This is a genomic window from Enterobacter sp. Bisph1 (genome assembly GCF_000814905.1).
Taxonomy (GTDB): Bacteria; Pseudomonadota; Gammaproteobacteria; order Enterobacterales; family Enterobacteriaceae; genus Kosakonia.
Genome location: NZ_JXAG01000030.1, coordinates 1 through 57,406, shown reverse-complemented (window position 1 = coordinate 57,406; position 57,406 = coordinate 1). Strand labels below are relative to the sequence as shown.

The 57,406-nt window shown below is 53.2% G+C and carries 54 protein-coding genes, 1 tRNA gene and 2 pseudogenes; 23 read left to right on the top strand and 34 right to left on the bottom strand.

Annotated features, from left to right (window positions below):
* The first annotated feature begins 52 nt into the window (after positions 1–52).
* Both RW65_RS05590 and yjdP read left to right on the top strand, forming a co-directional pair.
* The gene (locus tag RW65_RS05590; protein WP_039055693.1) at positions 53–2,623 is read left to right on the top strand and encodes an ATP-binding protein; all 2,571 of its coding nucleotides are present in this window, start codon (positions 53–55) and stop codon (positions 2,621–2,623) included.
* 80 nt (positions 2,624–2,703) lie between these two features.
* Complete coding sequence (yjdP, locus tag RW65_RS05585; RefSeq protein ID WP_039055692.1) at positions 2,704–3,018, top strand: DDRRRQL repeat protein YjdP; 315 nt, start codon at positions 2,704–2,706, stop codon at positions 3,016–3,018.
* A 5-nt stretch (positions 3,019–3,023) separates the two neighbouring features.
* Here yjdP and RW65_RS05580 read toward each other — a convergent pair whose 3' ends face one another.
* The 13 genes from RW65_RS05580 to RW65_RS05520 all read right to left on the bottom strand — a co-directional run bounded on the left by RW65_RS05580 (position 3,024) and on the right by RW65_RS05520 (position 12,214).
* Positions 3,024–3,359, bottom strand: coding sequence for a low molecular weight protein tyrosine phosphatase family protein (locus tag RW65_RS05580; RefSeq protein WP_039055691.1), 336 nt, complete (start codon positions 3,357–3,359; stop codon positions 3,024–3,026).
* Between the two features lie 201 nt (positions 3,360–3,560).
* The gene (gene phnP, locus RW65_RS05575) at positions 3,561–4,319 is read right to left on the bottom strand and encodes a phosphonate metabolism protein PhnP (RefSeq protein WP_039055690.1); all 759 of its coding nucleotides are present in this window, start codon (positions 4,317–4,319) and stop codon (positions 3,561–3,563) included.
* Between the two features lie 60 nt (positions 4,320–4,379).
* On the bottom strand, positions 4,380–4,931 hold the full coding sequence (gene phnN, locus RW65_RS05570) for a ribose 1,5-bisphosphokinase (RefSeq protein ID WP_197058868.1): 552 nt from the start codon (positions 4,929–4,931) through the stop codon (positions 4,380–4,382).
* Positions 4,928–6,064: an alpha-D-ribose 1-methylphosphonate 5-triphosphate diphosphatase gene (gene phnM / locus RW65_RS05565; protein WP_039055688.1), complete on the bottom strand. Its 1,137-nt coding sequence runs from the start codon at positions 6,062–6,064 to the stop codon at positions 4,928–4,930. Before phnM ends, phnN begins: the two co-directional genes overlap by 4 nt.
* Entirely contained in the window at positions 6,061–6,747 is a 687-nt protein-coding gene (gene phnL, locus RW65_RS05560; protein WP_039055687.1) for a phosphonate C-P lyase system protein PhnL, read from the bottom strand. Before phnL ends, phnM begins: the two co-directional genes overlap by 4 nt.
* 10 nt (positions 6,748–6,757) lie before the next feature.
* Entirely contained in the window at positions 6,758–7,516 is a 759-nt protein-coding gene (phnK, locus tag RW65_RS05555; protein ID WP_039055686.1) for a phosphonate C-P lyase system protein PhnK, read from the bottom strand.
* Complete coding sequence (locus tag RW65_RS05550; protein WP_039055685.1) at positions 7,513–8,361, bottom strand: alpha-D-ribose 1-methylphosphonate 5-phosphate C-P-lyase PhnJ; 849 nt, start codon at positions 8,359–8,361, stop codon at positions 7,513–7,515. The genes phnK and RW65_RS05550 overlap by 4 nt, the downstream gene beginning before the upstream one ends.
* Positions 8,354–9,418, bottom strand: a complete 1,065-nt coding sequence (locus tag RW65_RS05545; protein ID WP_039055684.1) for a carbon-phosphorus lyase complex subunit — start codon at positions 9,416–9,418, stop codon at positions 8,354–8,356. Before RW65_RS05545 ends, RW65_RS05550 begins: the two co-directional genes overlap by 8 nt.
* Positions 9,418–10,002 (bottom strand): phosphonate C-P lyase system protein PhnH, encoded by a 585-nt coding sequence (gene phnH / locus RW65_RS05540; RefSeq protein ID WP_039055682.1) that lies wholly within the window; start codon positions 10,000–10,002, stop codon positions 9,418–9,420. The genes RW65_RS05545 and phnH overlap by 1 nt, the downstream gene beginning before the upstream one ends.
* Positions 9,999–10,451, bottom strand: coding sequence for a phosphonate C-P lyase system protein PhnG (gene phnG / locus RW65_RS05535; protein WP_039055681.1), 453 nt, complete (start codon positions 10,449–10,451; stop codon positions 9,999–10,001). The genes phnH and phnG overlap by 4 nt, the downstream gene beginning before the upstream one ends.
* A complete protein-coding gene (phnF, locus tag RW65_RS05530) occupies positions 10,452–11,177 on the bottom strand; it encodes a phosphonate metabolism transcriptional regulator PhnF (RefSeq protein ID WP_039055679.1) in 726 nt (241 codons plus the stop codon).
* Positions 11,178–11,338: 161 nt separating this feature from the next.
* Positions 11,339–11,785 (bottom strand): VOC family metalloprotein YjdN, encoded by a 447-nt coding sequence (gene yjdN / locus RW65_RS05525; protein ID WP_039055678.1) that lies wholly within the window; start codon positions 11,783–11,785, stop codon positions 11,339–11,341.
* A 93-nt stretch (positions 11,786–11,878) separates the two neighbouring features.
* On the bottom strand, positions 11,879–12,214 hold the full coding sequence (locus tag RW65_RS05520) for a zinc ribbon domain-containing protein YjdM (RefSeq protein WP_039055677.1): 336 nt from the start codon (positions 12,212–12,214) through the stop codon (positions 11,879–11,881).
* Positions 12,215–12,815: 601 nt separating this feature from the next.
* Here RW65_RS05520 and crfC point away from each other — a divergent pair.
* Both crfC and RW65_RS05510 read left to right on the top strand, forming a co-directional pair.
* Positions 12,816–15,170 (top strand): clamp-binding protein CrfC, encoded by a 2,355-nt coding sequence (crfC, locus tag RW65_RS05515; protein WP_039055676.1) that lies wholly within the window; start codon positions 12,816–12,818, stop codon positions 15,168–15,170.
* The gene (locus RW65_RS05510; protein WP_039055675.1) at positions 15,167–16,045 is read left to right on the top strand and encodes a diguanylate cyclase regulator RdcB family protein; all 879 of its coding nucleotides are present in this window, start codon (positions 15,167–15,169) and stop codon (positions 16,043–16,045) included. Before crfC ends, RW65_RS05510 begins: the two co-directional genes overlap by 4 nt.
* Positions 16,046–16,099: 54 nt before the next feature.
* On the opposite strand, the gene kdgT is transcribed toward RW65_RS05510, so the two are convergent.
* On the bottom strand, positions 16,100–17,098 hold the full coding sequence (gene kdgT, locus RW65_RS05505) for a 2-keto-3-deoxygluconate transporter (RefSeq protein WP_039055674.1): 999 nt from the start codon (positions 17,096–17,098) through the stop codon (positions 16,100–16,102).
* Between the two features lie 646 nt (positions 17,099–17,744).
* Here kdgT and proP point away from each other — a divergent pair.
* Entirely contained in the window at positions 17,745–19,247 is a 1,503-nt protein-coding gene (gene proP / locus RW65_RS05500; RefSeq protein WP_039055673.1) for a glycine betaine/L-proline transporter ProP, read from the top strand.
* Between the two features lie 37 nt (positions 19,248–19,284).
* Here proP and RW65_RS05495 read toward each other — a convergent pair whose 3' ends face one another.
* Positions 19,285–20,238 (bottom strand): nickel/cobalt transporter, encoded by a 954-nt coding sequence (locus RW65_RS05495; protein WP_039055672.1) that lies wholly within the window; start codon positions 20,236–20,238, stop codon positions 19,285–19,287.
* A 79-nt stretch (positions 20,239–20,317) separates the two neighbouring features.
* Complete coding sequence (locus RW65_RS05490) at positions 20,318–20,929, bottom strand: DUF2238 domain-containing protein (protein WP_039055671.1); 612 nt, start codon at positions 20,927–20,929, stop codon at positions 20,318–20,320.
* 763 nt (positions 20,930–21,692) lie between these two features.
* Between RW65_RS05490 and RW65_RS05485 the strand changes: the two genes are divergently transcribed.
* The 4 genes and pseudogenes from RW65_RS05485 to RW65_RS05470 all read left to right on the top strand — a co-directional run.
* Positions 21,693–22,814 carry a hypothetical protein gene (locus tag RW65_RS05485; RefSeq protein ID WP_156123973.1) on the top strand — a complete coding sequence of 374 codons (1,122 nt, stop codon included), beginning with the start codon at positions 21,693–21,695 and terminating at the stop codon, positions 22,812–22,814.
* Between the two features lie 931 nt (positions 22,815–23,745).
* Positions 23,746–24,906, top strand: a complete 1,161-nt coding sequence (locus tag RW65_RS05480) for a hypothetical protein (RefSeq protein WP_039055669.1) — start codon at positions 23,746–23,748, stop codon at positions 24,904–24,906.
* Positions 24,907–25,097: 191 nt separating this feature from the next.
* A pseudogene (locus RW65_RS05475) lies at positions 25,098–25,667 on the top strand (ParA family protein); the annotation flags it as partial.
* Positions 25,663–26,058: pseudogene (locus RW65_RS05470) on the top strand (DnaB-like helicase C-terminal domain-containing protein); the annotation flags it as partial. The pseudogenes RW65_RS05475 and RW65_RS05470, both read left to right, overlap by 5 nt.
* Before the next feature lie 140 nt (positions 26,059–26,198).
* Here RW65_RS05470 and RW65_RS05465 read toward each other — a convergent pair.
* Positions 26,199–27,275 carry an acyltransferase family protein gene (locus RW65_RS05465; protein ID WP_039055668.1) on the bottom strand — a complete coding sequence of 359 codons (1,077 nt, stop codon included), beginning with the start codon at positions 27,273–27,275 and terminating at the stop codon, positions 26,199–26,201.
* A 438-nt stretch (positions 27,276–27,713) separates the two neighbouring features.
* Between RW65_RS05465 and RW65_RS05460 the strand changes: the two genes are divergently transcribed.
* The gene (locus tag RW65_RS05460) at positions 27,714–27,950 is read left to right on the top strand and encodes a site-specific integrase (RefSeq protein WP_502685544.1); all 237 of its coding nucleotides are present in this window, start codon (positions 27,714–27,716) and stop codon (positions 27,948–27,950) included.
* 283 nt (positions 27,951–28,233) lie between these two features.
* Here RW65_RS05460 and RW65_RS05455 read toward each other — a convergent pair.
* A tRNA-Phe gene (locus tag RW65_RS05455) sits at positions 28,234–28,309 on the bottom strand.
* Between the two features lie 183 nt (positions 28,310–28,492).
* Here RW65_RS05455 and RW65_RS05450 point away from each other — a divergent pair.
* Together RW65_RS05450 and RW65_RS05445 are read left to right on the top strand one after the other, a co-directional pair.
* Positions 28,493–29,338, top strand: coding sequence for an AraC family transcriptional regulator (locus tag RW65_RS05450; RefSeq protein WP_039055667.1), 846 nt, complete (start codon positions 28,493–28,495; stop codon positions 29,336–29,338).
* Between the two features lie 37 nt (positions 29,339–29,375).
* Positions 29,376–29,981, top strand: coding sequence for a LysE family translocator (locus tag RW65_RS05445; protein ID WP_039055666.1), 606 nt, complete (start codon positions 29,376–29,378; stop codon positions 29,979–29,981).
* Here RW65_RS05445 and RW65_RS05440 read toward each other — a convergent pair.
* The 5 genes from RW65_RS05440 to aspA form a co-directional block, all read right to left on the bottom strand.
* Positions 29,978–30,553: a transcriptional regulator gene (locus RW65_RS05440; protein WP_039055665.1), complete on the bottom strand. Its 576-nt coding sequence runs from the start codon at positions 30,551–30,553 to the stop codon at positions 29,978–29,980. The two genes, RW65_RS05445 and RW65_RS05440, sit on opposite strands and share 4 nt — an antisense overlap.
* Positions 30,554–30,600: 47 nt before the next feature.
* Positions 30,601–32,301, bottom strand: coding sequence for a protein-disulfide reductase DsbD (locus tag RW65_RS05435; protein WP_039055664.1), 1,701 nt, complete (start codon positions 32,299–32,301; stop codon positions 30,601–30,603).
* Complete coding sequence (gene cutA, locus RW65_RS05430; protein ID WP_039055663.1) at positions 32,277–32,600, bottom strand: divalent cation tolerance protein CutA; 324 nt, start codon at positions 32,598–32,600, stop codon at positions 32,277–32,279. The genes RW65_RS05435 and cutA overlap by 25 nt, the downstream gene beginning before the upstream one ends.
* Positions 32,601–32,684: 84 nt before the next feature.
* Complete coding sequence (locus RW65_RS05425) at positions 32,685–33,986, bottom strand: anaerobic C4-dicarboxylate transporter (protein WP_039055662.1); 1,302 nt, start codon at positions 33,984–33,986, stop codon at positions 32,685–32,687.
* A 112-nt stretch (positions 33,987–34,098) separates the two neighbouring features.
* The gene (aspA, locus tag RW65_RS05420; protein WP_039055661.1) at positions 34,099–35,535 is read right to left on the bottom strand and encodes an aspartate ammonia-lyase; all 1,437 of its coding nucleotides are present in this window, start codon (positions 35,533–35,535) and stop codon (positions 34,099–34,101) included.
* A 338-nt stretch (positions 35,536–35,873) separates the two neighbouring features.
* Between aspA and RW65_RS05415 the strand changes: the two genes are divergently transcribed.
* Positions 35,874–36,344 carry an FxsA family protein gene (locus RW65_RS05415; RefSeq protein ID WP_039055660.1) on the top strand — a complete coding sequence of 157 codons (471 nt, stop codon included), beginning with the start codon at positions 35,874–35,876 and terminating at the stop codon, positions 36,342–36,344.
* Positions 36,345–36,372: 28 nt separating this feature from the next.
* Here the strand turns inward: RW65_RS05415 and yjeH are convergent, their stop codons facing one another.
* Positions 36,373–37,629 carry an L-methionine/branched-chain amino acid transporter gene (gene yjeH / locus RW65_RS05410; RefSeq protein WP_039055659.1) on the bottom strand — a complete coding sequence of 419 codons (1,257 nt, stop codon included), beginning with the start codon at positions 37,627–37,629 and terminating at the stop codon, positions 36,373–36,375.
* A 240-nt stretch (positions 37,630–37,869) separates the two neighbouring features.
* Between yjeH and RW65_RS05405 the strand changes: the two genes are divergently transcribed.
* The 4 genes from RW65_RS05405 to RW65_RS05390 all read left to right on the top strand — a co-directional run bounded on the left by RW65_RS05405 (position 37,870) and on the right by RW65_RS05390 (position 42,380).
* Positions 37,870–38,163 (top strand): co-chaperone GroES, encoded by a 294-nt coding sequence (locus RW65_RS05405; RefSeq protein WP_007372708.1) that lies wholly within the window; start codon positions 37,870–37,872, stop codon positions 38,161–38,163.
* Positions 38,164–38,203: 40 nt separating this feature from the next.
* Complete coding sequence (gene groL / locus RW65_RS05400; RefSeq protein WP_039055658.1) at positions 38,204–39,850, top strand: chaperonin GroEL; 1,647 nt, start codon at positions 38,204–38,206, stop codon at positions 39,848–39,850.
* A 203-nt stretch (positions 39,851–40,053) separates the two neighbouring features.
* Positions 40,054–40,407 carry a DUF4156 domain-containing protein gene (locus RW65_RS05395; protein ID WP_039055657.1) on the top strand — a complete coding sequence of 118 codons (354 nt, stop codon included), beginning with the start codon at positions 40,054–40,056 and terminating at the stop codon, positions 40,405–40,407.
* 335 nt (positions 40,408–40,742) lie between these two features.
* Positions 40,743–42,380, top strand: a complete 1,638-nt coding sequence (locus RW65_RS05390) for a methyl-accepting chemotaxis protein (protein ID WP_039055656.1) — start codon at positions 40,743–40,745, stop codon at positions 42,378–42,380.
* Positions 42,381–42,450: 70 nt separating this feature from the next.
* Here the strand turns inward: RW65_RS05390 and epmB are convergent, their stop codons facing one another.
* Positions 42,451–43,479 (bottom strand): EF-P beta-lysylation protein EpmB, encoded by a 1,029-nt coding sequence (gene epmB, locus RW65_RS05385; protein WP_039055655.1) that lies wholly within the window; start codon positions 43,477–43,479, stop codon positions 42,451–42,453.
* Positions 43,480–43,519: 40 nt separating this feature from the next.
* On the opposite strand from epmB, the gene efp reads away from it, so the two are divergent.
* The 3 genes from efp (at position 43,520) to ecnB (ending at position 44,516) form a co-directional block, all read left to right on the top strand.
* Positions 43,520–44,086 (top strand): elongation factor P, encoded by a 567-nt coding sequence (gene efp, locus RW65_RS05380; RefSeq protein ID WP_039055780.1) that lies wholly within the window; start codon positions 43,520–43,522, stop codon positions 44,084–44,086.
* Positions 44,087–44,140: 54 nt separating this feature from the next.
* Positions 44,141–44,263: an entericidin A/B family lipoprotein gene (locus RW65_RS21640; protein WP_072037704.1), complete on the top strand. Its 123-nt coding sequence runs from the start codon at positions 44,141–44,143 to the stop codon at positions 44,261–44,263.
* Between the two features lie 106 nt (positions 44,264–44,369).
* Entirely contained in the window at positions 44,370–44,516 is a 147-nt protein-coding gene (ecnB, locus tag RW65_RS05375; RefSeq protein ID WP_039055654.1) for a lipoprotein toxin entericidin B, read from the top strand.
* Between the two features lie 29 nt (positions 44,517–44,545).
* Here the strand turns inward: ecnB and RW65_RS05370 are convergent, their stop codons facing one another.
* Positions 44,546–45,148, bottom strand: a complete 603-nt coding sequence (locus RW65_RS05370) for a LuxR C-terminal-related transcriptional regulator (RefSeq protein WP_039055653.1) — start codon at positions 45,146–45,148, stop codon at positions 44,546–44,548.
* A gap of 264 nt (positions 45,149–45,412) precedes the next feature.
* Here RW65_RS05370 and sugE point away from each other — a divergent pair, with 264 nt between their 5' ends.
* Complete coding sequence (gene sugE / locus RW65_RS05365) at positions 45,413–45,730, top strand: quaternary ammonium compound efflux SMR transporter SugE (RefSeq protein ID WP_039055779.1); 318 nt, start codon at positions 45,413–45,415, stop codon at positions 45,728–45,730.
* On the opposite strand, the gene blc is transcribed toward sugE, so the two are convergent.
* The 5 genes from blc to frdA all read right to left on the bottom strand — a co-directional run bounded on the left by blc (position 45,727) and on the right by frdA (position 49,636).
* Positions 45,727–46,257 (bottom strand): outer membrane lipoprotein Blc, encoded by a 531-nt coding sequence (blc, locus tag RW65_RS05360; RefSeq protein WP_039055652.1) that lies wholly within the window; start codon positions 46,255–46,257, stop codon positions 45,727–45,729. The genes sugE and blc overlap by 4 nt on opposite strands.
* A gap of 85 nt (positions 46,258–46,342) precedes the next feature.
* Positions 46,343–46,702 (bottom strand): fumarate reductase subunit FrdD, encoded by a 360-nt coding sequence (gene frdD / locus RW65_RS05355; RefSeq protein ID WP_039055651.1) that lies wholly within the window; start codon positions 46,700–46,702, stop codon positions 46,343–46,345.
* Between the two features lie 10 nt (positions 46,703–46,712).
* The gene (gene frdC / locus RW65_RS05350; RefSeq protein ID WP_039055650.1) at positions 46,713–47,108 is read right to left on the bottom strand and encodes a fumarate reductase subunit FrdC; all 396 of its coding nucleotides are present in this window, start codon (positions 47,106–47,108) and stop codon (positions 46,713–46,715) included.
* 10 nt (positions 47,109–47,118) lie between these two features.
* Positions 47,119–47,853, bottom strand: a complete 735-nt coding sequence (locus tag RW65_RS05345) for a succinate dehydrogenase/fumarate reductase iron-sulfur subunit (RefSeq protein WP_039055649.1) — start codon at positions 47,851–47,853, stop codon at positions 47,119–47,121.
* Complete coding sequence (gene frdA, locus RW65_RS05340; protein ID WP_039055648.1) at positions 47,846–49,636, bottom strand: fumarate reductase (quinol) flavoprotein subunit; 1,791 nt, start codon at positions 49,634–49,636, stop codon at positions 47,846–47,848. Before frdA ends, RW65_RS05345 begins: the two co-directional genes overlap by 8 nt.
* Positions 49,637–49,944: 308 nt before the next feature.
* Between frdA and epmA the strand changes: the two genes are divergently transcribed.
* Positions 49,945–50,922: an elongation factor P--(R)-beta-lysine ligase gene (gene epmA / locus RW65_RS05330; protein ID WP_039055644.1), complete on the top strand. Its 978-nt coding sequence runs from the start codon at positions 49,945–49,947 to the stop codon at positions 50,920–50,922.
* Positions 50,923–50,974: 52 nt separating this feature from the next.
* Here the strand turns inward: epmA and mscM are convergent, their stop codons facing one another.
* The 3 genes from mscM to rsgA all read right to left on the bottom strand — a co-directional run bounded on the left by mscM (position 50,975) and on the right by rsgA (position 56,452).
* Positions 50,975–54,307 (bottom strand): miniconductance mechanosensitive channel MscM, encoded by a 3,333-nt coding sequence (mscM, locus tag RW65_RS05325; RefSeq protein WP_039055643.1) that lies wholly within the window; start codon positions 54,305–54,307, stop codon positions 50,975–50,977.
* Between the two features lie 24 nt (positions 54,308–54,331).
* Entirely contained in the window at positions 54,332–55,297 is a 966-nt protein-coding gene (asd, locus tag RW65_RS05320; protein WP_039055641.1) for an archaetidylserine decarboxylase, read from the bottom strand.
* 99 nt (positions 55,298–55,396) lie between these two features.
* A complete protein-coding gene (rsgA, locus tag RW65_RS05315; RefSeq protein WP_039055640.1) occupies positions 55,397–56,452 on the bottom strand; it encodes a small ribosomal subunit biogenesis GTPase RsgA in 1,056 nt (351 codons plus the stop codon).
* 94 nt (positions 56,453–56,546) lie between these two features.
* Here rsgA and orn point away from each other — a divergent pair, with 94 nt between their 5' ends.
* Positions 56,547–57,092, top strand: a complete 546-nt coding sequence (orn, locus tag RW65_RS05310) for an oligoribonuclease (protein WP_039055639.1) — start codon at positions 56,547–56,549, stop codon at positions 57,090–57,092.
* Positions 57,093–57,406: the final 314 nt, after the last annotated feature.

Genomic DNA, 57,406 nt, shown 5'->3' with positions numbered 1-57,406 from the left:
TATTTGTCATAGTGATGTATTGCGACCGCGTTGAGTCCGTTGTGGAGCCACTATGCCGTATCGCGCAAACCCGTTTTTTTCCAGCGCCCGTGGGCGCCTGCTGTTTTTTAATGTGCTGGTGGTGGCCGTGACCTTGATGGTTTGCGGCATGGCGGTGTTTGGCTTTCGCCATGCCAGCCAGATTCAGGAACAGGTGCAGCAGCAAACCCTCGACGACATGACCAGTAGCATGAACCTGGCGCGCGATACCGCAAGCGTTGCCACGGCGGCGGTGCGATTAACGCAGGTGGTGGGCGCGCTGGAGTACAAAGGGGAAGCGGAGCGGCTAAAAGCAATGCAAAACGCCCTGCAATACTCCCTGAGCCAACTGGCAAACGCGCCGCTGGCGCAGCAGGAGCCACAGCTGGTGGCGCAGATCATTCGCCGCAGCCATGAGCTGCAGCAAAGCGTCACCGAGATGCTGCAGCGCGGTCAGCATCGCCATCTCGAACGCAATGCGCTTCTCAGCTCCCTCTATCAAAGCCAGAGCTACCTGCGCCATTTGCAGGACGTTAACGCCCGCGACGACCATAATCTTCCCGATGTTCGCCTGCTGGCCGAGATGGACCGGCTGCTCAACGCCGCCATCCAAACGCCTTCCCCGCGAGCCACCATTAAGCAGCTCACGGAGGTGATGGCCCAATTGCCAGAGCAAAGCACCCAGCCGCTGGTGGCGTGGATCCTGCCGGATTTCAGCGCCGAGTTGCGCAAGCTTGCGCCGCTGTCGCAGCAGCTGGAAGAGAGCGATTTAGCGATTAGCTGGTCGATGTTTCATATCAAAGCGCTGGTGGCGCTGCTTAATAGCGATATCAATCAGTATGTTGCTGCGGTGGCAAAAGCCTCCGATTTGCGCACCGCCCAGAGCCATCAAGAGATGCGTTCGATCATTCTCTTTATCAGTCTTTTCGCCCTGCTGGCGCTGGTGATCACCGCATTTGCCGGTTGGTATATCTATCGCAACCTCGGCTCGCGGCTGACGGCGATATCCCGCGCGATGACCCGGCTGGCACGCGGCGAGCAGGACGTCTCCGTTCCCGGCCTGCAGCGGCGTGACGAACTGGGTGAGCTGGCGCGGGCGTTTAACGTCTTTGCCCGCAATACCGCGTCGCTGCAGCACACCTCGAAACTGCTGAAAGAGAAAAGTACCCAACTGGAAACCACCTTTCACGCCATGCGCGACGGTTTTGCCCTGTTTGATAATCAGGGCTGCCTGGTGGTGTGGAACCCGCAATATCCGCTGCTGCTGGGGCTCACCGCCGACACGCTGCAGCGCGGGCACCATTATCAAACCCTGCTGCGCCAGGTGAGCGATTTACCGGCACATATACAGGAAAACCTTGCTCGTCCGCTGCCGGAACCGCAGGAGCTGCGGCTGGCGGATAATCGCACCATTGAGCTGCGTTTTAGCCCGGTGCCGGGTCGCGGACTGGTGAATGTGGTGCTGGATCGTACCGAGCGTAAAGCGCTGGAAGCGGCGCTGCTGCACAGCCAGAAGATGAAAGCCGTGGGGCAGCTTACCGGCGGGCTGGCCCATGATTTTAACAATTTGCTGGCGGTCATCATCGGCAGCCTCGAACTGGTATCGCCGGATTCACCGGATGCGCCGCGCATCTCGCGGGCGTTAAAGGCTGCCGAACGCGGTGCGCTGCTCACCCAGCGGCTGCTGGCGTTTTCCCGTAAACAGTCGTTGCACCCGCACGCGGTTGAAATGCAGCCGCTGCTGGAAAACTTAAGCGAACTGCTGCACCACTCGCTCCCGGCGACCCTGACGCTGGAAATAGAGGCGCAGCATCCAGCGTGGCCAGCGTGGATCGACGTCGGTCAACTGGAAAACGCCATTATCAATCTGGTGATGAACGCCCGCGACGCGATGGAAGGGCAGAGTGGGGTGATTAAAGTGCGCACCTGGAACCAGCGCGTCACCCGCAGCGACGGACGTAAGCAGGATATGGTGGCGCTGGAAGTGGTCGATCACGGCTGCGGGATGTCACAAGAGGTTAAAGTGCGGGTCTTTGAGCCCTTTTTTACCACTAAACAGACCGGCAGCGGCAGCGGGCTTGGCTTGTCGATGGTGTACGGTTTTATCCGTCAGTCCGGCGGGCGCGTAGAAATTGAAAGCGCGCCGGGGCAGGGCACGGTTGTGCGTTTGCAGCTCCCGCGCGCAACGGTGCAGGCGCAGGCGCAGGCGCAACGCGAGCCGGATGTTGCACAAACCTACGATACCCGCGACCGGCTGATTCTGGTACTGGAAGATGAGGCGGATGTTCGCCAGACCCTTTGTGAGCAGCTTCATGAACTGGGCTATTTAACCCTCGAGGCGGAAACGGGCGAGCAGGCGTTACAGCTGTTGAGTGCCTCGACGGAGATTGGCGCGCTGATAAGCGATCTGATGTTGCCCGGTGCGTTAAGCGGCGCAGAGGTGATTAACCAGGCCCGGCTGCACCACCCACAATTGCCGCTGTTGCTGATAAGCGGCCAGGATCTGCGCCCGACGGATAACCCGGCGTTGCCGGACGTTGAGCTGTTGCGCAAACCGTTTACCCGCATCCAGCTTGCCCAGGCGCTGCGGCGGATTGCGGCGTAATGGATTTGAGAATCCTCCGCTACACACCGTAACAGCAGCTGGATTAACGTAGGCCTCGTCCTTACTTGAGGCTGACCATTATGAAACGTTATGCGAACGCGCTACTGTTCGGCGCACTGTTACTCAGCGGTCAGGTTGCCCACGCGGATGTGGTTGATGATGCCATCGGCAACATTCAGCGGGCTATTGGCGACGCGTATAACCAGGACAGTCGTGACCATCGGCGCGAGGATGACTATCAGCGCAGCGAGGAACGCAGGCAGGATGACGACCGTTATCGGCAGCTTGAAGACCGCCGTCGCCAGCTTGATGACCGCCAGCGCCAGCTCGATCGGGAGCGGCGCCAGCTTGAAGATGAACAGCGCAGGCTGGAAGAGCGGGATGATTACCGTTAATGCGGCTACGCAGAGATGCGTAAACCCAGACGCGCGGGAACGACATCTTCCAGTAGCGCGACCAGCTGTGGGTCCATAAAGGGATAGTGATCCGGAATATCCAGCACATAAACCGGTTTATGCTGCACCAGACGGCTAAAGTCCGCCAGCAGCCGGCTTTTGTGATGCTCTTCCATCACGCAGATAACATCTGCCCAGGAGAGAATGGCGGGAGAGACGGTTTTTCGCGCCTGGCGTTGCGTACCGGCGGAGCGGGCATTCAGCCCCGGGTAGCGACGAAATACCTGTTCAGCCGTAGGGCTGCGCCACTGGTTCCGACTACAAATAAAAAGCACATTCATGGCAAGCTCAATACTCTTCAAAGCCGCGATATGCTTATTACTGCCAGGCCATACGCGGGTAAGTAAGACTCTGTTGCGTTACGCGCAACTACTTGTTTGCGAGTCTGTACGCTTAATCCCTCAAACGACCTCTTCACAGGCTGCGTGCGCTTGTTTCGCTTCCAGCGGAAAAGCGCGAAGAATATATCCATATTGTGCGGTCTAATCCAGCACAATTCGCATCTCATCATAACCTGCTTCAAACCCCGTCGGCAGCGGGTTTTTCATCATCCATTGATCAAAGACATGACTGATATGCGTTAGGATCACTCGTGGGCAGCCAATTATCTCATTTAGAGCAATAACCGTACTTAAATCACAGTGATTTTTTGGCGTTTGCGCACGCGGTTCATATGAACAATCTATCACCACCACCTGCGGACGGTTATTAAGCAGAAACTTCAGCGTCTTGTCCGGCAGGCCCGCCGTATCACAAAGCCAGGCTACCCGGCTGTGGGCCGATTCGAGAAAATAGCCGAAGGTTAGCTTTGAGTGATTCAGCGGCAGCGGCGTAACCTGCAATCCTTGCAGTTCGAACACGACGAAAGGGGCGACAGTATGGCTGAAATCGAGCAGTCCGGGATGTTTAAACAGATCGTCACAGCCCTGTTCATCCGGCGGGCCATAAACCGGGATTTTATCGCCCACTCCCCAACGCAGGGGAAACAGCCCCTGGACATGATCCATATGATAGTGGGTGAGTAAAAACTGTTGAACATCGCCGGGGGAGAACTTATCCATCAAAGTGGGGATACCGGCGTCGAGCAGGGTGACTGCATCGTTAAACTTCACCACCGCGCTACAGGGTTGGCGACGGTAAGTGTGGTTCTGGCGGGCGCGGTGACAGGCCGCGCAGCTGCAGCCAAAAACCGGTACCAGCTGCGCGCCGCCGGTGCCGGTGAGAGTGATTGTCAGGCTCATAGCACCTCGCTTTAACGGTGGAAACAGCGTTATCGGTGCGGACATGTCGCACCGATATCACTACGCGCTTTTCCCTTGTTGCGCACGAATCAGCCTCACCAGTCCTTCAACTGTCTGAAGCAAACTGCCATCATTGTTCAGGGTCAGGCACTGGCCGGGTTGATAACGCGCCGCTCTTTGCAGACGCGCGTTGATTTCGACGGCGTTCTCGCGACCGCGTTGTTCCAGACGCTGGCGCAGGATCGCCGGTGAAACCTGCACATACACCGGCATCAGCATCTCGCCATACTGCGCTTGCGCCTGGGGTAAATGCCCGCGCGAGCCGTTAACCACCACGTCGAATCCCGCCTGTAGCCAGAGATCGATCTCCGCGCCGATAGCGTAGTAAAACTCGTTGGCATGCCAGCTCAGGCTGAAAAGATGCTGCTCCTCGCGGGTAAAAAACTCGTTAACGCTCAGGGCGATATGGTTCTCGCTGCCAGCGCTGGCCGGGCGGGTGATGTAGCGATGGGCGACCAGTAACTGCGGGTGTTCTCGCTGGCGAAGCGCCGCCAGCAGGCTATCTTTACCCGCGCCGGACGGCCCCATTAACCAGATCAGTCGTGCCATCAGAAAACCCTTTTCCCCGCGCGCCAGACGTGATCAATATGCACATGGTCACCTTTATGGTGGGCCAGCACCAAATCCGCCCGCTTGCCTTCGCCAATCACGCCGCGATCTTGCAGATTCAGCGCCTGCGCCGGGTTTTTCGTCACCAGGCGAATCGCTTTCGCCAGGGTAAAATCATTCTCCTCATCGGCGGCGACGCGAAACGCTGCATCCAGCAGGCTGGCGGGATAGTAATCGGAAGACAAAATATCCAGCATGCCGAGCTGCGCCAGTTTATGCGCCGCGACGTTTCCCGAATGGGAGCCACCACGCACGATATTCGGCGCGCCCATCAGCACGCTCAAACCATGCTTGCGCGAGGCTTCCGCTGCGGCGAAGGTGGTGGGAAATTCGGCGATCACGCTGCCTAACTGATGGGATTCCACCACATGTTCGTGGGTGGCGTCATCGTGGCTGGCAAGGGGCAACTCGCGCGACTTGCAGATCGCGGCAATGGCTAAGCGGTTTGGCTGCGACCACTGCGCCGCCAGCGCCAGTTGCTCCTGCTCAAATCTGTCCATCTGTGCATCATTAAGATGATATTTACCCTGATAATACTCGCGATACTTCTCGTGGCTGGCGTACTGGCGCTGTCCCGGCGAGTGATCCATCAGCGACACCAGCGCCACCGGTTCGCGGCCAACAAGTTTTTCAAACAGCGGCAGCGTGGTGTGGTGCGGCAGTTCGCAGCGTAGATGCAGGCGGTGCTCGGCGCGGTTCAACCCGCGCTTTTGTGAATCTTCGACGGCATTGATCATCTTTTGCAGATTATCCAGCCGATCGCCGCCGTCGCGGACATCGCCAATCGCCACCGCGTCGAGCACGGTAGTGATGCCGCTGGCGACCATCAGCGCATCGTGGCTGCTCATCGCCGAATGGGCGGGCCAGTCCACTTTCGGGCGCGGCGTGAAAAACTTATCCAGATTATCGGTATGCAGTTCGATAAGCCCCGGCATCAGCCAGCCGCCATCGCCATCGTGCGCGCCCGGCTGGCGGCTTTGGGTTTCGGCAAAGGCGCGAATGATTCCGTCCTGCACCTCCAGCGAGCCGCTGACCACTTCCTCTTCGAGAACTAGTTTGACGTTATTGATGATCATGCCGCTTCTCCCATCGGATAGAGCCGGTCGGCAACATGCTCGCGGACTGCGCTGTCATGAAAAATACCGACAATCGCCGCGCCGCGTGCTTTCGCCTGGGCGATCAGCGCCACCACGGCGGCGCTGTTTTTCTCATCCAGCGACGCGGTGGGTTCGTCGAGGAGCAAAATGGGGTAATCGACAATAAAGCCACGGGCAATATTGACGCGCTGCTGCTCGCCGCCGGAAAAGGTGGCGGGGGCCAGGTGCCACAGCCGTTCCGGTACGTTGAGGCGGGTAAGCAGTTCACCTGCCTGTTGCGCACAGCGTTCGCGGTCAACGCCCTGTTCCAGCAGCGGTTGCATCACCACATCCAGCGCGCTAACCCGCGGTATGACGCGTAAAAACTGGCTTACCCAGCCAATGGTATGGCGGCGAACTTCCAGCACTTTACGCGCGGGCGCATGCACCAAATCGACCCATTCATTGCCATGTTTGACATGGATATGCCCGGCGTCGGGCAGGTAATTGGCGTACAGCGAGCGCAGCAGGGTAGATTTGCCGCTGCCGGAATGGCCGTGCAGCACCACGCATTCACCGGCCTCGACGCTTAACGATGTCTCACGCAGCACCGGCAGGTGTACGCCGTTTTGATGATGCAGGACAAAGGTCTTGCTGACATTTTCCACACGCAAAACAGTCATCGGACACTCCTTAATTTTGCAATACCGAGGAGACCAGCAGTTGGGTGTAGGGATGATGCGGATCGTCGAGAACGCGATCCGTTAACCCACTTTCCACCACCTGACCCTGTTTCATCACCAGCAGACGGTTCGCCAGCAGCCGTGCGACGCCTAAATCATGGGTCACCATTACCACCGCGAGGTTCATCTCCACCACCAGGCCGCGCAGCAGGTCAAGCAGGCGCGCCTGCACCGATACATCCAGCCCGCCGGTGGGTTCATCCATAAACACCAGCTTCGGGCGAGTCACCAGGTTGCGGGCAATTTGCAGCCGCTGCTGCATGCCGCCGGAAAAGGTGGTCGGTAAGTCATCAATGCGCGACGGCGGGATCTCAACGTCTTCAAGCCACTGCGCTGCGCTGGCGCGAATCGCGCCATAATGTCTGGATCCCGTTGCCATCAGGCGCTCGCCGATATTGCCCCCGGCGGAAACCTGGCGGCGCAGACCGTCAAGCGGGTGCTGATGCACCACGCCCCATTCGGTGCGCAACAAGCGCCGACGCCCGGCTTCGCTCATGGCGTAGAGATCGCGCTGTTGATAAGTAATGGTGCCGTGCTGTGGCGCAAGGCGCGCCGAAATGGCGTTTAACAAGGTGGTTTTGCCGGAGCCGGATTCGCCGACAATCCCCAGCACTTCACCTGGCCATAAATCGAAAGAAACATTCTCAAAACCTTTGCCGGGTGCATACAGATGGCAGAGGTTTTTCACCGAAAGCAGCGGTTGGGTCATTTGCGTAAGGCCTCGCTCTGTTGGCGGCAGTAATCGGTGTCGGAGCAGACAAACATGCGCGCGCCGCTATCATCCAGTACCACTTCATCAAGGTAGCTATGGGTGGAGCCGCAAATGGCGCACGGGCGATCCCACTTCTGCGGCGCAAAGGGGTAATCCTCAAAATCGAGGCTGACCACGCGCGTCCACGGTGGCACCGCATAAATGCGCTTTTCTCGTCCGGCACCAAACAGTTGCAGAGCCGGCATCATGTTCATTTTCGGGTTATCAAAGGCCGGAATCGGCGAGGGATCCATCACATAGCGTTCATTGACTTTTACCGGCCACGCATAGCGGGTGGTGAAGTTGCCAAAGCGGGCAATATCTTCATACAGCTTTACCTGCATCACGCCGTACTCTTCCAGCGCGTGCATGGTGCGCGTTTCGGTTTCGCGCGGTTCGATAAAGCGCAGCGGTTCCGGGATCGGCACCTGGTAAATGAGGATCTGATCTTCTGTGAGCGGCGTTTCGGGAATACGGTGGCGGGTCTGAATCAGCGTCGCGTCAGCGGTGCGTTCGGTGGTTTTCACGCCGGTAACGCGGGTAAAAAACTGACGGATCGAAACGGCATTGGTGGTGTCATCGGCCCCCTGATCGATCACTTTCAGCACGTCATCTTCACCGATCACGCTGGCGGTGAGCTGAATTCCGCCGGTGCCCCAGCCGTAGGGCATTGGCATTTCGCGCCCGCCAAACGGCACCTGATAACCGGGGATAGCCACCGCTTTCAGCAGCGCCCGGCGGATCATGCGTTTGGTCTGTTCATCAAGGAAGGCAAAGTTATAACCGCTCAGAGAGTTAGTCACGGGTGTGCTCCTGTTGCAACTGTCGCAGCAGATCCAGTTCGGCCTGGAAATCAACGTAGTGCGGGAGTTTCAGGTGTGAGACAAAACCCGCCGCTTCAACGTTATCCGCGTGCGCCAGCACAAACTCTTCATCCTGCGCCGGGCTTTTAATCGCTTCACCGTAATCTGCGGCCTGCAAAGCTCTGTCCATCAGCGCCATCGCCATGGCTTTGCGTTCGCCCATACCGAACACCAGCCCATAGCCGCGGGTAAAATGCGGCATTTCGTTGGTGGGTGCGACGAAACCATTCACCATTTCGCATTCGGTCATCAACAATTCGCCGATGTTCACCGCAAAACCCAGCTCTTCCGGCACAATTTCTACGTCGATATAACCGCTGCGGATCTCCCCAGCGAAGGGGTGATTGCGACCATAACCGCGCTGCGTCGAGTAGGCCAGCGCCAGTAGATAACCTTCATCACCGCGCGCCAGCTGTTGCAGGCGTGAAGCACGTGAGCAGGGATAGACCGGCGGCTGACGGGTAATATCATCGGGGGTCGCGCCGCTATCCTGTTCCGCTTTTGCCAGCCCTTCGTTAACCAGCAGGCTAAAGACATGGGGTGCGGCGTCCTGCTGTCCATCGCGGGTCGTTAGCGCGGGCGTTTCGCCTTCTGCCAGCAGGGCAAAGTCCAGCAGACGGTGGGTGTAATCGTATGTCGGGCCAAGCAGCTGGCCGCCGGGAATATCTTTGTACACCGCGGAGATGCGGCGTTCTAAACGCATTTTTGCGCTGTCGATGGGTTCACTCACCGCCAGACGCGGTAACGTCGTGCGGTAAGCGCGCAGCAGAAAGATGGCTTCGACGTTATCGCCGCTCGCCTGTTTTAACGCCAGCGCCGCCAGTTCACGGTCGGCAATGCCGCCTTCGGTCATTACCCGATCGACGGCCAGATTCAGCTGGTTGGCAACCTGCGCCACGCTCAGCTCCGCCAGCGTCTGGTCGCCGCGACGTTTATGTTCCTGCAGCGCATGGGCAGCGGTAATCGCCTTTTCACCCCCCTTGACAGCAACGTACATCAGTACACCTCCACCAGCGTGGTTCTGGGTATCGCCAGCGCCCGTTCGCCGCAGGTCAGGATCACGTCGATACCTGTCGGGAACGAATGCGGACGGTCGGTAAACTCATCGGTAATACATTCCGGCAGCTGCGGGGCGATCATCCGTTCTTCCTGAATACCCGGTCCCGTCAGGCGCAGCATGCGCCCGCCGCTCAGGGCCGGGAGCTGTAAAATCAGCGTGGCGCTGCTTTCCGGGCTGATATCGCTGCCGTTCGGCAACACCTTCAGCTGCTCGGCGCTGAGGGTGTGATCGGCGACGGCGAACAGCGACTGCTGCGGCATCTCCACCAGCGGCGCGCCGGTGTGAAAGCGCAGGTTTTGACGCACCATATCGTTATCGACGGCGTTGGAGAGCCAAATTGGTGTGTCGTTATCCACCAGCGTCAGCAAAATAGCGGTGGTGGCCGGATTGAGCGGCGGCCAGCCATGTTTTAATTGCGGCAGCGAGACAATCACCCCGGGCTCGCTCATGGCTTTTAACAGACGGCGAAAACAGTGTTGAGCATCGTGAACCGCCGAAGCGAAAGCGGGTTGTAAAGTCATGCGTTATCTCCGCGTACCAGAGTAAAAAAGTCGACCCGGCTGGCGTTGACTTCGGCCTGACGCGCGTTATTTCGCGCGGCGCGGTCCGCTTCCAGCGGGGTTATAAGCGTTTCCATTAACGTGCGAAAACAGGCGGGATCCTGCAAAAGGGCGTCACACACGGCGCAGCGCTCGGCATGGCCTTTATCACGCCCGAGTACCCAACTGAAACCGAGGGTGCCGCAGGGCAGACGAACTGCCGCCCGCGTTACGGTGGCGTCGCCGGGAAAGAAGCGATCGCCCGTTGCGCCCATGCGCGCCTGGATCTGCACCAGGCCCGTTTGCGTGGCGCGTACCTGTTCATATTCCGGCGTCAGTCCGAGGGTACGCATGCGTCCACGCAGCATCTCCGGCGTGGCATGGGCAAGGACGGCCATCCAGCGCTGTCGGGTTGGCGTATCAAAATGCATTCAGTGCTCCATGGTGAATTCAATCATGTCGGCGCGGGTCAGGCTGACGGAGTATTCCGTTGCGTTAACCTCGCCGTCACGGTGGTTGAGGGTACGAACACAGAGCAGCGGTGCCATGTTGGGGATCTCCAGCCAGCGGCTCTCTTTCGCCTGCGCGCGGCGGGCGCTGATGCGCGTTTGGGTTCGTTTCAGGCTGATAGCGGCCCGGTCACGTAAAAAGTCATGCAGCGAACCGCTATTAAACTCTTGCAGCAGCGGCCATAAATGCAGGTCGGCAAAGTAGTGATCGATAACGCACAGCGCCACGCCATTGACGCGGCGGCGCGTGCGCAGGTGGATAACGTTATCGCCTTCCTGAATGCCTAACGCATCGGCGACCTGGCCGGATGCAGGACGCAGTACCGCCAGCAATCGTTCGCTAGTGGGATGGCTGCCCTGATCGAGCAGGTTCTGGCTAAAGCGCGCCTGGGCGTTAAGGGGGTAATCAAAGGGGCGCGTTAGCACCATGACGCCAACGCCCTGACGACGTTGTACCCAACCTTTTTCCACCAGTTGGTCGATAGCGCGGCGCAGAGTGTGACGGTTAACCTCAAAGCGCGCGGCCAGTTGCTGTTCAGCGGGCAGCCAGTCGCCGCAGCGGTAGTTGTTGCGCAACTCCTGCTCCAGCCGGGCGGCGATTTCCTGATAGCGGGTGGGATAACTGGTCGGATGTCTGGACAAGTGCATGGTTTCGAAGCTCCGCGAGCCAGATGAAAAGTGCCCCTATCGTGAAGCGCGAATGTTGCATTTCGGTTATGGGATGATTGCGCGCGGATGAATCTTCGCCCTCAGGCAGGGCGGTAAAAAAACAAAGGAGCCAAAGGCTCCTTACAGAGAGAGGAAGGGAATTATGCAGCCGGGGAGGCTTTAACGACGTTGACCATCCAGGGAATGCCGAATTTATCCGTCACCATACCAAAGCCATGCGCCCAGAAGGTTTCCTGCCATGCCATCGTTACGCGTCCCTCAGCGGCCAGGGCGTCGAACCAGATTTTACCTTGCGCCACATCCTCGGTGGTGAGGCTTAAGGTAAAGCCGCTATAGTCCGCCTGGTTTTGCCGGCCATCGCTCATCATGATTTCACTGCCAGCGATGCGTAAAGCAGCATGGGCGATATCGTTATCGGCAAAAGCCTGACCGGCGGCGCAGCCTTCATCGGCACTGCTTTCTTGCTCAGACTTCGGCATTTCGCCAAAGGTGATTTTGTAGGTGAGTTCCGCCTTCAGCGCCTGCTGATAAAAGGCGATGGCCTGTTCACACTGGCCGGAAAAGGAGATGTAGGGAGTGAGTGGCATAATCATTACCTCGGGTAACGAAATCTGCCAGTGAGTATAGTTGCAGCGGATAAAAATTAACCAGGCGGGAAGCCAGCGCTTCCCGCCTAAGCATTAGTTCTTTTTAACAAATTCGGATTTAAGTTTCATAGGTCCGAAACCGTCGATTTTACAATCAATATTATGATCGCCTTCTACCAGACGAATATTTTTAACTTTGGTGCCGATCTTCAGCATTGAAGAACTGCCTTTTACTTTCAAGTCTTTAATTACGGTGACGCTGTCGCCGTCGGCTAAAAGATTGCCGTTGGCATCTTTAACAATTAATTCATCTGCGTCCAGGGCAGGCTGTGCATCGTTCCACTCGTGTGCGCATTCCGGGCAAATGAACATGCCATTATCTTCATAAGTGTATTCGGAATGACATTGTGGGCAGTGGGGGAGTTGCATAGGGCGTTCCTCAAAAGTACATACAGAGCGGGGTAAGCCGCATAACAGGCTTAGCGCCAGAAAGGGCGGGATTATACAGCAAAACCGTACAATTGCCGTTGTTATTACTTTTTTCACAAAAACCATAAAAATCTGATTACAGTGACATAACCTGTCATTGGCTTAAGCGATGCTTATCTCAGAAACAGGTGATGAAAATGTTTAGCCCGGATATATAGATTATTTTCGGGATGAAATTGCCAGCATTTACTAATTCAGCTAATGTGGCATAAAGCATCCGGTGTTATTCGAAACCAACCTGTCATGCCTGCTACGCTGCCAGCAATGGCGGTAATTACCTCTCAAATTGGGTGGGTAAAAAAACGATGATATATCCTGGCTGTTACTGAAAATGCGCTACGCTGAACTTTCTGGTTTTTATGACCGGAGTCGCGTTGCTGTCATTTTTTGATAAAAAAAATATATATTTTCCTGATAACCATCAGGCATTTATCTTTTCGAAGATATTTTCCACACGTAATTATAAAAGCCGACACTTTACGCATAAAACTTTGCGGCTAAATAAAAGTAACAAAATTTGCGTTAAGGAAAAACTTTTGACATGCACACTCAAACAATTTTTGAATTAAGCCAGGAAGCAGAGAGGTTGTTACAACTCTCTATGCAAAACCTCCAGGCTTTAAAAAAAATGCCGACGGCGACGTTTGATGAGTCGACCATTAACGGCACGGCGCAAAACGTCAATGTTTTGCCGTTGCATTTCAGCGCTCGCGGCGTTGAAGCACAGCAGGCGACGCTGCATAACGAATTACGGAAAATTACCCGGCTGGAAATGGTGCTGGCGATTGTCGGTACCATGAAGGCAGGCAAATCAACTACCATCAACGCAATTGTCGGCACGGAAGTGCTGCCAAACCGCAACCGGCCAATGACGGCCCTGCCGACTCTTATTCGCCATACGCCGGGGCAAAAAGAGCCGGTACTGCACTTTTCCCATGTCGGTCCTATCGATGCCCTTGCTCAGCAGTTGCAGACGCGGCTGTTTAAATACGATCGCGACAAGCTGGCGCAAAAAATTGAGATCGATAAAGACATGGCCACCTTGCTGGAGCGTATTGCCCAGGGTGATGCTTTTGATAAGCATTACCTGGGCGCGCAGCCCATCTTTCACTGCCTGAAAAGCCTCAACGATCTGGTGCGTCTGTCGAAAGCGCTGGATGTCGATTTCCCTTTTTCTGCGTATGCGGCGATTGAGCACATCCCGGTTATTGAGGTGGAGTTTGTGCATCTGGCGGGGCTGGAAAATCATCTCGGCCAACTGACGCTGCTGGATACGCCGGGGCCGAATGAAGCCGGGCAACCGCATCTGCAAAAAATGCTCAGCGAACAGCTGGCGCGTGCGTCGGCGGTGCTGGCGGTGATGGACTATACACAGCTTAAATCCATCTCCGATGAAGAAGTGCGCCGCGCGATCTCGTCCGTTGGCCGCACGGTGCCGCTTTATGCGCTGGTGAATAAATTCGACCAAAAAGACAGAAATAGCGACGATGAGGATCAGGTCAAGGCGCTGATTTCTGGCACCTTAATGAAGGGGAATATTAACCCGGCGCAGATCTTCCCGGTCTCTTCGATGTGGGGTTATCTGGCGAACCGCGCCCGCCATGAGCTGCAGCATCGTGGGCGTTTACCGGATCCGCAAGAGCAGCGTTGGGTACAGGATTTCGCCGAAGCCGCCCTTGGTCGCCGCTGGCGTAGCGCCGATCTCGACGATATTGAGCATATCCGTCATGCAGCCGATCTGCTGTGGGAAGATTCGCTGTTTGAAAAACCGATTCGTACCCTGCTGCACGCCGCGCACGCCAATGCTTCTCTCTACGCGCTGCGCTCGGCGTCGCATAAACTACTCAACTACGCGCAAAGCGCCAGTGAATACCTCGATTTTCGCTATCAGGGGCTAACCGTTGCCTACGAAAAACTGGAGCACAATATTACCCGGCTGGAAGAGGATATGTCGCTGCTGCGCAGCTGCCAGGAAGGGGTGAGCGACGAAATCGAACATGAAGTGGAAGAGGCGCTGGCGGCGGCAGATATCTATATCCACGGGCAACAATTTGAAATTGTCGAAGCGATTGATGCCTTATTCCACGATGGTCAATTGATGGCGACGGTGACGGAAAGCCAGGGCGATTTACGTTTCGATGATAGCCCCGGTCCGGGCGTACTGGTGCTGGAAAATGAGGGGCAGGCGCAAATTGCCCTCAGCAAAATCCGCTCGACGTGTGAAACTATTTTGCTGGCGGCGCAGGAGCGCATTAGCCGCGAGCTGGCGCTGCGTTTTGACGAACTGGAAAACATCCTGGCGCGTTCGTTGAACGATGCCATGCGCCCGATAGAGACGCGTATTAAAGAGGAACTGACCCACGCCGGTTTCCGCGCCCGCATCAGTTTCCCCGCTTTCCAGCCGAGCGTGCTTAACTTCAACGCCCGTTCGTTGTTCACCAACGTCATCGCAACGCAGGATACCCCGGCAGGCCAGGTTTCACGCGCTGGCAGCGTACGGGAAACAGTCTCGCGCTGGTTGAATAATCCCGCCTGGGGCTGGGATGATTATGTGGCTACCCGCACCCGTTATGTTATCGATCTGGCGGCGCTTAATAACAAGCTTGTCGACCATGTCGCGCTTTTTTGTGAACAAATTCGTAAAGCTTTACATGCGCAAGTCGATGTTTCTGTTAGGGCGGGGATGGCGACATTTTTCGCCGAATTCTCGTTAAGTCTGGCGGGGCTGCAGGAAAGTTTGCGCGACAGCCTGGCTATCCGCCAGCAAAACGAATCGTCAGTGCAGGCGTTGCGCCAGCAGTTGCAGCACAGCATTAGCACCGCCCGCTGGATTCAGGAGGACGCGCGTCTGTTACGTGATGATATTCAAACTCTCTTCGCGGCAGATCAACCATGAAAAATCTCTTACTGGATGGCCCCGGACGCGTACTTGAATGTATTCATCCGAAGTTTATCGTTGATCTGGTGCAGGGCGTCGACGCACTGCGCCAGACGTCGATTGCGCCTCAGCAGCAGCTCTTTCGTGAACGGCTCACGCAGGAGGTGATCGCACAAACTCAGCTGCGCCCGTGGGCAATGTCCGGCGTGTTAAATGAACATGATGCGCTGCGTCTTGGGCTGGCGGAAAAACTCGCCAGCATGCTCGATCCGGGCTATCTCGCCTTAACCCGCATTACCGAGAAACTGACGGCGATGCAACAAGCCCAGCGCCGTCCGGCCAATGCGGCACTCGGTGCAGGGCAGCAGTATGACGAGCTGGTTGCCCATTTCAGCCAGCGCGCAGCTGCGAAAGAGAAAGCGCTGACCCAGCGCGGCCTGACGGTGCAGGCAGGGAACCACAGTGAGCAGGTTTTTACCCACTGGCGAGCCGGCAGCTACAATGGGTGGTCGATGGCCGGACGCTGCTATATCGCGCTGGAAGAGTTGCGCTGGGGAGCGTTTGGCGATGCCTGTCGTCTGGCGAATGCCGATGTGGCGAAACTGCTGAAAGATAATCTGCGTGCCATGGCCGCAGATTTTCTCGCGCAGGGTATTAATGCCGCACCGGCGACGCGCCATTTCTATCATCAATGGCTGGCGACGCCGTCAACGCCGGGGCTGATGGACTATAAAGATTTACTCGGCTGGCTTGGCGACTGGTGCGATGCTGACCGTCACCCCATCTGCTGGTCTGTTACCCAGAGCTGGCAGACGGTGGCGTTGGGTATGCCGCGTCTGTGTTCGGCAACGCGTATTGCAACGGCGATGGTCGATGAAATTTTTGGCGAATAAGCCGTACCCGCAAAACAAAAAAAGCCCCGTCCGGGGCTTTTTTGTCGGTCAGTATTAGTGACCTGTCGTTTCAACGGTTTGCTCAGCATCATGTGCCGTACGCGGTACATTGCCGAAGCGTTTGGCATACAGTGCGGTGATAATCGGCACCAGAATCGCCGTGACAATCACGCTCGCGGCGACCAGCGCGGTGGCTGATGCGGCGACGGGTTCGAAGGCCGGGTTGATCTGCGCGATAATTACCGGGTTTGCCACCGCAGCGCCTGCCGCAGAAGAGGCGGCAACACCGGCGGTACCGTTACCACCGCCAATCACGCGGTCGGCAATAATCAGCGGAATACCGGTAATCACAATCACCGCAACGCCGAGGAAAATACCCAGCAGGCCGGTTTGCATAATCACGCTCAGGTTGATGGTGTTACCCAGCGCGAAGCCGAAGAACGGGATCAGTACCGGCGTAGCCTTGCTGAAGAAGGTGCGGAAATCGTGATCGAGGTTGCCCAGCGCAAAGCCAATCAGGAACGGCAGGACAGCACCGACAAAGTGGTGCGGTTCAAAGGATGCCAGACCGGCGGAACCGAGAATAACCATGGTCATCAGCGGGCCAGATTCCAGCGACATTAAGACAAACGCGCCGGACTCTTCTTTACTGCCATACTGATTCATCAGGCTGGCATACAGACCACCGTTGGTCATATCCATGGCGGATACCAGCGCCAGTACTGACAGCCCGGCGAAGAACCCGGTTTGGATCCCGGTATCTGGAATAAACGATGCGGCAATCATCGCCACCACCCAGGCCACGGCGATTTTGGTGAGCACCAGCGTGCCGGATTTACGCAAAACCGTGCCGGTGGCGCGTAAATCAATGGATGCGCCGATACAGAAAAACCATACCGCGAGGATCGGTACCGTACCGGTAATCATCCCTTTCGTGAATGACCCAAAATAAGCACCGGTGTCGGGAGCGAGGGTATTCAAAATGGCACCTAACAACAGCGGAACCAGCATCATCCCGCCGGGGATGCGTTCTATCGTGGCCTTAATTTTCATAATAAATCCTCAATGCTCGTTATCATCATTAACGAGGAAAGCTATTAATTTAAAATTTAACAATTTCAGTTAATTAAACAATTTCTTACTCAGAACATTCGTTTTCGAATGCCGCTGTACTGCTTAGAAAAGCGCGCTCAATAGCGCCTGCTATGATGTTATGGCGCTATCATCCAATCTTTAGAACAGCTATTCAATAAGAATGAAACAGTGTTTTGGTTATCTCGATCACATATTTCACGTAAAATTATTCCGATATTTTTTTTGCTTGTTTTTGCTGTGAAGAAGTTGTGAAGAAATTTAGTGAGGAGTGGTAAGGAAGGGAAATCATCCACAACAGACGTGCTATTTTTCCTGTCGTCAGTTAACGGGTGTCAAATTTTTTTCCAAAAGCAATGGGGTAAAAAGCGGAATTGATTGTCGCAGAGTAAAACTATGTGAATTTGATCACATTTTTAAACCCTGCTAGGGTAAACGGGTCATTTACACGCCTGTCAGGCGTCAGCAGGTTCGGTTGTACAGGCTTTGAACAGCTCGTATAAGTAAACCTGCTACGCTTGAAATAAGGCTGAAAAGCCGTTTAAAACGTCCGGCAGGGAGCGCGTGCCGGACGCTTCAGGGCGAGAGTCTAAAGAGGACTAGATGCATGTTAAAAAGGAAAAAAATGAAACCTATCACCTTGCGTGATGTGACCATTATCGATGATGGCAAGTTGCGTAAAGCAATTACCGCCGCATCATTAGGTAATGCCATGGAATGGTTTGATTTCGGCGTTTACGGCTTTGTCGCCTACGCCCTTGGTAAGGTGTTCTTCCCAGATGCAAACCCCAGCGTGCAGATGATCGCCGCGCTGGGGACCTTCTCCGTACCTTTCTTAATTCGCCCGTTAGGCGGCCTGTTCTTCGGCATGCTGGGCGATAAATATGGCCGCCAAAAGATACTGGCGATAACCATTGTCATTATGTCCGTCAGCACCTTCTGTATCGGGCTGATTCCTTCGTATGCTTCGATTGGTATCTGGGCGCCGATTCTACTGCTGCTGTGTAAAATGGCGCAGGGCTTCTCCGTCGGCGGCGAATATACTGGCGCGTCTATTTTTGTCGCCGAGTACTCCCCGGACCGAAAACGCGGCTTTATGGGCAGCTGGCTGGACTTTGGCTCGATTGCGGGTTTTGTGCTTGGCGCAGGCGTGGTGGTATTGCTGTCGACCGTTGTCGGTGAGGATAACTTCCTTGACTGGGGCTGGCGTATTCCGTTCTTCCTGGCGCTGCCGTTGGGGCTGATTGGTCTTTATCTGCGCCACGCGCTGGAAGAGACGCCTGCGTTCCAGCAGCATGTGGATAAGCTTGAGCAGGGCGATCGTGAAGGCCTACAGGACGGGCCGAAAGTCTCGTTTAAAGAGATTGCCACCAAACACTGGCGCAGCTTGTTGACCTGTATTGGTCTGGTGATTTCCACCAACGTGACCTATTACATGCTGCTGACCTACATGCCAAGCTATCTGTCGCATAATCTGCACTACTCTGAAGACCACGGGGTGCTGATTATCATCGCGATTATGATTGGTATGTTGTTTGTGCAACCGGTTATGGGGCTGTTAAGCGACCGCTTTGGCCGCCGTCCGTTTGTCATTCTCGGCAGCGTGGCGCTGTTTGCGCTGGCTATTCCGGCCTTTATTATGATCAACAGCAACGTGATTGGCCTGATCTTCGCCGGTCTGTTGATGCTGGCGGTGGTGCTGAACTGCTTTACCGGGGTGATGGCATCAACCTTGCCTGCGATGTTTCCGACGCACCTGCGCTACAGCGCGCTGGCCAGCGCCTTTAACATCTCTATCCTGGTTGCGGGACTGACGCCGACGCTGACGGCCTGGTTGGTTGAAAGCTCCGCCAATCTGTTTATGCCTGCTTATTATCTGATGGTGGTGGCGGTGGTAGGGCTGATTACCGGTCTGACCATGAAAGAGACGGCGAATCTACCGCTGAAAGGCGCGGCACCAGCGGCATCGGATCTGCAGGAGGCACGAGAAATCCTGCAGGAGCATCACGATAATATCGAGCAGAAAATCGAAGATCTTGATGCGGAAATCGCCGAGCTGCAGGATAAACGTACGCGTTTAGTCCAGCAGCATCCGAAGATTAACGAGTAAGCTTCACGCCCGGATGGCGCCGCTATCCGGGCTTTTCCTAGCATCCTGCCGCAATATAATCCCCGTTTGCGCTCACCGGAATCACCGTTAAAAACAGCACCACCGCGAATAAGATCAGCGCCACACCGCCGGCAATCTTTAGCACCGTAACCCACCCACCCGGTGAGCTGGTCTCACCGCCAAACCATGCTGCCGTGCTGTTACGCGCATAGCGTACCGCCAGCGATAGCCCGAAGATCGACAACGCCGTCCCCAGCGCCATGGTCATCACCGCGGCAACTCCCCAACTCACGATGCCAAGAGCATTGGCGAAGAGCAGAATCATAATCGCTCCGCTACAGGGGCGTGCGCCGACGGCCAGGATCACGCCGAGCCGTGTTTTCCAGTCGCCCTGGGTGCTAATGCCAACGCCATGATGGCCGCAGCCGCAATGGGCGTCATGCTGATGAGGAGGGGAAAGAGAGCGGTGGGTGAACTTGCTCACTTTCAGCGTTTTCAGGGCGCTAAAGATGATATATGCACCGAAGCTGCCAATCATCATGGCGCTTAGTTTCTCGACATACCAGCGGCTTTCGCTGAGATCCCCTGCGGCGAGGTTAAATCCGATCGCCAGAATATAGACAAACAGAATGGCGCTCACGCCCTGCATCAAGCTACCCAGCACCGGGATAACGCGCGCGGCGGTCTGGCTTTCGTGATTGGTGCTAAGCCAGGTGGTAACAATAAATTTTCCATGTCCGGGCCCAATGGCGTGCAGCACGCCATAAAAGAAAGCGCCAATCAGCAGCCATACGCCACCGCTGTACTGGTGGTTATTCAACTGTAATAAGTACATTACCAGGTAGCGATGCAGGGTAATTTGCGTTGCCAGGCACCATTGTAAAAAGTCCGTCCAGTGCGCATGCAAAGTGAAAGCAGCCATCATCAATGCCGCCAGCAGAACAGCAGCGGCGGGCAAGCGCCAGTCACGAGTGATACGTTGGGTGGTCATAGGCTTATGGGCAACGGGGATATATCCCCGCAGTATAGGCGGCGAACAGGTATGGCTCCACTTTTCACCGCCTTTTGTCTTATACGTTGAGTTGGCGTTTATGCCAGCGTCCCAGCAGCAGTACGCTAGTTAATGCGCCGAGCAGGGCACAGAACATATCCGATTGTGTATCCCACGGATCGCCCTGCGTGCCGAGAAAATCATCCGCGCCCTGGCCCATCCCCAGCGCTGCCCACCACTCAATAAGCTCGTAGGTGGCGCTGATTGCCAGCGCAATACAGCAGACAATAAAATCGAGCATCTTCCCGCCGCGCACGTATTGTCCGCGCAGAAGTATTTCCCGCGCTGCGAGCGCCGGTACCAAACCCTGGAAAAAGTGACCGAGTTTGTCGTAAGGGTTACGGCTCAGTCCGAGCAGGTGCTGAACATCAAAGCCGATGGGGACTTTAGCGTAGGTGTACATTCCGCCAACCATCAGAATAATGGCGTGGAAAAAGATAAGCACATACAGCAGTGCGGTCAGCGGGTAACGACGCCAGGTGACCAATAGCAACGGCACAACAACCATCACCGGCACTACTTCCATCAGCCAGGTTACGCGGTCTTTAGTAAAGAGCCCGGTATAAAGCAGAATTATTAACAGCAGCAGCGCCCCGGTAAACAGCGAGGCACGATTAACGCTCTTGATCATAGGATATCCATTTCAGCAAAAAGAACACTATCGTCGCGATCGCGTGAGAAAACAATCGCATTGTGTTCTTTTATAACCCCCTACTTATATTGCCTGTGTCCTCACAATTTAGAACGATATGGGATATATCTGGTGTCTCTAAAAATTACGCGGGCTGTCAGGGCGTGAAAGTGTAAGTGCCAGATTTTTTATCTTAAAAACAGCTGGTAGATATTTAAATTTGCGTTATGAGGATGATTGCTGAAATAAATAGTGATATATAAGCAGCAAAATTCAGTTGCTAACCTTAATTACATCGTTAAAAAAACATGTCTATATTATTGAACAAGAGATATTAATTCTACATCATCTGTATGAAATATGAGGTTTTATTCGAATGGCGGGAATAAGCGTTTTGTCTTTAGGACGGATTGCTTTATAACTTCTGGTAATTGTTCGGTAAAAACGCCTGATACCCCTCTCTTCGGTTAGCAAATTAATGTATCGTTACGCTGTTAAGCTCAATGGTTACCTGTGTCTGAAAGTACGCCGTTATTAATGTGTATTAAGATAAATAAGCAGAGTGAGTAGACTGTTCTTTTGCTTCTTTACTGACAGTGAAATTGCTTTGATTGCATCGCTAAAGCGCGCGTCTTACGGGGCTTGAACACGTTTACCTTTAGCGTTTTTTATAACCATTCCGCTATTAATTCGGGTTCCAGTAGATCCAAACTGCAGAAGTTATCTCGACCGATAAAATTATCTATTAAAACCGGAGAGTAGTATGCCCAGACATTTATTTAGCTGTCTCAGTAATACCTTTTCCTTTTTTTCAGATACAAGAGAGGATATGTTAAGAGTTAATAAAGTATTTGGTTCCCATACCAGTATTAGTCCAAAGGTCCGCAATTATTTTGCCGCTCCCTACGTGATGGAAGCGGGAGGGCGATTATTGAGTGACGACGAGAAAAGGAAGCTTGACCGTCTTAAGGTCCGACAGGGCATGAGCTTTTTAGACGAAGCGGAAACACAAATGGAACGTCTCTATTTAATGCTCAATATTTTCGAACCGGAAGATCGTCATTCGCCAGGGCCCGGTGCCCATCAGGACTCAACGCTGCTGATGAACTACCTGAAATTGAGCGGTCGAAAATTCACCGTAGACTTAGGCAAAACGGTGGCCAAAAAAGCCTGTTCATTTGCCGGTGGCCTGGCAGGAGCCGCAGTTAGCCCGGCGGGTGCCATTGTCGGCGGGTTCACCGGGGGAGCGGTAGGTGGCATGGCGGGGAAAAGGCTATGTAAAAACATTGAGCTCTCGTTATCTGAAAAACGTTATATTGATGCACGCCTGAAAAGACTTTATGTATCAACCCGGGAAATCGATCTGGCGTTATCTAAAGCCTATACATTAGGCTACTTAAATAATATTAAAGCGCTAAAGCTAGCTACAGTCGCAAAAGACACGCGGCTTGTGGGTTGCTATTTGAAGTATCTGGATATTTATTCTGGTGGCTGGCTTGATATGTCGCTGTTAGCCAACCAGGCAGATATTATATATCAGGCGTATAAAGTCAAACATGGCTACAACAGCTCTAAATTGGCAAAGATATGTTGGCTGATGGAAGAATTAACTTTATGCCTGGTGTTTGAAGTGAGGAGTATTAAACAGTCGTATTTACGACTCTATCCGAATGGTATGTGTGATGATCCGGGTATTCGGCTTGGGAAAATGAACGAATTTGATGAGATTTTATATTATGGCTTTCCCAAATACAAAACGCCGGATCAACGCGCGCTCAAGTATGTTGATATAGATAAAATTTATACTAACACCATGAAATTCATCAAGAAAAACCATGAGCTAATCAATAGAATACGTTCAATCGCCTACGAGATTGAGCAATAGGTACAGGCAATTTGTCTCAGCCCTTGGATTGAAAGCCAGGATTAATTACACCGGTACCGCGAAGCGGCCACGGTTAATTTTATCTGGGGTTTAACACTGCCGCTGTGGCAAAGAAAGCCCGCCAATAAGGCTGGAATCCAGAGGGCAAATAGCGCCTCGCACCGACCTGCTTTACGGGTGATTATCCCCTTGTCACCAGGACATCACCCGTAACGATGCAGGGTATTTTGGGCTGTCAGCTGCCCTTGCATTAGTTTCTTCCGCCAAGTATGCAGAGTCAGAAAGCGATACAGCATCCCCCATTTACCTACAATTGCGGCACAACAAGCATGACGGCACCGTTTCAATCAGCCAGATGAGCTGCTTTTGCGCAGCACTCTATTATATCCGAATCATTAAAGCCCCTTCACCACGCTAAACCGCTGCGCACGATGGACGCTCTTAACCTTGCCTCGGCCCGGTTCGGTAAAAATCGTGCTGCGTTTTCTGTAGCCATATTTTTACCGGACAGTCGCTTTATATCAGGTAAAGGGAGGAAATAGTTCTCTTATGTCTGAAATGCAAGAGAGATCTCATTATATAAACCACTATCAGTGAATAAGCGTTTTTTACGATAAAAAATCGGATTAATTATAGATATCAGGCTTTGAGAATTATTGTAGATAAAAAATTTTATATTAAGGCATGAAAAATACGCCACTTACCTTAATTTTATCGTTGAGATAAAGGCGATAAGCTCTTCTTGAAATGCATAAAGCATAAATTACTGATATTTATATGCTAATGCAGTGATTGTTAATGTTTAAGTACATTCATAGCTAAGAAATGAAATTTTAATAATACGCATGCGCAATTATTTCATATGATGAAGTACTATCTGCTGTAAAAACGCGTGATACCACAGCGGCATATCTTAAACCAGGAGAGTATTATGCCAAGGCATTTATTTAGCTGTCTCAGTGCGACCTTTTCTGTTTTTTCTGATAAAAGAGAGGATATGTTAGGGATTAATAAAGTCTTTGGTTCTCATACCAGTATTAGTCCAAAAATGAGGAATTATTTTGTTGCTCCTTATGTCAAGGACACGGGGGATGCGGTGTTGAACGATGAAGAAAAAGGCAAGCTCGATCGTCTCAAAGTTCGACAGGGCATGAGTTTTTTGGCTGAGGCTGAAAAACAGATGGAACGCCTCTTTTTAATGCTGAGCATTATTGAGCCTGAGGAGAATCATTTTCCTGCATCTGGAACAGATGATGATTCCACACTGCTGGCTAATTACCTCAAACTCAGCGGGCGCAAGTTAACCACTGATATCGCCAAAACCCTTTCAAAAAAAGCCTTTTCATTAGCGGGTGGTTTAGCGGGAAGCGCATTAAGCCCCGCAGGGGGCTATGTCGGTGGGTTTGCCGGGGGAACGATAGGCGGCATGGCGGGAAAACGGCTATGCAAAAATATAGAGTTATCCTTGTCCGAAAAACGCTATATTGATGCCCGTCTTAAAAGACTCTATATATCAACGCAAGAAATCGATCTCGCATTGTCAAAAGCGTATACGCTCGGGTATTTAAATAATATTAAAGAGCTGAAATCAGGCTCAGTAATGAAAGATATTAAGCTAGCGCGCTGTTACTTAAAATATCTCGATGTCTACTCCTGTGGATGGTTAGACTTATCAGTGGTAGCGAACCAGGTCGATATTATCTATCAGGCTTACAAGGTAAAATATGGCTATACTGCGGCTAAATTGGCCAAGATTTGTTGGCTGATGCAAGAATTATCAGCGTGCCTGAAAGTTGAGCGAGACAGCGTTCAACAGGCGTATCGACGATTATATCCACACTGTTTTTGTGAAGACCCGGGCATCTCGCTGGGGAAAATGAACGAACTGGATGAATTTTTATATTATGGTTTCCCAAAATATAAAACGGCCGATGAACGTTCTCTCAAGTATGTCGATATAGACAGAACCTATACCAAAACGCTACGGCTTATTGAAAAAAATCGTCAGGTAATCCAGAGAATGCGGTCCATAGCTTACGAGATGGATGGCGCTACGAATCCTGATTCCGTACATCTTGATGTAATGCCTTAAAGTCTGAACAGGGTTGAAAGAGCGACGCCGTAAGGCGTTGAACAGCGCGCCTGTCGCACTGGCCCCGAAGGGGTGAGCCGCTGGCGGCGAATAATCGAACCAAGGACACGGGGATTTTCAATCCCCGTGTTTATGGAAAGCAGTGAAGTGAGCAATCGTTCTCATCTGAATAATGTTATTCAGGTGACGAAATGCATTCAAAAACGAAAGTTGTCCCCGTAGTTTCTACCAAAGGGGGTGAGGGGAAATCAACCCAGGCCGCTAATCTCGCCGGTTTTCTCGCCGATGCAGGCATAAAAACCTTCATTATTGACGGCGACCATGCTCAGCCTACTGCCAGCAGTATCTACCCATTAGCATATGAAGCACCCTGTGGCCTGGCTCATGCAGACCGTAGACCTCTCCAAAGCCGAAAACATTATTTCCCGAACCGAGATCGATAATCTTGACGTCATCGTCTCCAACGACCCCCGAAACCTTTTACCAACCTATATGCTCAATGTTCCTGACGGACGCGTGCGTCACTGTCAAATCAGGTTTTCAGTCAGTATGACGTTATTTTGATTAATTCACAGGGTTCACGTTCAGTGATGTTCGAACTGATTATTCTGGCCGCTACCGGCGAAATGATTGGGATGGTTAAACCTGTTCTGCCGTATGTGCGTGAATTTATGCGTGGCACTGTAGCTCTGATGGAAGAACTGATCCCGTATATGGCTTTTGGTATCACTCTCCCGAGCATACATATGCTGGTTAATTGCAAGTCGCGGTAAAGATGCCCTTGAGCAACTGGGAGGTTTTGCCTACCTGCCCGAGCTCAGTAAAAACGCCCCGAGCGCGGCAAATATCGTTGCGTACTGTGACATTGTGGCCAGAACCAGCCGGGTACGGCAGCTGGCCTCCATAGGCGCTGAAATCACCGAATCAGTAAGGAAACCCGGCACCGATATTCACAGGGTGATGGAGACCGCCGAACAGAAAATCACCCGCCAGGCAGAGCGCGGGGAACCGGAGCGGCGGTGCAATGTACCGGATGGTATCACCGGCACGCCTACCGGGTTTGATGAGTTTGACCGCATGACCAGCGGTCTGCAGGCTGGCGACCTGGTGCTTATCGCTGCGCGTCCATCGATGGAGAAAACGCGCCTGATCCCAGTTCGCCCATAAATACATCAACTTGGCAAATAATTACAGGGGGGCAAACGATAATAGTAAATGCTTGGCTGCGATTGCCTATTGTGCCAATAACTAATTTAATTAAAGTGGCACAGAGAGTGCCACTTTAATTATTTTCATTCATTAATTAGAGTGTTTGCCTTTTTCTTCTTCATGAATGGTTTTTCTATATATTTATGCAGTATCGAAGCCAGGAGTATTGAAAGTAAGCTATAGGTAATGAATTTGATTAACCCATATCCAATAATAGTATCTTCTATTCTTCTATTTATCATGTAATTCATTCCTAAATGAATGAGGTACAATGCATATGAAATGTCACCTAAAAACAAAAGGAATCGGGGTGTTATTTTACTTAAAAAATCATTATTGAGAATAATAATTAGGAAAAGCAAACCAGCGATAACGGAAACTTGCATATCAATTCTTGTTAGTCCTTTGTATAACAAAAATAGGTATACTATTAAAAATACCGAGAAGATTGTTATGGTGGACTTAAGTGAAAAGTGGATTTTTTGGATTTTTTCAAATGAGAGCGCGATTATTACACCGATCAAAAACTCAATGCTAATAGGGTTTGTAATGAGATTTAAATATCCATTATCTGTCAACTGTAATGTTGTATCAAAATTTACTCTGCCAAGAATTAAAAATGGTATTACCAATAAGCTTAATGCAAACCAAGAGAAAAATGATACCCATCTATATTTGAAGTTTAAACAAAATGCCATTACCAGGTAAAAATAAATTTCATACATTAATGTCCATCTGACGCCATAAATTTCAAGCACATCTATATAATTTGGTGCGTTTGCAGGAAGTATAGGAATAAAGAAAATTGCGGAAATTAAATTTTCTACTTTGTTATGGTAGTGAAAGATACTCATTCCGCCGGCAAAAACAACAAATAGTATTAATATTATGTAATAAAGGGGGAATATCCTTCTGGCTCTGTTTTTTATAAAGTTTACTGATGTGTTTGAACCTGGTTTCTTGTTTTTTGTGGTATAGGTGATAATAAATCCACTTATAATGAAGAAGATATCCACACCATAAGCACCGTACTGAAATAAATTTGTGCCTGTGTATCCATACGAATCTAAAAGAAAAGAAAAATGGCAGAACATAACCATTGTAGCAGCTATCCCTCGCAGTGCCTGAATTGAGTTAATATTATTTCTATTTTGATTCACTTGTTTTTCCATATTGATATTATGTTTAAATGAATATTTTTATTATATATCATTTAACTATAATAAACCAGTTGGAAATTGGTTTTGGTTAAGTTTCCATTTTCATAGGTCAAGGTGAAGGTTGAATTACATGTGTAAAGTTTGCATTTATTAATTAAGCGGATTGCCAGTCAATTATTAGGAGGAAAATGAGCATTTTTGTTCCAGAAATGGGTTGAACGAAAGCCTGAGAACAGAAATTGGTCCGGCACCTATAAAAAACAAAAATGATAATCAGCACCCCTGCAACCTTCTTGATTTAACAGTGTATGGAAATTTTAATTACCGGCTGATGAGTTAATCATCGTCATTCCCACAGAAGGGGCCAAAATAGGGGAGCAGCTATTCAACATCAACCGGTTTACCCCCAAAAAGAAAAGAATTATCCGTGCCAAAAATATGGCTCACCTCCCGATGAGGGCCTTTTTCAGAAGACTGTCCAGGGAGTGTCTGTGTGATATCAGCCCGCACCGGTTCAGGCATACGATAGCCACAGACCTGATGAAACGCCCTGAGAGAAGCCTGAATTATGTCCAGATGCTGCTCGGTCATTCCAGTTTGGCGGTGACTCTGGAATATGTGGCAGCAAAAAAGGATAATCTGAGGAGGAACCTCGAAGCCGCGTATGCAGCTTAGGAGTAATCCAAAGTCAAATTCATAAGCATTTGATATCTAAACGGGAAAAAAACACGGGTTTTCTTTTACAGATCGGTGACAGAGCAGCGATGAGAAGGTAAATACCTGTAACTGAAATTGTTGTGATGTGAGAAATCCGGATGATGCGGCAAACATCATCCGGATTCTTAATCCCTAAACCCTCAGGTGCAGAACGACTTTGCCTCATCTGCACGATGATGGGTCAGGGACTTTGTCTTGCCCGTTAAGGATTTCATCTCTTAACGAACAGGCTCTGAAGAAGTGGTGCCCGGACTCGGAATCGAACCAAGGACACGGGGATTTTCAATCCCCTGCTCTACCGACTGAGCTATCCGGGCAACGGGGCGCATTAAACCTTAATCACCTTAAGGCGTCAACTCAATTTCTTTCAATTCCATTTAGTTGCTCAACTTTACGGCAATTCGGGCGTTTACTCGGCGATAATCGGCCATTGCACAAATCTTCCAGACATTTACTCTAAGAAGATGAATGCTGATTTCCGGTGGTATTTCGGAGGCTTTATGGCACAAGACTGGCTGGAACTGCAGCAGCACGCGGAGACGGGGATAGAGACGATTCGCGCTCATTTTGAAGGGCACGCTTACGATCCGCACTGGCACGATAGCTATCTGGTGGGGATTACGCTTTCCGGTACGCAGCAGTTTCACTGTCGTCGGGAGCGGCATCGCAGCACGCCGGGAGATGCTTTTTTGCTCGAGCCTGGCGAGATTCACGACGGCGATGCACCCGTTGCCGGTGGCTTTACCTATCTTACTTTTTATCTCGACGAACGCTGGCTGAGCGACACGCTCCGCGGTCTGTATGAATCCGTTCCGTCGAGCTATTCGCTGCATTTTTGCCAAACTATTGCCCGCGAGCCGCAATTGATTCGCGCCATTGCCCATACTTTTAACACCTTGCACCGCGACGAGATGCGTATCCTTCAGCAAAGCAGCATGGATGAACTGCTCGGCCAGCTCACGCACCATTGCCATTGGCGTAAACGGCTCCCAACGCAGCTGCAAAGCGCGGCTATCGCGCACCGTGCACGTGATTATCTGCATGCCCATATGGGCGATAATGTCGGGCTTTCAGATCTGGCGCGCGAAACCGGCACCGACCGTTTTACGCTAACCCGCTGCTTTAAAGGCGAATTCCACTTAAGCCCCCATGCCTGGCTGATTCAGCTGCGCCTTGCTACCGCCCGTTCGCAACTGGCGAGAGGGGAGACGCCGGCAGATGTTGCCGCTGCGTTGGGATTTGCCGATCAAAGCCATCTGGGGCGCTGGTTCCAGCGCGCCTATCGTCTCTCTCCTGCGCACTACCGCCGATTGTGCACAAATCTTCCAGACGACGACGGCAAATAACGCGAGAGTCACAGACAGACCAATAAGGAGACTGCCTGTGAATCCGTTTTATAACGCATTACCGTTTTTACTCTTTGCCTTCGTCGCATCCATTACCCCCGGCCCAACCAACATTTTGATCCTTACCAGCAGCCAGCGTTTTGGCGTAAAAGCGACGCTGCCTGCGGTGGTTAGCGCCTGCGTGGCGGCCAGTTTGATTGTGTTTATTTCGGGCGCGGGCGCGGGGGAGGCGCTGCGCGCCTGGCCGCGGGTGCGGCAGGGGATGAGCTGGGCGGGGGCATTATGGTTAAGCTGGCTGAGCTGGCAACTGTTTACCGCGCCCGCTGCCGATCTGCACAGCGACGCGCAGCGGCCCTTTAGCGGCCGGGCGGCGGCGATACTACAGCTGATCAACCCAAAAACCTGGATGATGGCGCTGGCGATAGTCAGCCTGTTCGCCCCGCAGGGTGCGCATCCGCTGCGCGACGTGTCGCTTCTTTCGCTGTGGTTTTTACTGATTTCATTGGTTTGTCTGAGCGCCTGGGCACTGCTCGGCAAGGCGGTAAACCGCCTGTTTCGCACCACCACATCGCTATTGTGGTTTCAACGCGTGATGGCACTGTGCCTGTTGCTTTCTGCGTGGGCTGGCCTGCTGGGCGCTTAGGTCAGCGCGCCGCCCTGGCGGCAACGGGCAAAACGCAGAATATCTTCCGCCAGGCGTTGGGCGGTATCGACATCAGCCTGGCTGCGGTTAACCAGCATGCGGCTCAGGCAGCCCTCCAGCACCAGCTCCATCTGCTTCGCCACCATCTCTGCATCGTCCACTTCCAGCTGCGCCAGTATTTGCAGCGAGAAATCATACGCGTCGCGTTTTTGTTGGTCGGCCAGTTGATGGATCGGGTGCGCCGGATCCGGGAAAAAGGCGCAGGCGGCGATAAACAGGCAGCCGGGATAGCGATTATTGCTAACGCATTCCGTCAGCGCTCCATAGCGCGCGAGCAGTTTTTGCTCATGGCTCAGAGTTTCATCCAGTAGCAGTTGCCTGCGCCAGACATCTACCTGCTGGCTGAGATAACGCAGCGCGTCATACAGCAGCGCCTCTTTGTCTGGCCAGAAACGGCGGAACTCATCGATGGGATAATCGATGCGCTCGGCTACCATTTCAAGCGAGGTGTCCGCAATCCCTCTTAATTCAAGTAATTGCAAAGTTTGACTCAAAACGTCTTCGCGCTGCACGGTGATATCCTCCGTTATCTGTAGCGATTTCCCCCACAAAGTGTTGTTTATGGGGCGCGATTGCGCAAATGCGCCGCGAACGCGGCAGCGTCCATAAAACCAGTAACCCGCGCGGCAGGCTGCTCTTTACCCTGCGCGTCGAAAAACAGAATGGTTGGCAGACCCAGCACATTCAAATGACGCAGCAGCGCGGCATCCTGCGCCGTGTTCGCCGTGACATTGGCCTGCAGTAACAGGGTATCTTTTAGTGCCGCCTGCACCCTGGCGTCGCTGAAGGTGTACTTCTCAAACTCTTTACAGGCCACGCACCAGTCGGCATACAGATCCAACATCACCGGACGCCCTTTGGCCTGCGCCAGCGCCTGATTAAGATCGTCGACGGTAGAAATAGTGGTAAAGGCCAGCGGTGAGTGCGTTTGCGCCGTTGGCGCGCCAAATGCCCAATCCTGTAACGGACGAGCGCACACCAGCGCCGCTGCCAGCAGGGCTATTTGCAGCACGCGTACCCACGCGCGGCGGAACTCGAGGCTGGTAATAAATGCCCAACCGAAAAACGCCACGCCAAGTAAAGCCCACATGCGTAAGCCCCAGGCGTCACCGATAACGCGCTCCAGCAGGAAAACCGGCAGCGCCAGGATGACAAAGCCAAAGGCGATTTTGACCTGCTCCATCCACGGCCCGCTTTTTGGCAGTAGCCGGTTGCCGAACACGGTGACCAGGATCAGCGGCAGACCCATTCCCAGCGCGTAAAGATAGAGCGTGCCGCCGCCGAACCACAGGTTACCGCTCTGGGCGATATAGAGCAGGATGGCGCTTAATGGCGCGGTAGTGCACGGCGAGCAAATCAGCCCGGCTATCGCCCCCATCGCAAACACACCGCCTGCTGAGCCGCCTTGCTGGCGATTGCTCCACAGGGTTAAGCGCGTTTGCAGCGCGGAAGGAAGCTGGACGTTAAACAGGCCAAACATCGACAGCGCCAGCAGCGTAAACAGCGCCGACAGGCCAATCAGTACGTAAGGGTGCTGCAATGCCGCCTGGAAAGATAACCCGGCGGCGGCGACGATCAGCCCCAGCGCCGTATAGGTTAGCGCCATACCCTGGACATAGATAAACGCCAGCAGCAGCGCGCGAGGTGTCGCCAGCCGCTGTTTCCCACCGAGCACAATGCCGGAAATCAGCGGATACATCGGCAATACGCAGGGGGTAAAAGCAATACCAATCCCGATTAGCAGCGCCCAAAGCGCGGAGAAAGGCAGTTGTTTACCCTCCGTTTCCGCCGGAACGGGCGTTGTCGCAGCGGGCGGCTCGGCTGGCGTCACTGCGGCAACCTCCATTAGCGGTACGACTTTTGTCTCCGGCGGGTAACAGAAACCGGCATCGGCGCAGCCCTGCCAGGTGACAGTCAGCGTTGCCCCTTTGGCCGCCGCGCTGATATCAAGCGGCAGGTTGAGCCGCTGGCGGTAAATTTCCGTTTTGCCGTAGAACTCGTCTTCGTGCATCTCCCCGTCCGGCAGCGTTAACGCGCCAATTGTCGCTTGCGCCGGGGTGACATGGATTTGCTGGCGATAGAGGTAGTAGCCCTCTTTGACCTGCCAGTTGAGCGTTAATTCATGCTGATGCTGTTGAAAATCGAAGACGAAGGCCCGATCGGCGGGCACAAAACTGGAGCGACCGGGCGCGTCGAATAAGCCTGCAAAGGCGGTAGTGCTGCACAGCAGCAGGATCAGCGTAAAGATGCGTTGAGCCATGAGAGGTAATCGTAATCTCCGTGGGTGACGGGTAAAGCCAGTAATTCTGGGGTTTGGTAAGGGTGATGAGTTTTGATGCTGGCGAACAGCGCTTCCAGATGCGCGACGTCGGTTTTCAGCAGCAGTTGCACTTCATACTCCTGTTCGAGCTTGCCTTCCCAATAATAGAGCGATGTGGCACCGGGCAACAGCGTGACGCAGGCAGCAAGTTTTTCCGCCAGCACGATGGCGGCCAGATCCTGGGCAGTAGCTTCATCCGGGGCAGTGCAGAGTACAACAACGGCGTCAGGCGTGTTCATCGTCAACCTCGTAAAAGCGAAAGTCACGACTATAGCACGCGAAGGGAGAGGTTCGGGCCGCCTGGCGACCCGAATTTATGACCTTTACAACAGGATGCCGCCAATAATAAAGCCAAAAATGACGCACAGACCAATGGCAATCACGCCTGGAATGAGGAAGGGATGATTAAAAACGAATTTTCCTATTCGTGTTGAGCCAGTGTCATCCATCTCTACCGCCGCCAGCAGCGTCGGATATGTCGGCAGCACAAACAGCGCGGAAACGGCGGCAAAAGAGGCAATCGCCGTCAGCGGGGTGACACCGAGCATCAGCGCGGCAGGCATTAATGCTTTGGCCGTTGCCGCCTGCGAATAGAGCAGGGTGGAAGCGAAAAACAGCACCACCGCCAGCAGCCACGGATAGTTTTGCAGCAGGTCACCCGCCACCATCTGGATATCTTCAATATGGTGTTTCACAAAGGTGTCGCCGAGCCATGCTACACCGAGCACGCAGATACAAGCGCTCATCCCCGATTTGAAGGTACCGGCGTTGAGGATTTCGCCAGTATCGACTTTACAGGTCAGGCAAATCAGCGTGGCGATAGTCAGCATAAACACCACGATCGCTTCGTTACGCGGCAGCACCGGGTTGGCGATCAACCCTACCGTCGGGCTGATGGCGGTGGCGTAAAGCATTACGGCGAGGATACCGATCAAAAACAGCAGCACCGAACGTTTGGCATGGGGCTTAAGCTGCGCAAGCTGGTTTCCACGCAGCTTCACTTCGCCTTTTGCCAGACGCTCCTGGTACACCGGATCGTCTTTCAATTCACAACCAAGGAAATTACACACAATCGCCGTCAGCATCACCGCGATCAGCGTAACGGGAATGCAGATTGCCAGCAGCGTCAGATAGCTCACGCCAAGGGGTTCAAGAATACCGGCAAAAAAGACCACGGCGGCAGAGATAGGCGAAGCCGTAATAGCGATTTGCGAAGCGACCACCGCAATTGACAGCGGGCGCGACGGACGAATACCCTGCTCTTTAGCGACCTCGGTAATCACCGGCAGCGTAGAAAACGCGGTGTGGCCGGTACCGGCAAGAATGGTCATAAACCATGTCACCAGCGGCGCGAGAAAGGTGATGTATTTTGGATGGCGACGCAGCATCTTTTCCGCCAGGCTCACCAGGTAATCCATACCGCCTGCTACCTGCATAGCGGCGATAGCCGCGATGACCGCCATAATAATTTCAATAACGTCGAAGGGGATAGCCCCGGGTTTGATCTGGAAGAAAAGGGTGAGAACCAGTACGCCAAGGCCACCGGCAAAACCAATGCCGATGCCGCCTAATCTGGCACCAAGGTAGATAGCAATCAGGACGAGGACAAGCTCTGCAGCAAACATAAGTGGCTTCCTTGATTAAATAAGTGATACCGAGTTGTTATATTTTAGTAACTACCAAAAAGAAAAAGGCACGTCGCGCTGGACGTGCCTTTTGTGTTTCTAACCTGAGGAATTACTGTTCGCTTTCATCGGTATAACGTTTCGCTTTATAAGCCGGGTGCATCAGGTTTTGCGCGGAGAAGATGTCATCAAGCTCCGCCTCAGTCAGCAGGCCGCGCTCCAGCACGACCTCACGCACGCTCTTGCCGGTTTCGGCGCAAATCTTGCCGACGATATCGCCGTTGTGGTGGCCGATAAACGGGTTGAGGTAGGTGACAATGCCGATGGAGTTATAAACGTAGCCGGCACACACTTCTCTGTTGGCGGTAATACCGTTAATGCATTTTTCCAGCAGGTTGTAGCAGGCGTTGGTCAGGATATGAACCGATTCAAACATCGCCTGGCCGATCACCGGCTCCATCACGTTCAGCTGCAGCTGGCCCGCTTCGGAAGCCATGGTGACGGTGGTGTCGTTACCGATCACTTTAAAGCAGACCTGGTTAACCACTTCCGGCACCACCGGGTTTACTTTCGCCGGCATGATGGAAGAGCCCGCCTGCAGTTCCGGCAGGTTGATTTCGTTCAAACCGGCGCGCGGCCCGGAGGAGAGCAGGCGCAGGTCGTTACAAATTTTGGAGAGTTTCACCGCCAGGCGTTTCAGCGAACTGTGAACCATTACGTAGGCACCGCAGTCGGAGGTCGCTTCAATCAGGTCTTCCGCCGGGACGACCGGCAGGTTGCTCACTTCCGCCAGTTTTTGTACCGCCAGTTGCTGGTAGCCATCCGGCGTATTCAGACGTGTACCGATGGCGGTAGCGCCAAGGTTTACTTCCAACAACAGTTCAGCGGTGCGCAGCAGGTTTTTGGTTTCTTCATTCAGCAGCACGTTGAAGGCATGGAACTCCTGACCCAGGGTCATCGGCACCGCGTCCTGCAATTGAGTACGACCCATTTTCAGGACATCGCTGAACTCGACGGCTTTATTTTCGAAGCCGTCGCCGAGCTGTTTGATAGCATCAACCAGTTTGACGATGGAGGTATACACCGCGATGCGAAAGCCGGTCGGGTAGGCATCGTTCGTAGACTGGCATTTGTTAACATGATCGTTCGGATTGAGGAACTGATATTCCCCTTTTTGGTGGCCCATCAGTTCAAGACCGATGTTCGCCAGCACCTCGTTGGTGTTCATGTTCACGGAAGTGCCCGCGCCGCCCTGATAGACGTCTACCGGGAACTGGTCCATACATTTGCCATTGTTCAGGACCTCATCACATGCGGCAACGATAGCGTTGGCAATACTTTTCGGGATGGTTTGCAGCTCTTTGTTCGCCAGCGCCGCCGCTTTCTTCACCATCACCATGCCACGAACAAATTCAGGAATGTCGCTGATTTTGCTGTTGCTGATATAAAAGTTTTCAATCGCTCTCAGAGTATGCACGCCGTAGTAGGCATCCGCTGGCACTTCCCTGGTACCTAACAAGTCTTCTTCGATACGAATGTTGTTTAACATGTGAACCTTCTTTTTCAAGCTACGAATGAATACACCAAACGCACAATATTTGTGGGTTTATGTGTCTTTTTCGACCGACGATTATCCCCTTAATCGGCCGGATATCTGAAATTATATGCTGGCGCTGGGGAATTGCCGTAATCGGGATCACTTATTATTCCTGTCAATACATCATAATTACTAATATGTGAAATGTGTCACCGCTTCGTAAGAGACAAAAATTTACCTCTCGCGCGAAATTGAATTTTCTGCATTTGCCACCATCTCATCATGATGCGGTTCGCAAAACCATTCCGGCAGACGCCTTAACGCGGCTGTCTATATAACAGGAGATGCCAGTGCGCTGGATACCGTTAATTGCAGTCTTTTTATACGTTTACGTTGAAATTTCGATCTTTATTCAGGTCGCGCATGTATTTGGCGTGCTGATGACAATGATTTTAGTGATCTTCACCTCAGTGATTGGTATGTCGCTGGTGCGCAACCAGGGATTTAAGAATTTCTTGCTGATGCAGCAAAAAATGGCTGCCGGTGAGAGCCCGGCGGCGGAGATGATCAAAAGCGTTTCGCTGATTATCGCCGGTCTGCTGTTGCTGCTGCCGGGGTTCTTTACGGACTTGCTGGGGCTGTTGCTGCTGTTGCCGCCGGTGCAAAAACACCTGACGCTGAAACTGATGCCGCATCTGCGTTTTTCCCGTATGCCGGGCGGCGGATTTAGCACCGGGAGAGACGGCGGGGAGACATTTGAAGGCGAATATCAACGTAAAGATGATCCCAACAACCGTCTGGATAACAAAGACGATCGCTGATTTTTAGCCCGGCACCGCCGGGCTTCCTTTAGGGTTTCAGGACGTTGATTGTGGTTGTTCGCCGCTTCGGCAGCAGTAACCACAACGCCACAAGCATGAAAACCGCATACAGGCTTTTCCAGCCGGGGATGACCAGCAGCAGCAAACATAACGCACTGCCCAGAACCGCCAGCGCTTTAAATCGCCCCTTCAATAAGCGACACCCTGCCAGCATACAGAGCAGGTAGATCATAATGAAAATCCCGTTTGCATAGATGATCAACGTATCGAGATTGATGCTGAAGGCATAGATGGCGAGGGTGCAGAACATGCAGCAAATAATCACCGCGTTAAGTGCATTGACGGGTAATTGACGCCCGGAGAGCTTTGCCAGTGCGCTGTTGGGCCGCCTGGCCGCCTGCGACCACACCAGCCGGGCAAAGCTCTGGATATAGATGTTAAGGCTGGCGAAACAGGCCAGATAGCCAATGATGCAGGCAATCCACAGCGCCTGTTTGCCAAATAGCGCAACGACAATCACCGGCAACGATGCCGCTGCGCCCTGCGCATGCCACAGACTAAAATGCAGCACCACGACGGTACAGGCCCAGTAAACCGAACCCGCCAGCAGCAGGCCAATCATCAGCGCACGGGGGAAATCCCGTTCCGGGTTTTTGAATTCTGACGCCAGATGGGCGAAAGCCTCCAGCCCAACAAAGCACCAGAACATCACCGCCAGAGAAGATGACATCGCCGAAACCGATACCTGGGATAACGGGGGAAAAGGAATCGTGCTAAAAGAGATACCGCCGCGCCACCAGATAGCCACAATTAATGCCACAATCAGCGCGGCAATAATCGACTGTAGATTAGCGCTGGAGCCCGCACCGCGCGTGGCCAACAGCCAAATCAGCGCCAGCGTGCCCAGTTCGGCCATTAAGAGTTGTGGCCCCTGCCAGCCAAACATTCCCTGCCAGAAACCGGCGGCTATATGCAACGCGGCTGGCAACCCGACCGGGATAACCGACAGAAACAACCAGCCCGTTACCCGTTCAAGGCGCGGGCCAAAAGCCATACCGACAAAATAAGCCACGCCGCCGGCGCTGGGGAAACGACGGCCCAGCGCGGCAAAAACAATCGCCACCGGGAACACCAGTACGATAAGCAACGGCCAGGCCCACAGGCTGTTGTTGCCTGCGGCAAGGGCTGCGAGTGCCGGGACGGCAAACACGCCGGTGCCGAGTAACGAGGTGGAAAGTAACCCAATGCCCTGAGCCAGTCCCAGCTCTTGTTTTAATCCGCTCATCATTATCTTTCTGTTTTTTGTCAGGTGCCTCGATATTATCACAAGCCGTTTTACTGAGGGTTTTCCTGCCCCTGTCAGCAAAAGCGGTTCTGGCGTAAGAAAATTTTCGCAATTTTTTTTTGGTGTTGCCCCTTGAAGGGGGAAAAAGCCAACCCCATCTCTCTGGTCACCAGCCGGATAACCGTTTGTGGCCCGGCGTCATCCATAACTGATAATGACTTTCTCAAAGGAGAGCTATCAATGAGTATTCGTCCGTTACATGATCGTGTGATCGTCAAACGTAAAGAAGTTGAGTCTAAATCTGCGGGCGGCATCGTTCTGACCGGTTCTGCGGCAGGTAAATCAACGCGTGGCGAAATCATCGCTGTCGGTAAGGGCCGCATCCTGGAAAACGGTACCGTGCAACCGCTGGACGTGAAAGTGGGTGATATCGTGATTTTCAACGACGGTTACGGTGTGAAAGCTGAGAAGATCGACAACGAAGAAGTCCTGATTATGTCCGAAAGCGACATTCTGGCAATTGTTGAAGCGTAATAACGCGCGCGAACCTGAACGAATTTAAGGAATAAATAAAATGGCAGCTAAAGACGTAAAATTCGGTAACGACGCTCGTGTAAAAATGCTGCGCGGCGTGAACGTTCTGGCAGATGCAGTGAAAGTTACCCTCGGTCCGAAAGGCCGTAATGTGGTTCTGGATAAATCTTTCGGTGCACCGACCATCACCAAAGATGGCGTTTCTGTAGCACGTGAAATCGAACTGGAAGACAAGTTCGAAAACATGGGCGCGCAGATGGTGAAAGAAGTCGCTTCTAAAGCGAATGACGCTGCGGGTGACGGTACCACCACCGCGACCGTGCTGGCGCAGTCTATCATCACCGAAGGTCTGAAAGCCGTTGCTGCTGGCATGAACCCGATGGATCTGAAACGCGGCATCGACAAAGCGGTAATGGCTGCAGTTGAAGAGCTGAAAGCGCTGTCTGTCCCGTGCTCTGACTCTAAAGCGATTGCTCAGGTTGGTACTATCTCTGCTAACTCCGACGAAACCGTGGGTAAACTCATCGCTGAAGCGATGGACAAAGTTGGCAAAGAAGGCGTTATCACCGTTGAAGACGGTACCGGTCTGCAGGACGAACTGGACGTGGTTGAAGGTATGCAGTTTGACCGCGGCTACCTCTCCCCTTACTTCATCAACAAGCCGGAAACTGGCGCAGTAGAACTGGAAAGCCCGTTCATCCTGCTGGCTGATAAAAAAATCTCCAACATCCGCGAAATGCTGCCGGTTCTGGAAGCCGTTGCGAAAGCAGGCAAACCGCTGCTGATCATCGCTGAAGACGTTGAAGGCGAAGCGTTGGCAACGCTGGTGGTGAACACCATGCGCGGTATCGTTAAAGTGGCTGCGGTTAAAGCACCGGGCTTCGGCGACCGTCGTAAAGCTATGCTGCAGGACATCGCAACTCTGACCGGCGGTACCGTGATTTCTGAAGAAATCGGTATGGAACTGGAAAAAGCCACCCTGGAAGATCTGGGCCAGGCTAAACGCGTTGTTATCAACAAAGACACCACCACTATCATCGATGGCGTGGGCGAAGAAGCGGCAATTCAGGGCCGTGTGAATCAGATTCGTCAGCAGATCGAAGAAGCAACTTCCGATTACGACCGTGAAAAACTGCAAGAGCGCGTAGCGAAACTGGCTGGCGGCGTTGCGGTTATCAAAGTGGGCGCGGCGACCGAAGTTGAAATGAAAGAGAAAAAAGCCCGCGTTGAAGATGCGCTGCACGCGACCCGTGCTGCCGTTGAAGAAGGCGTGGTGGCTGGCGGCGGCGTTGCGCTGATCCGTGTAGCAAGCAAACTCTCTGAACTGAAAGGCCAGAACGAAGACCAGAACGTGGGTATTAAAGTTGCGCTGCGCGCAATGGAATCTCCGCTGCGTCAGATCGTGCTGAACTGCGGTGAAGAGCCGTCTGTTGTGGCGAACTCTGTGAAAGCAGGCGACGGTAACTACGGTTACAACGCGGCGACCGAAGAGTACGGCAACATGATCGACATGGGTATCCTGGATCCGACTAAAGTGACCCGTTCTGCGCTGCAGTACGCGGCATCCGTAGCCGGTCTGATGATCACCACCGAGTGCATGGTTACCGACCTGCCGAAAGGCGACGCGCCTGATTTAGGTGCTGCTGGCGGTATGGGCGGCATGGGTGGTATGGGTGGCATGATGTAATTGCTGCCGAACGCGGCCAGGGCAACCTGGCGCACGTTCAATAAAAAAGAGCGGGCTTCGGTCCGCTCTTTTTTTATCTATGCGTCACGCTTTTCCCCAAAATGTGCAGCCTGAGAGGGCGGTATTTTTCTTTTGTTCATCTTTTTAGTATAAGGTCTACATCCGGGCGACATGCGTCCAGCTCATTGATTATGGGGAATAACATGCAGGTAAAATTTTTTGCAGAGATTATTGGCGCTTCGCTGCTGTTGGCAGGCTGTAGCAGCAGCAATGATTTGACCGCCGGCGGGCAGAGCGTGCGCTTTGTCGAAGATAAACCGGCAGCATCGTGCCAGTATCTCGGCACCGCGTCGGGTTCGCAGAGCAACTGGCTCTCTGGTCAACATGGCGAAGAGGGCGGTTCAATGCGCGGTGCGGCGAATGCGCTGCGTAATCAGGCGGCAGCCATGGGCGGCAACGTGCTTTACAGTGTTTCAAGCCCAACGCAAGGCATTCTCTCGAGTTTCGTACCTACCTCCAGCGAAATGAACGCGCAAGTCTATAAGTGCCCGAACTGATTGTTTTTTTAACGCCCACCAACACACCAGGTGGGCGCTTTTAGCTTTTAATTCCCTCTCATTAATATCCACAATAAGCTACCGGTTTTATATCCCGCTAAATTAAAAAGAATATAATCATTTTGCTAATTAAAATAAGTAATTAGCTGAATATTAAGAATCCTTAAGGTTATTCTCTGTGATAATATTCACAGCTTTAAATATATATTTCGTTTAAACCTGCATTGGTGACTAAAGTAAGATTGTGACTTGCCGATACTGACCATAGGACAAAAAACGAAGGAATGTCTCACTTGCCAGTTTAATTCTATGCATGATGGTGTCGGGAGTTATTAATGAACATTACAAAGAGATTGTTACTCGCTTTCTCGTTACTGATTTTAAGCCTCATCGGCACTAATATTATTGCAATATATTCTTTGGATAAAATTGGTGATTCACAAATTTATTTTAACGATAATATCTTGCCGAGCCTGTCGGCGATGAATGACGAGACATTAAAGATCTTCGCTGTGCGTGGACAACTGTTTTTACACGGCCTGACAGAAGATCCTGCCGCGATGGCAGACATAAAACAGCAGGCAACAAAATTGTATGACGAACTCTACGCCATGCACCAGGGTTACCTTAAAGATCTTATTTCCGACCAACATGATCAGGAATTATCAAATAAAACCTTAGCGGACTTAGATAAATTTCGTGGCGTCATGGATCAGTTTTTTAAAGTGTCTGAAAGTAATGACCGTGTCGCCGTAATTAAATCAATGGCGAAGGGTGGGTTTGTTGCCGACAATATTGGCTTGTTAATTAATGATTTTACTGAGCAAGCTGCGTATAACGCATCACTGGTCAATAAATCAGTGAAGATCAACGTCGATTTAATATCACGTTCAATGGTTATGTCTGTAACAGCAACCCTTGCCGCAACGATTGTCCTTGGTCTGTTCGGCCTGTTTACAGTGTTGAATATCAAACGTCGCCTGAATGAGATGCGAGACGGCATGGCGACTATCAGTGAAAAACTCGATCTTACCCACACCCTGCCAGCAGGGCGGATGGATGAAATCGGCGGCGCGGTAATGGCGTTTAATAATCTGGTCGAACGCGTTGCAGAATCGCTGCAAATGGTCCGTGCCTCTTCCGGTTCGGTGAATACCGCTGCTAACGAGATAGCGTTGGGTAACAATGAGCTTTCTGCGCGTACCGAGCAGCAATCTGCCGCCGTGGTTGAAACCGCCGCCAGTATGGAAGAGTTAAGCTCGACGGTGAAACAGAATGCGGAAAACGCGCATCAGGCAAGTCAGCTGGCGATTAATGCTTCTGATACCGCCGCGCAAGGGGGAACCATTGTCGGATCTGCTGTGAAACGCATGAAAGACATAATGGAGAGCTCCAAACGTATTTCAGAGATCACCTCGGTGATTAACGGCATCGCTTTCCAGACCAATATTCTCGCGCTTAACGCGGCGGTTGAAGCTGCCAGGGCCGGGGATCAAGGCCGCGGGTTTGCGGTGGTGGCGGGTGAAGTGCGGTCATTAGCCCAGCGAAGCGCGAATGCGGCAAAAGAGATTGAGTCGCTGATCAATGAATCGGTTCACTTTGTCGAAGAGGGGTCACGCCAGGTAGACCTCGCCGGTGAAACCATGAGCGGTATCGTCAATTCCGTATTGCAGGTAAAAGATTTGATGCAGGAGATTGCCGCCGCCTCCGATGAGCAAAACCGCGGTATTTCGCAGATTGCTCAGGCGATGTCCGAAATGGATACCACCACGCAGCAGAACGCCGCACTGGTTCAGGAATCCTCAGCGGCAGCGGGCAGCCTGGAAGAACAAGCCACCAAACTGCAACAGCTGGTTGATGTCTTCCGTTTGCCGGGGCAAAACCAGCCGGTTGTGAAGTCTCCGTTGCTGGCGACCAAAAAGCCGCGTCCGGCCGTTGCCGGTGTCGCTGATGAAGGTTGGGAAACTTTTTAACGTTGTACGGCGAGCCTGATAAGGCTCGTCCGTTGCACGGCTACGTTTGCTGTTATTGCGTAGCCGTTTTTTAGTTTTGGCGAAGCTGCAGATCCAACGGCGTTTTGCTCGGCTCACCGCCAATCTCACGGGCCAGTTTCGGCACCATATACCCTGAAACCAGCGTCAGCAGTTCGCGCATTATTTTGCGCGCCTCGTCATCCGTCACCATAAAGTGCGCCGCGCCCTGTACCTTATCCAACACATGCAGGTAATAAGGCATCACGCCCGCATCAAATAGCGCATTACTTAACTCCGCCAGCGTCTGCGCATTATCGTTGACGCCACGCAGCAGCACGCTTTGATTGAGCAGCGTAACGCCAGCCCTGCGCAGCTGTGCCATGGCGTGGCGAAAATCTTCACCTATCTCCTGCGCATGGTTGATATGGTTAACCAGCAGAATTTGCAGTGACGAACGAGCAAATCGGGCGCTTAGCGTTTCGGTTACTCGTGCAGGAATCACAATCGGCAAGCGGCTATGGATGCGAAGACGTTTAATATGCGCGATGGACTCAAGCTGCGTAAGCAACCAGTCCAGCTCATGATCTTTCGCCATTAATGGATCGCCACCGGAGAAGATGATTTCATCCAGCTCAGAATGGGCCGCGATATAGTCCAGCGCGACCTGCCAGTTGCGCTTATTGCCTTGATTATCGGCATAAGGAAAATGGCGGCGGAAGCAGTATCGGCAATTTACCGCGCAGCCGCCTTTGACCAGCAATAAAGCGCGATTACGGTATTTATGCAGCAAACCGGGCACGACGCTGTGCTGTTCATCCAGCGGATCGGGGCTAAAGCCCGGCGCGGAAATAAACTCATCTTGCGCAGTCAGTACCTGGCGCAAAAGCGGATCATGGGGATCGCCAGCGCGCATGCGCGCCGCGAAGGCGCGGGGTACACGAAGCGGGAAGAGGCGCTTTGCCGCACCGCCCGCGATTAAATTTTCATCCGTGTCTATCTTTAAAAGACGTAACAGTTCATCTGGATCGGTTATTACATCTGCAAGTTGTATTAACCAATCTTCTCTGGATGGGGTGTTTAGGGTTACAATGTGCGCCATTTTGTGGCTTAGCTACCAGTTAACAATTTCAGAGGGCCTTATGGCGACTTACTATAGCAACGATTTTCGTGCTGGTCTTAAAATCATGTTGGACGGCGAACCTTATGCGGTTGAAGCCAGCGAATTCGTTAAACCAGGCAAAGGCCAGGCTTTCGCACGTGTTAAACTGCGCCGCCTGCTGACCGGTACCCGTGTAGAAAAAACCTTTAAATCTACCGACTCCGCAGAAGGCGCGGACGTGGTTGATATGAACCTGACTTACCTGTACAACGACGGTGAGTTCTGGCACTTCATGAACAACGAAACCTTCGAACAGCTCTCCGCTGACGCGAAAGCCATTGGCGATAGCGAAAAATGGCTGCTGGACCAGGCTGAATGCATCGTGACCCTGTGGAACGGTCAGCCGATTTCCGTCACCCCGCCGAACTTTGTTGAACTGGAAATCATTGAAACCGATCCAGGTCTGAAAGGCGACACCGCAGGTACCGGCGGCAAACCGGCTACCCTGAGCACCGGCGCTGTGGTTAAAGTGCCGCTGTTCGTACAGATTGGTGAAGTGATTAAAGTAGATACCCGCTCTGGCGAATACGTATCTCGCGTGAAATAACCCTCACGATGTCGGCGTAGCGCTGCGCTACGCCGTCAAATTTTGTAGGTATGGATGATGAAACGCCTTTCATTACTTCTTATCGGTTGCGCACTTCTTTCCGGCTGTAATACCGCCCGTGGAATGGGTGAAGATATCCAAACCCTTGGCCATATCATTTCTCACGCGGCGAACTAAAACTTCCACTCTTCCTAAAATCGCTTTTGTTTCGGTAGCCTTCTAAGATTTTGTCTATGCTTAAGTGGCTATACACAAACAATATTGGCTACAAAAGGAAGATATTATGGTTAAGAAGACAATTGCTGCGATCTTTTCTGTTCTGGTTCTTTCCTCCGTCCTGACGGCCTGTAATACTACGCGTGGCGTAGGCGAAGATATTTCGGACGGCGGTAGCGCGATTTCCGGCGCGGCCACAAAAGCGCAGCAGTAATCCCTGTCGGTACGGCGCCTGCCGTACCGCTAATTTGCTCTTTCCGGTAATGACAAGAACGGCGTAAAGCGGTTTCCCATCCCCAGTTTCATTCTGATATTGCGCTTATAGGTGTAAACGGTCTTGCTGTTAATGCATAGCTTACGGGCGATAGTTTGGTTATTAGTCCCTTCCATCCACAGCGTCAGCACCTTTTCCTCCTGCCGGGTAAGCAAGGGGGTGACAATGCGCGGTAGCGCAAGGTGTGGCCGCGCCAGGATCATCGCATCAATGGCCTGAGCCAGAACGTCCAGGGATTCCGTTTTCTGCAGCGTCGCATTAATAGAAAACTGCGCATAAAACTGTGACAGTTGCGCATCTTCGCCAGACTCCAGCAACATCACCTGCGTCGATTCCCGGCACACCGAAAAAAAAGAGGCCAGTTGCTGTATGTGATGTATTTCATTTTTAAAACCATGAAGGTCGGCAATCACCAGATCCGGCTGCCACTGGACAATATGTTCTTTCGCCAGCATTAAATTATGCAAGGCTGTAATAAGAAAAGAGGTAGAAAATAAAGGCGTTTGATTGAGCCAGGTTTCCATCCCTGAGCGGGTGAAGTTACAGCGGTCAATCAAGAGAATCTTGAACATATTTTTCTTCGCAGTCAGAGGGTGGCGCACAACTTCCTGTGTTCAGGAAAGCAACTCATCATAGGGTCTGGTTATGGTGAATAAATGCGTGAATTCCGCTGCGAACAGTGGCTATTTCTTGCATTAGCCTCGTTAACGTTTGAAAACGACAAAAAAGTTGAAATTATAAACTTTAGACATCAAGATAAGGGCTCTTCACAGGCCGAACGGGACGACCCGTTTGCGCAATTTCATTCTGGGGACGGCCCCATACCGGAGCCAAAAATGTCCTGGTTAATCCTTCTTATCGCAGGTCTTCTTGAAGTGGTTTGGGCCATCGGCCTGAAATATACCCACGGTTTCACCCGCCTGACGCCAACCGTCATTACCGTTACGGCAATGATCGCAAGCGTTGTGCTGCTGTCATGGGCAATGAAAACGTTGCCGGTGGGTACGGCATACGCTGTCTGGACGGGCATTGGCGCTGTCGGTGCGGCTATCGCCGGGATTGTGCTGCTTGGTGAGTCTGCAAGCCTTGCGCGTATCCTCAGCCTTTGTCTGATTGTCGCCGGGATTATTGGCCTGAAAATCAGCACCCATTAATGGGGCTGATTAATCCACAGCAGCTTCTGTGTGGCAAACCCCTGGCGAGTTGCGGTATCCAGTAGCTGCTTTTTCACTTCTGCCGGGATCGTCGGCGTGCGCGATAAAATCCACAGATAATCCCGGTTCGGCCCACAAACCAGTGCGTGACGGTAATTTGCATCTAATGCGATGACGTTGTAGCTGCCGTAAAAGGGGCCGATAAAAGAAATTCTTAGCGCGGCGGTGCGTGAGCTGCCGATGAAATACGCGGTCCCGATGGATTGCTGCCACATACCGCGTTTTGTATTAAACCCGCGATTCACTACCGTTAAACCGCCATCGTCACGCAGGCTATAGTGGGCGGTGACTCTTTCAAGTCCTCGCTCAAAGGGGTGATCGAAGCGGGCGATTTCATACCAGCTACCGAGAAAGCGTTGCGTATTAAAATCCTGGACAACGGTGACGCCAGGCGGCGGCGTGGGAGAACTGCAGGCAGAGGTTAACAGCGCAGCGATAACCGTCACAATGAGGAGCATCAGGCGCATAAGATTTTCCTTCCAGATCTTTTCCTTAGGGTATAGACGCTGGGGGAAAATTTGCTCTCCCGCTTACGCAGGAGAGCGACGGACATCAAAGAAACAGAACGCCAACCAGGGTAACGACGGTCAAAATGGCGGCAAGGCCATAGAACACCCATTTACCATTGGGCACATGAATTTTCAGATCGTGCATCATGTGATGGATACGGTGCAGACCGCACCAAACTGGCAGGACAATCATCAAAAAGATAAACAGGCGGCCAATTAAGCTTTGCGCAAACGCCAGTACGCGCTCATAGCCCAGCGCGTCACCGGGAAAGAGCCCCAGCGGCAACAGCAGGCCAATCAACAGCACGATAACCGGCGTGAAAATCGCGCCCCACATACCGCCAGCGCCAAATAATCCCCAGAAAACGGGTTCGTCAGAACGTTTTGGATTCGGGTTAATCACTTTGGCCTCCTTACCAGAACAGCGCGACAAACAGGATCACCACGGTGACCACTGCCGTAACCACCCAGAGCCCTTTAACAATCGGCTCCGGCCCCATTTTTTCGTCCTTAACGATGATAATCGATGCTTTCGGTGCCAGATCAAACCAGGTTTTGGTATGCAGCAGCGCCGCCGCAAGGGCGATCAGGTTGAGGATAAGCACGATAGGGTTTTGTAAAAAGCTGACAAAACCCGCCCAGCTATCCGGCCCATGTTTTAGCGAGAACAACCCATAAATCAGCACAATGCTGAACCAGACCGCAGCAATAGCCGTTCCTTCACGCAGCATATAGAAGCGATAAAACGGCAGGGTTTTCCACCAGGACGATGGCATGGGACGAACCCAGGCTTTGCGTTTAGTCGTCATAATGCACTCCTTAGCGTGGTTTCAGGGTGGCGATAAGAAAGTCTTTCGAACTTTCCACCTTGCCCTGCTGAATGGCAGCAGCCGGGTCGACATGCTTCGGACAGACTTCCGAGCAGTAGCCGACAAAGGTACAACTCCATACCCCGTTCGGGCTGTTGAGCTGCGCCATACGCGCTTGTTTGCCATTATCGCGAGAATCGAGGTTGTACCTGTGGGCGAGGGTAATCGCCGCAGGGCCGATAAACTCAGGATTCAGACCAAATTGCGGGCAGGCGGCATAGCACAAACCACAGTTGATACAGCCGGAGAACTGGTGATATTTCGCCATTTGCGCCGGGGTTTGCTTGCCCGGACCCTGATCCGGCGTGCGGTTATTACCGATGATGTAAGGCTTAATCGCTTCCAGGCTTTCGATAAAGTGGGTCATATCAACCACCAAATCGCGCTCGATCGGGAAGTTAGCCAGCGCTTCGACTTTCAGCCCTTTTGTGTAATCGCGAAGAAAAGTCTTACAGGCGAGTTTAGGCACCTTATTCACCATCATGCCGCAGGAGCCGCAAATCGCCATTCGGCACGACCAGCGGTAGCTCAGATCCGCCGCAAGGTTGTCTTTGATATAGTTCAGGGCATCCAGCAGCGAAGTGGTCTCATCAAAAGGCACATCGTAAAAAACGCTGTGCGGCGCGTTGTCCACTTCCGGGTTATAGCGCACGATTTCGACTTTCAGATTTTTCATCTCAGCCATTATTCGTCTCCTTCTTCTCCGACGCTTCAGCTTCACCACCGTAAACGCGTTTTGCCGGCGGCAGCGTGGTGATCTTCACGTCGCTGTACTCCAGACGGGTCGCGCCATCCGCGTCGCGGAAAGCCAGGGTATGTTTGAGGAAGTTAACGTCATCGCGCTCGGTGCAGCCTTCATCAAGACGCTGATGCGCGCCGCGAGACTCTTTACGCGCCAGCGCAGAGTGCGCCATACATTCGGCGACGTTCAGGCCGTGGCCCAGCTCAATGGTATAAAGAACATCGGTGTTGAAGACGCTGGAGGTATCGGTGATACGCACGCGTTTAAAACGTTCCTGCAGCTCTGCCAGCTTATCCACGGTTTTTTGCATCAGCTCCGGCGTACGGTAGATGCCGCAACCCTCTTCCATGGATTCGCCCATCTCATCGCGGATTTTCGCCCAGCTTTCATTGCCTTCCTGATTCACCAGCGCTTTAAGACGTTTTTCAACATCGGCGGCTTGTGCATTCAGGGCGCTGTCATTCGCCTGGTTGGCGGTGGCAGCGCGTTCAATGGCGCGTTCACCGGCGAGCCGGCCAAACACCACCAGTTCTGCCAGCGAATTGGAGCCGAGACGGTTAGCGCCGTGCAGACCGACGGAGGAACATTCACCCACGGCAAACAAGCCTTTGATCCGGGATTCGCAGTTTTGATCCGTTTCGATGCCGCCCATGGTGTAGTGCGCCGTCGGGCGAACCGGAATCGGCTCTTTAATCGGATCGACTCCGACATAGGCTTTCGCCAGTTCGCAGATAAACGGCAAGCGCTCGTTGATCTTTTTCGCGCCGAGATGACGTAAATCGAGGTGCACCACATCGCCACGCGGCGTGGAGATAGTGTTACCTTTGCGCCATTCGTGCCAGAACGCCTGCGAGACTTTGTCGCGCGGGCCAAGCTCCATATATTTGTTCTTCGGCTCGCCAAGGGGCGTTTCCGGGCCCATGCCGTAATCCTGCAAATAGCGATAGCCATTCTTATTGACGAGGATCCCGCCTTCACCACGGCAGCCTTCCGTCATCAGGATACCGGAGCCGGGCAGGCCGGTCGGGTGATACTGCACGAACTCCATATCGCGCAGCGGTACACCGTGCGCCAGCGCCATGCCCATACCGTCGCCGGTAACGATGCCGCCATTGGTGTTATAGCGATAAACGCGACCCGCGCCGCCCGTCGCCATGACGACGGCGTTCGCGCGGATTTGCACCAGCGTGCCTTCCATCATATTCATGGCGACCAGCCCGCGGGCATGATTGTCGTCTACCATGATATCCAGCACGAAATGCTCGTCGAAGCGCTGAATTTGCGGGAACTGAAGGGAGGTCTGAAACAGGGTGTGCAGCATATGAAAGCCGGTTTTATCGGCAGCGAACCAGGTGCGTTCGATTTTCATCCCGCCGAAGCGGCGCACGTTCACGCTACCGTCGGGACGGCGGCTCCACGGACAGCCCCACTGTTCAAGCTGTGTCATCTCTGTCGGGCAATGGTGTACAAAATAGTCAACAACATCCTGCTCGCAAAGCCAGTCACCGCCTGCAACGGTATCGTGAAAATGGTACTCGAAGCTGTCATGATCCTGAGCGACAGCGGCTGAACCGCCTTCCGCAGCAACGGTGTGGCTACGCATGGGGTAGACTTTTGAAATCAGTGCGATTTTGGCGTTGGGATGGGCCTGCGCCGCGGCGATCGCGGTACGTAAACCCGCTCCGCCTGCGCCAATCACAGCGATATCGGCATGAAAAGTTTGCACGACATTCCTCCAGATTATTGTTATTCCGCAACGATAAGCCTGAAGCGCTCAAGGTAGTTGCGGACGTGTTCCACTGCTCCTTTTTGGGTAAAACGCAGTATAACCTTAGCGATTTGGGGGAAATTTGATGCGTTCGATTTTTTTGCTGTTCTCTGCGGTGATAAGTCACCGTTCTTGATTAATATCACCTTTAAATAAATACCCATCTTGTTATAGATGCCATTAATTAAATTATTTTGTGCAAAATTTGTCTCAATCAAACGATGCGGGTAGACTTCGTGCCCTTGTCTGAAATTGGAGAAAGTACCATGAGCGAGACGGCAACCTGGCAGCCGAGCGCATCCATCCCTAACCTTTTGAAACGCGCGGCAATTATGGCGGAGATTCGCCGTTTCTTTGTCGACCGCGGCGTGCTGGAGGTGGAAACGCCCTGTATGAGCCAGGCGACGGTTACAGATATTCACCTGTTCCCGTTCGAAACCCGTTTTGTTGGCCCAGGCCACTCTCAGGGGCTTAACCTCTATTTAATGACCAGCCCCGAATACCATATGAAACGCCTGCTGGCGGCGGGCTGTGGCCCGGTATTCCAGCTGTGCCGCAGCTTCCGTAATGAAGAGATGGGGCGTCATCACAACCCTGAATTCACCATGCTTGAGTGGTATCGTCCGCACTACGATATGTATCGCCTGATGAATGAAGTGGATGATTTACTGCAGCAGGTTCTGGAGTGCCAGGCAGCGGAGTCGCTCTCTTATCAGCAGGTGTTCCAGCGCTATCTGGAAATCGATCCGCTCTCCGCGGACAAAGCGCAGCTGCGCGAAGCCGCGGCGAAGCTCGATCTGAGTAATATCGCGGAGACGGAAGAGGATCGCGATACTCTACTGCAACTGCTTTTCACCATCGGTGTTGAGCCGCAGATTGGCAAAGATCGCCCGACGTTTGTTTACCACTTCCCGGCAAGCCAGGCGGCGCTGGCGCAGATCAGCACCGAGGATCACCGTGTGGCCGAGCGCTTCGAGGTTTACTTCAAAGGAATTGAGCTGGCGAATGGTTTCCATGAACTGACCGATGCACGTGAGCAGCAGCAGCGTTTTGAGCAGGATAACCGTAAACGCGCGGCGCGCGGTTTGCCGCAGCAGCCGGTGGATATGAACTTGCTCGAAGCGTTAAAAGCCGGGCTGCCGGACTGTTCCGGCGTGGCGCTGGGAGTCGATCGGCTGATGATGCTGGCGCTGCAGGCTGAAAGCCTGGCGGATGTGATTGCTTTTACCGTCGACCGGGCCTGACAGACCACAGCGAGAGCGTAAAAAAGGCGCCGCAGGCGCCTTTTTTGTTGGCTTATAAGCTGCCCGCCGGGCGACTGCTTTTGCCCGACGAGCTCAGCGTTCTTGCGCTGCGCTTGCCATCGAGGCTCTCCAGGCGCATCTGGAACGGTGGGAACGGCAACTCGATACCGTGTTCGCGAAAGCCCGCCAGAATCAGCTGATGGATTTCGTGGCGCAGCGGCATACGATGCCCCATCTCGGCGGCATAGATTCGCAGCTCAAACAGCTGCAAACCTTGCTGCAGATCGACGAGGAACACTTCCGGCGCCGGGTTATCGATAACCAGCGAACAGCGTTCGGCGGCGGTATAGAGAATCTGCGTCACTTCCTCACTGTTAGCGTCAGCGGGTGCCGGCACCGAGAGCACGACGCGCGTCACCGAATCCGACAGCGACCAGTTAATAAACTGCTCGGTGATAAACGCTTTGTTCGGCACGATGATCTCTTTGCGATCCCAGTCGCTGATGGTGGTGGCACGGGTATTGATCCTGGTGATGCTGCCGGTCAGATCGCGGATGGTCACCGTATCGCCAATGCGGATCGGTTTTTCAAACAGGATGATCAGACCCGAGATAAAGTTGGCGAAAATCTCCTGCAGCCCGAAGCCGAGCCCCACGCCGAGCGCCGCGACCAGCCACTGCAGTTTTGCCCACTCAATACCAATCATCGAGAAGCCAACCAGCCCGCCAAACAGCATCAGTAGATATTTTGTGATCGTCGTGATGGCGTAGCCGGTGCCCGGCGCTAAGTCCAGATGCTGCAACAGCGCCAGCTCCAGCAGGGCGGGAAGGTTGCGCACCAGTTGGGTGGTAATAATAAACACCAGGATTGCAATCAGCACTGCGCCAAGCGTAATGGGCTCAAGGCTCTCGACGCCTTGTACCGTAGAGGTAACGTCCCACAGAGGAATGTTTTCCAGAAAGCCGAAGGCAGAATGAATTTCAGACCACAGCACAATAACCGACAGCAGGGCGATCAACATCAGGATCGAGCGCACCAGCCGCAATGACTGCACGCTGATGGCATCGAGATCGACTTCCTGTTCATCGACTTCGGCGCTGCCTTCGGTACTGGTGTGATGGGCCGTATCCTCTTCGCCGCGCGCACGCTGGGCGAGAATTTCCGCCCGGCGGTGACGGGCGCGTTCGAAGGCCAGACGACGCCGCTGGATCAGCATCCAGCGGCGAATAATATGATAGACCACCAGCAACAGGAACCAGATAGCGACGGAGGTTTCCAGGCGCGCCAGCAGCGCCTGTGCCGTGGCCAGGTAACCGACCGCGGCGGCGAGGATGGCGATTAAAGGCGCGCTGAGCAGCAGGTTCCACAGCAGATGATTGGGCATGTTGTCGCCGTTGCCTGTTTTATCCACGTACAGCGGGATGCCGGCGCGTTTCAGGCTGAGGGTCACGATCGCCAGCGCGCCGCAAATCGCAATAAAACAGAGCCGCCCCAGCGACCCAGAGAATTCACGGTCGTTGAGGTTATCAAACATGATAAGCGCCATAATCAGCGGCACAATAAAGCCAATGCTCATCAGGTAGTAGCGCATGCCGCGCGCCACGCGATTTCGCGGCCAGCCAAAATGGGCGACAAACAAGCCGGTCGGGCGGGCGAAGGCGGCGCAGATCATCACCGCCCACAGCAGCGGCACGGTAGCAGTGACGCCGTCGCCAATCGCCACCGCCAGCGGGTAGGGCCAGGCCTCCTGCAATCCATAGCCGAGGGTTTTCCACAATACCGGCAGCGGCGAGGCGACCAGAATCGACCAGAAGACCGTACGCATGGTGAGCCAGAAGTGATCCTGAGTTACCTTACCGACGCGGGCGCTGGAACGTTCCAAAAAGCGCGTAAAATGGCGACGCGAATAGATACTGAAACCCACCAGCAATAAGGCACCAAACAGCGGGAATAAGGTCTCTTTACTGGTCAGCATCATGGCGGTGGCTTTGCCTAACTGACTGATGGTATCCAGCGACAGCAGGCGGCGTAAATCCTGAACGATCTCAATGGGCCAGGAGAAGGATATCGGGCTGACATCCGCCGTCCAGAAGAGATAGCGGTGCGTGGCTTCATTCACCTCTTTCAGCGCGTCTTCCAGCTGGCTGTTTGAGACTTTCAGCTTGGTAAGCTCAAGGATCAGCGTATCGCCGCCCTGCAATAACGAATTCAATAGCTCGCGTTGGGTACGCAGCTGCGCTTCCAGGATACGATTTTGCTCGGCGGTAAGCGGTTGTCCGTCGGCCTGACGGATTTGTCGCAGCTGCGGCTGCTTATTCAGCAAATCTTCATAGCGCATACGATGAACACGCAGCTGCGCCATCTCCGTATCCAGCTGCTGGGGTTTCGGCATTTCAGGCAAACGAGCCACCTGCGCGCGCAGCGCTTCGCCCAGCATATTGGATGCACCAAGCCACTGGGATTGTTCACGCAACGTATTGAGCGCCTGACGCACCTGTACCGTCTGCCCGGTAGCCTGCCGCTGCTGGGAAGCCACCAAATCCATTCGCTGTGCCTGCTGGTTAAGCGCCTGCGAAAGTTCGCGGTTAATACGGAACTGCTCGTTAATGCCCGCCGGCAGGTTGGCGCTGTTTTCCGCCAGTAATTCGGTGCTTTCCAGCGCCTGTTCCGCTTCACGCTGACGCTGGCTATTAAGCTGGTTACGCAGGGCCTGCAATCGGGCATCCAGCAGTTGGCTCTGTTTCTGCGCCAGTTCACCGCGCATACGCGCCAGCTCCTGGCGGTTATTGGCCGACAGCTGCGCCAGCTCCAGTTCATCTACCAGCGCTTTCAGTTTTGCGGATTCGGCCTGCGCGCCAAAGTTTTGTGCCTGCGCCAGCGGCGTGCTGGTGCTTTGCGTGCCGAGGCGGCGTTCCACTTCTGTGACCTGGCGGCGGGCGTCGGTTTGCTGCTGCGGCAACTGGCTTAAGGAGTCGCTAATTTCACGGGCGCGTTCCTGCTCCTGCTGGGCTAAGCGGGTTTTCTCCAGCAGTTGGCTGCTGACCTGCAGGATCTCCTGATTCAACGCGTCGCTGCTCATATCTGCCGGGACGGGTTTCGGTTCGTCTTGCAGATTATCAAGCTGTGCGCGAAGGGTGCGGGAGAGTTTGGGAAAGTTATCAATAACGTCCTGGTACTGGCGGGCGCGCTCGAGAGATCCTTTACGTTCTTCGAGCGCGTTCAGCGCGGCCTGCAGCACTTCCACGGTTTCCGCCTGGTGAGGGGCGTTTTTCACCGCTTTGGCTTGCTCCAGTTCCTGGGCGATTTGTCGGGCATCGGGGGCCGCTGCGGCGAGAGCCCCCTGGCTGAGGCACCAGGCCATCAGAAAAGCGATAATCAGGCGCACGTCAGTCTCCCGGAATGTTAAGGCTTAGCTTTGCTCTTTGTCGTCTACCAGCGGGCTGGCGTCATGTTCTGCTTTGATTTCCGCTTCCGGTAGCGGCGCAGGCGCTGCGTCAACAGGGGCAAAGGTTTCCGTAGAGATTGCCAGCGGCTGACCAATTTTGGTCACCGACAGGCTTTGCAGCTGTTCCACCAGGTTTACTTTGCCCGCTGCAAACAGGTTGATAACCGTTGAGCCGAGTTTAAAGCGCCCCATCTCCTGGCCTTTCAGTAGCGCAACCGCGCCTTCGCTTTCACCCGCAGGCCATGTCCAGCGTTTGATGATGCCTTCGCGCGGCGGCGTAACTGTCCCGGCCCAAACGGTTTCTATGCTGCCAACAATCGTCGCGCCAACGAGGATTTGCGCCATCGGGCCGAACTCGGTATCAAACAGGCAGATCACGCGTTCGTTACGGGCAAACAGGTTAGGGACGTTTTGCGCCGTCAGATGGTTGACGGAGAAGAGATCGCCCGGTACGTAAATCATCTCGCGCAGAATGCCGTTGCACGGCATATGCACACGGTGATAATCACGCGGCGAGAGGTAGGTAGTGACGAAGCTACCGTTACGGAACAGATCCGCCATCAGGTGGTTGCCCGCCAGCAGCGCTTCCAGGCTGTAGTTATGCCCTTTCGCCTGCAGGAGTTTGTCATTTTCGATAGCGCCGAGCTGGCTAATCACGCCGTCCGCCGGCATGACCAGCACGTTCGGATCCGTATTCAGCGGGCGAACTTCATCACGCAGCGGGCGCACGAAAAAGTCATTAAAGGTGCGATAGCTGGCGGTATCCGGCTTCTGCGCCTCTTTCATATCGACTTTGTAGTATTTAACGAACAGATCGATAACCAGTTTGGTCAGCCAGCCTGCACGTTTGCTTGCGCCCCAGCCCGCCAGGCGAGTGAGCCACAGTTTCGGCAGAATGTATTGAAGCGAAAGTTTCAATGAGTTTAACAAGGTAGCCTCCAGGCTATTGTTTTTGTCGTTCCTGACCCGGCGCGTAAGCGTCGAAGCCTTTAAAAAAGGGGACGATTTTAGCGACGCTTAGCCTATTTGTCAGTCACCAGAATCAGAAAAGCTTTTACGCGTTTTTACCTGCGCCATGCTCTCAAGAATTCGGTGATAGTTTTCGAACCGGCTTTCGGCAATTTTACCATTCTCTACCGCTTCGCGAATGGCGCAGCCTGGATCGGTATCATGTTTGCAATCGCGGTATTTACAATGACCAAGATAGTCATGGAATTCGACAAAGCCGTTGGTGATTTGTTCCGGCTCAAGATGCCACAGGCCAAACTCGCGAACCCCAGGTGAATCAATCACATCGCCGCCATGCGGGAAGTGATAAAGCCGCGCAGCGGTAGTGGTGTGCTGGCCCAGGCCCGAAACATCGGAAACATCATTGGTCAGGATCTGCTTCTCCTGAAAATCGAGCAGCGCATTGAGCAGGCTCGATTTGCCGACGCCGGACTGGCCGGCGAAGATACTCACACGATCCGTTAAGGCTTCGATTAGCGGCAACAGCCCATCCTGCTTGTGGCTGGACACCATCAACACCTGATAGCCAATCCCGCGGTAAATATCCATCTGTTCGTTAACGAAGCGCAGGCTATTGTCATCCAGCAGATCGATTTTATTCAGCACCAGCAACGGTTCAACCTGCAGGGCTTCACAGGCCACTAAATAACGATCGATGATATTTAGCGACAGCTCCGGCAGGATGGCGGAAACGACGACTATCTGATCGATATTCGCCGCGATGGGTTTCACACCGTCGTAAAAGTCGGGGCGCGTCAGCACCGATGTACGCTCATGTACGGCTTCAACGATACCTTTGACGGTAACACCTTCCGCCGCCTCTTTGCCCGGACGCCACACTACGCGATCGCCGGTGACCAATGAGCGGATGGTGCGGCGAATGTTGCAGCGATGCACGTCGCCATTGGCGGCTTCCACATCGGCATGCATGCCAAAGCGGCTGATAACCACCCCTTCGGACGGATCGCCGAACAGGTTGTCATCGTAGTCAGCTTTCTCCGCAGACGTTTTGAGTCGGCGCTGATGGTTTGCTTTAACGCGGCGCTGCTGTCCTAGGGAAAGTTTATTTTTACTCAATCGTGCTGGCCTCTGGTCGCCCCGGATGGGCAAAACAACTATGATACACGCAATTTAAGATGAATATAGTTACGCTATAAGGGTGGAAAATAGCATGAGCGCAAATGAAAACAACCTCATTTGGATCGATCTGGAGATGACGGGGTTAGATCCCGAGCGCGATCGCATTATTGAGATCGCAACGCTTGTTACCGATGCCAACCTGAACATTCTGGCGGAAGGCCCGGTGATTGCGGTGCACCAGAGCGACGAACAGTTAGCGTTGATGGATGAGTGGAACGTACGCACTCATACCGGCAGCGGTCTGGTGGATCGCGTGAAAGCGAGTCAACAGGACGATCGCGTGGCGGAACTGGCGACGATTGCCTTTTTAAAAGAGTGGGTGCCAGCGGGGAAATCGCCTATTTGCGGTAATAGCATCGGCCAGGATCGGCGCTTTTTATTTAAGTACATGCCGGAGCTTGAAGCCTATTTCCACTATCGCTACCTCGATGTCAGCACCCTGAAAGAGCTGGCGCGCCGCTGGAAACCGGACGTGCTGGCGGGGTTGAAAAAGCAGAACACCCATCAGGCGCTGGATGATATTCGTGAGTCGGTGGCCGAACTGGCTTACTACCGCGAACATTTTATTAAGCTGTAAGCCGTTAACGGTGCAGGGGCGAAAACGGACCCTTCGTCTCTGCAAGCCAGTTGCGGTGCGATTTTGCTGGAAAAATGTGCGCATTGTCGATTAAATCGGCAGTTGAACAAAAAAAGCGAAAATTTGCTTTCGGGGGCTTGCAGCAGAAAGGATTTCTCGTATAATGCGCCTCCCGTGAAGACACAGAAATGTGCAACACGGCATCACGAAATTTTGGTGAAAAGCGTAAGCAAGTTACTGAAAATTCGGCGATATGCGGGAATAGCTCAGTTGGTAGAGCACGACCTTGCCAAGGTCGGGGTCGCGAGTTCGAG

Excerpts from the sequence above, each read along its gene's own strand:
- frdC (WP_039055650.1), bottom strand. The coding sequence starts at position 47,108 with ATGACGACTAAACGCAAAGCCTGGGTTCGTCCCATGCCATCGTCCTGG.
- kdgT (WP_039055674.1), bottom strand. The coding sequence starts at position 17,098 with ATGAAAATTAAGGCCACGATAGAACGCATCCCCGGCGGGATGATGCTG.
- RW65_RS21640 (WP_072037704.1), top strand. The coding sequence starts at position 44,141 with ATGATGAAACGCCTTTCATTACTTCTTATCGGTTGCGCACTTCTTTCC.
- RW65_RS05495 (WP_039055672.1), bottom strand. The coding sequence starts at position 20,238 with ATGACCACCCAACGTATCACTCGTGACTGGCGCTTGCCCGCCGCTGCT.
- RW65_RS05580 (WP_039055691.1), bottom strand. The coding sequence starts at position 3,359 with ATGAATGTGCTTTTTATTTGTAGTCGGAACCAGTGGCGCAGCCCTACG.
- orn (WP_039055639.1), top strand. The coding sequence starts at position 56,547 with ATGAGCGCAAATGAAAACAACCTCATTTGGATCGATCTGGAGATGACG.
- crfC (WP_039055676.1), top strand. The coding sequence starts at position 12,816 with ATGCACACTCAAACAATTTTTGAATTAAGCCAGGAAGCAGAGAGGTTG.
- RW65_RS05545 (WP_039055684.1), bottom strand. The coding sequence starts at position 9,418 with ATGTACGTTGCTGTCAAGGGGGGTGAAAAGGCGATTACCGCTGCCCAT.
- RW65_RS05345 (WP_039055649.1), bottom strand. The coding sequence starts at position 47,853 with ATGGCTGAGATGAAAAATCTGAAAGTCGAAATCGTGCGCTATAACCCG.
- phnM (WP_039055688.1), bottom strand. The coding sequence starts at position 6,064 with ATGATCATCAATAACGTCAAACTAGTTCTCGAAGAGGAAGTGGTCAGC.
- RW65_RS05450 (WP_039055667.1), top strand. The coding sequence starts at position 28,493 with ATGGCACAAGACTGGCTGGAACTGCAGCAGCACGCGGAGACGGGGATA.
- RW65_RS05395 (WP_039055657.1), top strand. The coding sequence starts at position 40,054 with ATGCAGGTAAAATTTTTTGCAGAGATTATTGGCGCTTCGCTGCTGTTG.
- groL (WP_039055658.1), top strand. The coding sequence starts at position 38,204 with ATGGCAGCTAAAGACGTAAAATTCGGTAACGACGCTCGTGTAAAAATG.
- RW65_RS05435 (WP_039055664.1), bottom strand. The coding sequence starts at position 32,301 with ATGGCTCAACGCATCTTTACGCTGATCCTGCTGCTGTGCAGCACTACC.
- epmB (WP_039055655.1), bottom strand. The coding sequence starts at position 43,479 with ATGGCGCACATTGTAACCCTAAACACCCCATCCAGAGAAGATTGGTTA.
- phnH (WP_039055682.1), bottom strand. The coding sequence starts at position 10,002 with ATGACTTTACAACCCGCTTTCGCTTCGGCGGTTCACGATGCTCAACAC.
- phnL (WP_039055687.1), bottom strand. The coding sequence starts at position 6,747 with ATGACTGTTTTGCGTGTGGAAAATGTCAGCAAGACCTTTGTCCTGCAT.
- ecnB (WP_039055654.1), top strand. The coding sequence starts at position 44,370 with ATGGTTAAGAAGACAATTGCTGCGATCTTTTCTGTTCTGGTTCTTTCC.
- RW65_RS05490 (WP_039055671.1), bottom strand. The coding sequence starts at position 20,929 with ATGATCAAGAGCGTTAATCGTGCCTCGCTGTTTACCGGGGCGCTGCTG.
- yjdN (WP_039055678.1), bottom strand. The coding sequence starts at position 11,785 with ATGCCACTCACTCCCTACATCTCCTTTTCCGGCCAGTGTGAACAGGCC.
- RW65_RS05590 (WP_039055693.1), top strand. The coding sequence starts at position 53 with ATGCCGTATCGCGCAAACCCGTTTTTTTCCAGCGCCCGTGGGCGCCTG.
- RW65_RS05390 (WP_039055656.1), top strand. The coding sequence starts at position 40,743 with ATGAACATTACAAAGAGATTGTTACTCGCTTTCTCGTTACTGATTTTA.
- efp (WP_039055780.1), top strand. The coding sequence starts at position 43,520 with ATGGCGACTTACTATAGCAACGATTTTCGTGCTGGTCTTAAAATCATG.
- RW65_RS05425 (WP_039055662.1), bottom strand. The coding sequence starts at position 33,986 with ATGTTTGCTGCAGAGCTTGTCCTCGTCCTGATTGCTATCTACCTTGGT.
- RW65_RS05520 (WP_039055677.1), bottom strand. The coding sequence starts at position 12,214 with ATGCAACTCCCCCACTGCCCACAATGTCATTCCGAATACACTTATGAA.
- RW65_RS05510 (WP_039055675.1), top strand. The coding sequence starts at position 15,167 with ATGAAAAATCTCTTACTGGATGGCCCCGGACGCGTACTTGAATGTATT.
- phnF (WP_039055679.1), bottom strand. The coding sequence starts at position 11,177 with ATGCACTTGTCCAGACATCCGACCAGTTATCCCACCCGCTATCAGGAA.
- RW65_RS05460 (WP_502685544.1), top strand. The coding sequence starts at position 27,714 with ATGGCTCACCTCCCGATGAGGGCCTTTTTCAGAAGACTGTCCAGGGAG.
- epmA (WP_039055644.1), top strand. The coding sequence starts at position 49,945 with ATGAGCGAGACGGCAACCTGGCAGCCGAGCGCATCCATCCCTAACCTT.
- RW65_RS05480 (WP_039055669.1), top strand. The coding sequence starts at position 23,746 with ATGCCAAGGCATTTATTTAGCTGTCTCAGTGCGACCTTTTCTGTTTTT.
- phnK (WP_039055686.1), bottom strand. The coding sequence starts at position 7,516 with ATGACCCAACCGCTGCTTTCGGTGAAAAACCTCTGCCATCTGTATGCA.
- sugE (WP_039055779.1), top strand. The coding sequence starts at position 45,413 with ATGTCCTGGTTAATCCTTCTTATCGCAGGTCTTCTTGAAGTGGTTTGG.
- phnP (WP_039055690.1), bottom strand. The coding sequence starts at position 4,319 with ATGAGCCTGACAATCACTCTCACCGGCACCGGCGGCGCGCAGCTGGTA.
- yjeH (WP_039055659.1), bottom strand. The coding sequence starts at position 37,629 with ATGAGCGGATTAAAACAAGAGCTGGGACTGGCTCAGGGCATTGGGTTA.
- aspA (WP_039055661.1), bottom strand. The coding sequence starts at position 35,535 with ATGTTAAACAACATTCGTATCGAAGAAGACTTGTTAGGTACCAGGGAA.
- RW65_RS05370 (WP_039055653.1), bottom strand. The coding sequence starts at position 45,148 with ATGTTCAAGATTCTCTTGATTGACCGCTGTAACTTCACCCGCTCAGGG.
- phnG (WP_039055681.1), bottom strand. The coding sequence starts at position 10,451 with ATGCATTTTGATACGCCAACCCGACAGCGCTGGATGGCCGTCCTTGCC.
- blc (WP_039055652.1), bottom strand. The coding sequence starts at position 46,257 with ATGCGCCTGATGCTCCTCATTGTGACGGTTATCGCTGCGCTGTTAACC.
- yjdP (WP_039055692.1), top strand. The coding sequence starts at position 2,704 with ATGAAACGTTATGCGAACGCGCTACTGTTCGGCGCACTGTTACTCAGC.
- cutA (WP_039055663.1), bottom strand. The coding sequence starts at position 32,600 with ATGAACACGCCTGACGCCGTTGTTGTACTCTGCACTGCCCCGGATGAA.
- RW65_RS05485 (WP_156123973.1), top strand. The coding sequence starts at position 21,693 with ATGCCCAGACATTTATTTAGCTGTCTCAGTAATACCTTTTCCTTTTTT.
- proP (WP_039055673.1), top strand. The coding sequence starts at position 17,745 with ATGTTAAAAAGGAAAAAAATGAAACCTATCACCTTGCGTGATGTGACC.
- RW65_RS05405 (WP_007372708.1), top strand. The coding sequence starts at position 37,870 with ATGAGTATTCGTCCGTTACATGATCGTGTGATCGTCAAACGTAAAGAA.